Consider the following 57671-nt stretch of genomic DNA (forward strand, 5'->3'; position numbering starts at 1 on the left):
CGTCGTGTGCCATCCAGGGATAACCGAAGTTGCAAAGTCCATGGATACAATCGTATGTACAGAAAGTACCAGTGGCGTTGAAATACCCGCCAAGATCAATGACACGATTTCAAAACGTTGCCAAGTCTTCACAGAACCATTCCAGCCGAATGATAATACAGAATAAATCTTTTGTTTTAATCCAGTAGCACGGTCACGGATAGTCGCGATATCAGGCAACAAACCACAGTACCAGAATACCAAGGATACTGTAAAGTATGTTGAGATCGCGAATGCATCCCATACCAATGGAGAGTTGAAGTTTACCCAAAGTGATCCAAATTGATTTGGAAGCGGGAAAATCCAATAAGCCAACCAAGGACGACCCATGTGAGCGACAACGTAGGTAGCCGCACAGATTACCGCAAAGATCGTCATCGCCTCTGCGGAACGGTTGATTGAGTTACGCCAGTTCTGACGGAAAATTAATAATACAGCTGAAATCAACGTACCAGCGTGACCGATACCAACCCACCATACAAAGTCGGTGATATCCCAAGCCCAGCCTACAGTTTTATTCAGACCCCAAGCGCCGATACCTGTCCAAAAGGTATAACTAACGCTAACTACCCATAATAAAGCTCCTAATACAGCAACGGTAAAACCAATCCACCATGCTTTATTTGGTTTATTTTCAACCGGTAGTAAGATATCATCCGTAATTTTTGCATACGTGATGTCTTTACCGGTCATTAATGGTTCTCTTAATATTGATTCGTTATGCGATGACATAGTAATTTTATTTCAAATATTGTACAAGATTACGCCTCAAAAGTGTTTCTAACTTTTGTCATATAACCGATACCCGGTTGAACATTGATTTCCTCAAGTACGTAATAAACACGCTCATTGCGCAATGCTTTGGATACTTCTGATTCTGGATCGTTAGCGTCACCAAAGATGATTGCATTTGCCGAACATGCTTGTTGACAAGCCATTTGGATATCGCCATCTTTCACTTTACGATTTTCGATCTTAGCTTGCAATTTACCTGCTTGGATACGTTGGATACACATTGAACATTTTTCCATTACCCCACGTGAACGCGTTACCACATCTGGATTCAATACCAATTGTGTGAACTCATTGTTCAAGTAGTTGTCAAAACGTGAATCATTCCAGTAAGCAAACCAGTTGAAACGACGTACTTTGAAAGGACAGTTGTTCGCACAGTAACGTGTACCGAAACAACGGTTGTAAGCCATATGGTTTAGACCTTCTGAAGAGTGTACTGTTGCCAATACCGGACAAACCGTTTCACAAGGTGCGTGACCACAGTGCTGACACAACATCGGTTGATGAACAACAGTGATATCTTCGAAATCTAAGTCAGCCGAAGCTTTCGCAATTTCTTTCTCTTTTGTCAGATCTTGATCTTTGCCTTCGATTGTATAGTAACGGTCAATACGTAACCAGTGCATCTCACGACGACGACGAACCTCATCACGACCTACAACAGGAATATTATTTTCTACGTTACAAGCTACGATACAAGCACCACAACCTGTACATGCGTTCAAGTCGATCGCCATCACCCATTTGTGACCCGGTTGCTCGTATTTGTTCCACAAATCGTACGTTTTGTGATTATCTGTAAAGCGTCCTGCCTCAGAGTTAGGATCTTTCAAATATTTCGCGAATGTCGTCTCACGAATCACGTTACGACCTTCGATCGTATGGTGTGTTTGTGTTTGTGCCAATTGGTAAGTTCCAGAAGCTTTCGCTACAGTTGCTTTTGCAACACCCTGAACAGTACCATTGATGATCGAAGCAAACGGGAATGCGTTTTTACCAACTTCATTACCTGCTTTACCAACTTTCGTACGACCGTAACCTACAGCAATTGAAACCGTTCCTTGTGCTTGACCAGGTTGTTGTACAACCGGCAATTCCAATTCAACACCATTTGCTTTTACAGTTACTTTGCCATCTTCACCCAAGCCTAGTTTTTCAGCATCTTTAGGGTTTAGGGCAGCATAGTTGTCCCAAGTTACCTTAGATACTGGATCAGGCAATTCCTGTAAGTAAGCATTGTTTGCATAACGACCATCGCGAAGAGCAGAAGGCTCGTAAAGTTTCAATTCAAACTCACCAGTAATTGCTTTGCTAGAAGCTTCGATAGCGGCAGCGGCAGCAGCAGCATTTCCTGTAAAAGCAGGAGCAGTTGCAGCTTTAGCACCTTTATATTCAAAACCAGTTTGCAATACAGCATCCCAGTTTTTTGTAGAACCAGCTAAGATTTGTGTAGACCACAAGTTCTTAACGAAGTTGTACATATCCGTTGTGTTTCCTGCCCAAGTCAACAAGCTTTGTTCAACTTGACGTGTTTGGAAAACAGGATTGATTGTTGGTTGAACGATCGAATACAAACCTTCTTTCGGATTTGCGTCACCCCAAGACTCCAAGAAAGTACTTGCAGGCGCGATCGCTGTCAATTCCGAAGCTGTCTCATCAGCACGTTGTGCAAATGATAAGGTGAAAGGAATTTGTTTCAATGCCGATTTTACATCCTCTGCTTTGAAGTAATCGTAAACAGGGTTGCTGTTCAAGAAGAACGCAGCACCTACCTGTCCACCTTTAGCAGCAGCCAAGAATGCCTGGAAGGATGAATCAGAACCTTGGTATTGTTTCGAGTAGTTATCTAAATCAATGATTGTACCGTAAGCGCCCAATGCAACGTTGATTGCATTGACCAATACCTGAACATTCACATCGTTTGAACCGGCAACAACTACGGCAGCGCCTTTGCTGTTTACCAATTCTTTTGCCGCTAGCGCTACACCTTTTTGTGCTTTTTTGTTGGCAGTAGCACCAGCCAACGATTGACCAGTGATTGCATTATATAAAGCGATCAAAGTTGCACCTTCTTCCGAAGGTTTGATAGCGATACGCGCATCCGCATTTGTACCCGTCATCGAAAGACCGGATTCAAATTGCACGTGACGTGACATCTTGCCATTTTTCAATGATTTGTAGTCACGGTTTTTAGCGTATTGTTGTGTATGCTCCTCACCTGCCAACCAAGTTCCTAAGAAATCAGCGGCAACTGAAACGATTACATTTGCTTTATCAAAATTGTATGAAGGAACTACAGCTTTACCAAAAGAAGCTTTATTAGCTTCGATAATACCACTGTAAGAAACAGCATCGTATTGTACGTGGTTAACTGTAGGGAATTTCGTTGCGAAAGCAGCGATTGCTGCCAGGGTTGAAGGACTGTTTACTGTATTAGAAACGATCGTAATTTGTTTACCAGAAGATGCTGCCGCAGTCAATGCTTTAACAACTTCCCCATCCAATTTAGACCATTCTACATCTTGACCTTTCAATTGCGCTTGTTTCAGTTTAGACTCATCGTATAAATCCAGTACCGAAGCAGCCGTAGTTGAATCCAAACCTTGGTTCAAACCAATTGCATTCGGGTTGGGCTCTACATTGATTGGACGACCTTCGCGCGTTTTAACCAAGATACTTTGACCATTGAATGTCGAAGCATAGTAGTTAGGGATACCTGGAGTTACCTCTTCAGGCTTAATCAAATAAGGAACTGCCTTATGCACAGGAGTACGGTTACAAGCCGCTAAAGAAACAGCACCCAAACCAAAACCTAATGCTTTCAAGAAGTCACGGCGAGGAGTTTTTGTACTCAAGCCAGCTTCGTTTAATACATCTTCTACAGGAATAGATTCGGCAAATTCACCCTTGCTTCCCTCAACGAAAGCAGGAGTTTGATTTAACTCTTCCAAACCTTTCCAATATTTTTTATTGCTATCCATTTAAGCTGTATATAAGATTGCGTATTTCAAATAATTATTAATAGTGACATTTACCACACTCAAGACCACCGATCATGGCTGCAGTCATTTTCTCACCTTTCTTAATTCTTTCGTGTGCCTTGATCAGATCTTCATAATATTTATTATCTGATTTGATATCCGTCTTTTTGTGACAGTCCACACACCATTTCATCGTCAATGGAGAGTATTGATATACCTCTTCCATATTTTGGATCGGTCCGTGACAAGTCTGACACTCTACTCCTGCGACCACAACGTGTTGTGAGTGATTGAAGTAAGCAAAATCAGGCAAGTTGTGGATACGAACCCATTGAATTGGTTTTGGATTATTACCATAAGTACGTGTCTCAGGATTCCAGTCTAACGCACGATAGATCTTCGCGATTTCCGGAGAAATATCACCATTGTAATGCTCAGAAGCAGTGACTGTGTTGTGACAGTTCATACATACGTTAGCCGATGGTATAGATGCATTTTTAGATTTAAATGCACCACCGTGACAGTATTGACACTCAATTTTATTTACACCAGCGTGGATTTGGTGTGAGAACTTAATAGGTTGAACAGGCTTGTAACCTTCGTGAACACCAACGTTCCACATTGTTTTCCAACCACCTACTGCCAACAGAGCAACAAGCATCAACACGGTGAATCCAACCAATTTTTTGTTTTTGACGAATGCTTTCGCAAACTTCACAAAACGTTGATTGTCTTCAGGTTCTTGTTGCGCTGCAATCGCTTCCTGATTCTTAGCAATAACATTTTCTAAGGTACGGATCACACGGTTCAACACCACGATCACAACAACCGCCAAAACAACAACCGCGATCAAGCCCAAAATCATGAACATAGATGCATTGTCATCTTTTGCAGCTGCGCCACCTGTAGCAGCATCTTTTGGTTTTTCCTTCGACGCGTCAGTGATGTAAGCCAATACAGATTTAATCTGATCGTCAGATAAATCAGTAAAAGAAGTCATCACAGACTTGTTGTACTCTTCAAAGATTTTAACCGCTTCGGCATCACCAGAAGCAATTAAAGCTTGAGAGTTACGAATCCACTTGATTAACCAAGCTTCATCTTTAGTCTCCGGAATTCCTTTCAACGCAGGTCCAACAACTTTTCTGTCGATTGCGTGACAGGATGTACACTTAGATTTGAAGATTTTTTCACCTTCCTTGACATCTTGCGCATGCAACGTCGTAACGGCAAATAATAGCATCAAACTCGTTGACACCACCCTCGCAAGGCTTCCCAAAACGGATGAGATAGTTCTCATATTTAGCACTTTATACTATTTATTTGTGAATGTAAAAAATTAACTCCCATGGTTAAAGGAGCCACTACCCCCCTAACAATGCCACAAAAGTATGATTTATTAACAAATCGCTGACAATTTTGTGACCTTTAATATCAATTTATAATCATTCTAAACAATTGCCTTTAAACCACCATTAAATCACTATTATGCGAACGAAGTCGTTCGATTGCTACAACTTTTCACTACGGCAATCCTCCAAATATAAGACATTACCATGACAATTTAAAATAGCTGAATATCAAGCGTATTTCAAGCTGAAAAAATACTTTTTCATATTAATTCCGTAACTTTATAAGAATAAAATGCGCTAATGTGGCGACAGTATTTTCTTGCTCCTAGTTACTTATTGCGCCTAGGAGTGTGGAATGCATCAAACAGACAACGAAGATGGAAACGAATAAAAAACACAACCCGTTAAGCAAAGAAGAGGAATATGTGATTGTGCATAAAGGGACAGAGCGTCCTTTTACGGGAGCACTTTTGGACAATAAAGTGAAGGGAACCTATATTTGTCGACGTTGCGAAAGCCCGCTGTACCGTTCAGAGTCAAAATTTGAATCGGGTTGTGGATGGCCGAGCTTTGACGACGAAATACCCGGAGCGGTCACCCGGATTACGGATGCAGATGGACGTCGGACAGAAATCCTCTGCAGTGCATGTGGAGCACACCTGGGCCATGTCTTTCTTGGGGAAGGTTTTACGGCAAAAAACACGCGCCATTGTGTCAACTCAATTTCAATGAAATTCGTAGCGGATACTACAGTGTGACCTTTGCTTTTGTCGACTCACGAATTTTCAATTCACAAGGCAACACCATCTTACGTGTTGCTTTTATTTTACCCTGTAAGCGAAGCAAAAGTATATTGATTAGGTTTTCCGCGATTTCCTTGATCGGTTGGGAGACAACAGTGATCGAAGGCTCCAATAATTTAAATACAGTATGATCATCGAAAGCGATCATCGCCGGCATGACAAAATTATATTTCTTCGATGCCTTCAATCCTGAAATTGCCAAGTAATTCGTCGAAAACAAAACAGCATCCAGGCGATTCTCACAAATAAAATCATGGAGAGACTCCATTGCTTCATCATCCGAGGCATCCATTTGAACTTTCTGAATAAAACTTTGCTGTTTATTATTGTCCATCGCTTTCAGATAACCTTCCGAACGCTCCTTCATCTGGGTCTGATCCGAATATAAAGACACAAAACCGATGCGCTTATAACCCTGCAGGCACAAGTGACTCGTTGCGTCAAAAGCACCCTGAAAATTGTCGGCCCCGACATAGTCTGTTTCCAGCTCCGGAAAATAGCGGTCAAAAAGGACCACGGGAATATTACTTTGCTGCAATTGCTTCACCGTATCTTCCAAACCATCCGAAGGCGTAATAATGAACCCGTCAACCTGACGATCGTAAAACATCTGGATCAGCTCCTTCGCCTTCTCGACATCGTTATTGGTACTACAATAAATAATACGGTATCCCTGCTCGTAAACTTTGCTTTCGATCAGACGTGCGATATTTCCAAAAAATGGATTTGAGATATCTTCAATAATCAATCCCAAAATTTTGGTTTTCCCCGTACGTAAGCTTTTCGCCAATTCGTTCGGCTTATACCCCACCTTTTTGACATAATCCAATACGCGCTTAGTCAACGCTTCGCTGATTCGCTTCTCTTTTGCCTTGTCATTCAAAATAAAGGATACTGTAGTTACAGAAATTCCCAACGCCTTTGCGATATCACTGATCAGAATACGTTTCTTCATGTAGAGTAGGTTTGTTAAGTTTTATTTCGAAGATTACTAAAGTAAAAAATTTAACGACAATTTACTAAAATAATAATAAAATTGCGCTAAAAGGTTTTATTTACTAATTTTAAGCAGTTTCAAATACCCGAACACAAAACCTATGACAGGAAATAAACTCATCACAACAGTGTTGGGCACGCTAATTTTACCATTTTGCGTTCAAGCCCAGCAAAATTTAACACAATATGTCAATCCCTTCATTGGCTCAGCGGATCATGGGCACGTCTTTGTCGGAGCCAATGTACCTTTGGGTGCGGTGCAACTTGGGCCAACACAGATTCCACAGATCTGGGATAAATTCAACGGCTGGGATTGGTGTAGCGGTTATAATTACAAAAGCCAGGAAATATTGGGTTTCACGCACACCCATCTAAGCGGAACAGGCATCGGAGATCTAAATGATCTTATGATCGTTCCGGCAAATGGCAAACTGCAATTGACACCTGCAGAATTCAACAAAATGAATACAGGCTATGGCTCATCCTTCAAAAAAGAAACTGAAGTCGCTAAACCGGGTTTTTACAGTGCCTATCTGGATGACTATAAGGTCCAGGCAAATTTAACAGCAACGGAAAGGGTTGGTTACCATCAATACCGTTACGAAAAAACTGATAATGCTCACATTTTGATCGACTTGGGCTACCATATCAACTGGGATAAACCCACCGACACCTACATCAAGCAGGTCAATGATTCTACCTTCGTTGGTTACCGTTTTTCGACCGGCTGGGCAACTGATCAAAAGCTATACTTCGCCATAAAAACTTCGCAACCAATTCAAAAGGTTCGCTTCTTCGATGGCAAGGAAGAAAAACTTGGGCAGACCACATTCAAAGGACAAGCGATCAAAGCAGCTCTTTTCTTCGATGCGGCCAAAAACAAGACCATTGAACTGAAAGTCGGCATTTCGCCGGTCAGCTCGACCAATGCCTTAAATAACATCAATGCAGAGATTCCGGGCTGGAATTTTGAGAAAGTGAAACAAGAAGCCGATCAACGTTGGAATAAGACCCTGAACAAGATTCAGTTTGAAGCGGATAAGGACACCAAGACAATCTTCTATACCGCCTTATACCATACTTACTTTGCACCTACAATTTTCAACGATGCAAACGGCGACTATCTGGGAACGGACAAACAGGTGTACGAAAAGCAAGATTTTGTCAATCACACCGTATTTTCCTTATGGGACACTTACCGTGGGCTTCATCCGCTGATGACCATCCTTGAAGACCGCAAAATTAATCAGGATTTTATCAAAACAATGCTTGCCATTTATCAACAGCAGGGAAAACTACCGATGTGGCATTTACAGGGTAACGAAACCAATACGATGGTTGGGTTGCCGGCCATTCCCGTGATTGCCGATGCATTTCTAAAAGGCATCATTGACGAGAAGGATTATCCTTTGGTATGGGAGGCCGTCAAAACAACTGCTATGGGCAATGACCATGGGTTGAAATTCGCGCGCGACCTTACTTACATCCCTATTGATAGCATGGCTAATGAATCCGTGGCCTGGGCATTGGAATATGCTATCGCCGATTTTGGTGCTTATAAAATCGCGGAGAAATTAGGAAAGACTGAAGATGCTGCTTATTTCAAAAAACGCTATAAATTATACGAGCAGTACTTTGACAAAGAAGTTGGCCACTTTGTTGGCAGAAAAGCCAATGGCGACTTCCGCAGGCCTTTTGATCCATTGATGGCAAAGCATCGTGAAAATGATTACTGTGAAGGAAATGCATGGCAATATACCTGGCTTGTACCACAGGATGTTACCGGTTTGATCAATCTTTTTGGCGGCGATCAGCAATTTTTAAAGAAACTAGATTATTTCACAACCATGTCTTCGGATTTAGGCGGAGAAGCTTCTCCGGATATTTCAGGACTCATTGGCCAATACGCCCAAGGCAATGAGCCGAACCACCATATTCCTTACCTATACGCCTATGCAGGACAGCCATGGAAGGGTGCAGCACTGGCACGCAAGGCGATGACCGATTTCTATACAAATACACCAGCAGGACTCTGTGGTAACGATGATGTCGGTCAGATGAGCGCATGGTACGTATTCTCTGCGATGGGATTCTATCCATTGAATGCGATGAGCAGTGTTTATGTATTTGGCTCACCGATGATGGAACATGCCAACATCAATTTGCCAAATGGTAAAACCTTGGCAATAACCGTAAAAAACCAAGGCAAAGCAAACCAGTACATCAAATCTATCAAATTGGACGGAAAACCTTACAGCAAGACGTTTATCACACACGCGCAGTTGCTACAGGGCGGTCAGATGGAGATTGAGATGAGCGCTACTCCGAATAAGAACTTCGGAAAAAATAAAGCGGACAGACCATCAAGCGTTGACAATAATTAACTGAAAAATTGTCAGCAAAACATTAGTGGATTAATATTTGTTAATACCTTACTATATAAATTTAAGGAGAACAAAAAATGGCAGATTACAAAAACATCAATATACAAGATATCCCTGATGGAGGCGAGAATCCTAAAGACTTCTATGAAACTTTTAAAGAAAGATTAGAAGACCTGGAGACCTTTCCGAAAGACTATACGTACAAATTTATCTTACCAAAAGATCAGGATCATTTCAATCAGATCCAAAGTGTATTTGATGATACGGATGCACGTTTTGACTTCAAGGATTCCAAGACAGGCAAATACACCTCGATCACGGTCAGCCTGAATGTAAAAGATGCAGATCAGGTCATTTCCTTCTACAAAGAAGTTGCCAAGATAAAAGGCGTTATTATGCTATAAAAACAAAACAGGCTGTCGAAATGACAGCCTGTTTTGTTTATTGTTCAAGAGGTTGCTGCTTGACCAAATCCCTTTGAACAAGCAACTCTTCCATTTTGGCCTTATCAAACAACTCTTTCGGAACTTTGAGTTTCAAAAGATAACATATCGGGCGCCCCGATTGGCCCCCAGGACTCCATCTTTTTTGCATTCTTAGAAAATCAGATCTTTAGAACTGTTTCCCCTGTCCAATAGCACGCCGTCTTTTGTGACAAGTACCTCAAATATATGATCAGCATGGATCGCTTTGTCCAACCGGCCTTCCCGTTTAGCTTCTTTGAGATAATTTAGCCAATGGATCTTAAAGTTATTCATTCCCTCCTTCGGTACAAGAAAAATATCCACCGCCGTATAGATGGCTTGCCACAAAAAAAGCCCGCTGCATGGCGGGCCTTTGTATATTTAGTTAAAGAACAAGCTTATTCCTGTCCAGCGCCAGCTACAGGAGCTTCGCCATTTGGCTTATCTTGTTTTGGCTTATCTTCTCTTGGAGGACGAGGCAATAAAGCTTTACGTGAAAGCTTCATTTTACCTTGTTTATCAATATCCAATAATTTAACTGTCACTTTATCACCTTCTTTGAAGATTCCGTCCATTGTTTCAAGACGTTTCCAGTCAATTTCAGAGATGTGTAATAAACCATCTTTACCAGGCATAATCTCTACGAATGCACCGAATGGCATAATTGATTTTACTTTACCTTCGTAAGTTTCACCGATCTCTGGTTTAGAAGCAATCGCTTTGATACGACCTACTGCATCATCAATTGCAGCTTTGTTGTCCGCAAATACCTGAACGACACCTTTGTTATCAACCTCTTCGATAGAGATTGTTGCACCGGTCTCACGTTGCATTTCCTGAATGATCTTACCACCTGGGCCGATCACAGCACCGATAAATTCTTTATCGATCAACAATTGAACGATACGAGGTGCATGTGGTTTGTAGTCTTCACGTGGAGCAGAAATGGTTTTCTTCATTTCACCTAAGATGTGTAAACGAGCTTCTTTCGCTTGATCCAAAGCCTGTGTCAACACTTCCCATTTCAAACCATTGATTTTTAAGTCCATCTGACAAGCAACGATACCTTTTTCAGTACCAGTTACTTTAAAGTCCATATCACCTAAGTGATCTTCATCGCCTAAGATATCCGATAAAATTGCATATTTACCAGTTTTCTCATCGGAGATCAATCCCATTGCAATACCAGATACAGGAGCTTTCAACTTCACACCAGCATCCAAAAGAGCCAATGTACCGGCACATACTGTCGCCATGGAAGACGAACCATTGGATTCCAAAATATCGGAAACCACACGGATTGTATATGGATTTTCATTATCTGCAGGTAACACTTGTTTCAATGAACGCATCGCCAAGTTACCGTGACCAACTTCACGACGGCCAGGACCTCTGTTTGGTCTTACTTCGCCTGTAGAGAACGCAGGGAAGTTATAGTGAAGGATAAATTTGTTATAACCGTTGATAAAAGCACCATCGATCATTTGCTCGTCGTCTTTAGCACCTAAAGTAACCGAAGTCAATGATTGTGTTTCACCACGTGTGAATACAGCAGAACCGTGTGCAGCTGGCAAATAATCCACCTCAGACCAGATCGGGCGTACTGTACGTACGTCACGGCCATCTAAACGCATGCCTTCATCCAAAACTAGATTACGGACAGCATCATATTGAACATCATGGAAATATTTTTTGAATAAGAATGCGGTATCATCATCCAATTCTTCAGGCATTGTCGCTCTGTATTCTTCTGCAATTTTTGCAAAGTTCTCCGAACGGTCATGTTTCGCAGAAGCCGATTTTGCAATTGCGTATACTTTATCATAAGTAGCAGCAAAAATGGATGCTCTCAATTCAGGGTTTTCAGGTTCGTGACTATAGGCACGTTTCACTGTTTTACCGACCAAATTAGCCAATTCTACTTGTGCAGCAACTTGTTTTTTGATAGCTTCATGCGCAAAAGCGATCGCTTCAACCATTTCAGCTTCCGAAATTTCTTTTGCTTCACCTTCCACCATACCAATATCCTGAGCCGAACCAGCAACGATAAATTCCAAAGTTGCATTTTCAAGTTCAGATAATTTTGGATTGATGACCAATTGACCGTCAATTTTCGCTACGCGAACTTCGGAAATAGGACCATTAAAAGGAATATCAGAAACCGCAATTGCAGCAGATGCTGCTAGGCCTGCTAAAGCATCAGGCATAATATCTTTATCCGCAGAGATCAAGCTGATGGCAACTTGGGTGTCTGCGTGATAGTTTTCAGGAAATAATGGACGTAGTGCACGGTCTACCAAACGGGAAATTAATACTTCATAGTCTGACAATCTAGCCTCACGACGTAAGAAGCCCCCCGGAATACGACCAGTAGCCGCATATTTCTCTTGATAATCTACTGAAAGTGGTAAAAAATCAACACCAGATTTAGCTTCTTTGGCAGAAACAACAGTTGCAAGCAACATCGTATCACCTTGTTTTAATACTACAGCACCATCGGCTTGTTTCGCTAATTTTCCTGTAGACAATTCGATCTGGGTGCCATTACCCATATCGATGGTTGTTTTAATTTCGTTGTAATTCATTTAATCTTGTTTGTGACACGCTTTTCATCTTGTTGGCGGCGTGCCGATATTTTAAATACGTTAGATTTCAGCACAAAGGTAAATTAAAATATTAAGATTAATGCAATTAACGGTTAGCTAAATACGGAAAGTCAGTACTAAGTCCACAGGGAGGTTATGCAACTGTCGTCATTCTTTGAAAATTTGCTTAATAAAAGCACCTTCGGGTGCTTTTATATGTGCTATTTTTTTGAACATTTTCCGAATAACAACGGCCAATCCAAAAAAGTGGGGCCTTTAGGTACTTCTAATAATGATTAGATCAGCTGGAGGTTAACCCTATCAACAGATTAACTTATCAAGCTAGAAGTTGGGATTTTAAATTTGGGTATTTTCGTTACACAAGCGTAGCTCCTTCCCTTTTTTCCTCTTTTAATTTTTAGGGGACAGCATTAGGATCAAATAGTGATCAAATTTTAATTTTTAACAATACTTGTTCAGTGTTTGTTCAGTGCTTGCTCAGTAATGACTCAATATAAACTGAATAACCAATGACTGATTACTGTCTAAAAACTGATTCAAAATTGTTATTAGGTATAATTTGGTATTAGGATATTTCGGTTTTAATGTTTATCTTGATATCTATTTTCTAATCAGCTAGTTATGGCAATCATAAAAAATGGCGTTAATGGAACTGTTTCCGGGAAAGCAGGTTCCGTTGTGTTTGTGTTGACGAAAACAGGAAATTATGTACGCTCTCTTCCTCGCGTTAAAAAACGGGAGCCCACTCCTGAACAGCTGCTCAGTAGGACACGCTTCAAGATTGTGAGGTCGCATATTAGCATATTAAATCCGATCATCAAAATAGGTTATAAGGCGTATAGCTATCCAAAGCGCGCATACGATGTCGCCATGTCTTATAATCTGAACGAAGCACTTATCCAGGAAGGGGACGGTTTTGTGGTTAACTGGCAGAAATTTATGATTGCCAAAGGAAGCCCCAACCCCATCACTTCCTACACGATGGATTTGGAGCAAGAAAACGGAGTGCTTCAGGTTACTTGGGAATATGATACCTATCTGGAGAAAAAATTTGACACAAGGTCTTACGATTCCTTCTTAATCCTGTATAGCGCAGCGGATAATGGGGTTGAATATCCACTTTTGATGAACGAATCGAAAAATAGCTTAATATCTGGCAAACAAGACATTAATATTCCAAAACATCGAAAGGTAACGACTTATGAAGTGTATATATTTTTTATAGGGAGCTATGGTGGAGGTAATACAGACAGTCTGCACTTAGGCAAGATAAAGGTGTGACCACAGCTATTAATCACATTATCATAATGTATAATACCTAAGACGAGATATTTCATAAAAAAAGCCATCCAAAATCTGGATGGCTTTCCTAAAAACCTTTGTACAAAAGCTTATTTGATGATATCACGTAAACCTAGACCTTTGATGATCGCACGGTAACGGTTAATATCTGTTTTGTAAAGATAAGCCAATAATGAACGACGTTTACCTACCAACATTTGTAGGGCACGTTGTGTACCGAAATCTTTTCTGTTCTTTTTCAAATGCTCAGTTAAGTGAGCGATTCTTTTCGTGAATAAAGCAACTTGACCTTCTGTAGATCCAGTGTTAGTAGCTGATCCAGCAAATTCTGCGAAGATCTCAGCTTTGTACTCTTTACTTAAATACATCTCTTGAATAATATTAAAGCGTTAAAAAATTAATTAATTGCGTGCAAAGGTAGTGTTTTTTTTGAGACGAACAAATTATGCTCATAACTTATTCACTTCCATTACACTTTGACATATATTTTCTTCTTGTCCAACCAGTAACAGATTACCCACATCAGGGTCAAAAAACACAGTGAATATACAAAGGAACCAACCTCAGGGATACCTGGTACTTTGGCACAGACATACTTATAAAACCAGGCGAAAGCGTCGGTATATTTCTGTGTTCCGTCATCCTTTAATCCATCGGGGATCCGGAATAAACCAAGAAAACGGGGCAGGATTCCACTCAAGACAAATATAAATAGCGGATTTTTGCCGAATACATCAAAAAATTGAGTGAGTTTGTTTTTGACACCCTGCACCTCTATAAACCAGATCATACCACCAATTGTCATTGTAGCAAGTCCCGTGGTATAGAGTACATAGGAACTCGTCCAGATTTTTTTATTGATCGGAAAGCCGAGCGCCCAGATCCAGGCCAAAACAACAAGGATAAAACCAGTAACAAACATCCCGGCCAACAACTTGAAATGGGGTTCGTTTGAAGCAGGCACCTTAGACCATAACCAGTCCACCTGTCCTTGCTTCTTGATAAACACGCCGACCAGATAACCAAACACCACCTGTACGATCGCCGGTAAGGTACTCATCAATCCCTCTGGGTCGAATGGAACACCTTCGCCTTTATAAATATGCGGCAGACCCAATATCGCGATATCGTGCTTGGTACCAAACCACCCTTCTAAACTATAGGGATCAGCTCCCCCTGCCATTGCACAGACAGCCCAATACAGCAATAAAATACCAGCAGAAATCCAAATAATTGCTTTTTCTTTAAAGTAATACGCTAATATAGAGGCAAAACAATAAGCTATTGCGATACGCTGCAGCACCCCAAGGATACGAATACCTCGACTTGGATCATTGGGATCTACCCATTGTTTAAAAACCAGTTCTGCCCCCTCCCATTTAATAAAAGGCCACCAGTTAATAAAAAGCCCGATAGCAAAAATTAAAACCGTGCGTTTAAGTACCTTCTTCCAGAAAACCGCGGGGCCAGCTTCCTGCAATCGAGGAATCACAAAGGACATGGCATTTCCTACTGCAAATAGAAAAAATGGAAAAACCAAGTCCGTCGGAGAACAGCCATGCCAGGCTGCATGTTTCAGCGGCGCGAACATATGCGCCCAAGTCCCCGGATTATTTACCATAATCATCAGCGCCACAGTAGCCCCACGAAACACATCCAAGGAATAATAACGTTGTTTCATCATAAATTAAGTGATTAGCGAGTAAATATAGGGATTAACGAATTCATTTTTATGCATAATATTTATAATAATGGCACAAACAGGAAGAAAGCACTTAATGACAGGATTGTTACAAAAACAAACGATTGCAACTCGTTATTCCAAGGAAACAAGCACTTCTTAAATAATTTTAAAAAGTTTTTTGAACTTACATTTTTTTTAATATATCTTTAACAAAAGTTTAACCGACTTTTATGAAATGCTTCAATACCAATGGAAAAAGAAATATTAAAAAACCTCTATTTTGATACAGCTGTCTCTATAGCAGAACTAGTTAAAAAGCTAGCCAAGAGTACACCTTCTATTACGAAGGTTATCAATCGTCTGTTGGAGGAGAAGATTATCATTGAATGTGGATTTGCCGAATCTACCGGCGGAAGACGCCCTATACAATTTGCACTTAATCCTTCTTTAGATTTCTATATTTTAACTATTTCCGCTGACCAGTATTTTTCTACATTTTCATTAACGGATTTACGCCAAAATACAATCGCTGAGCATAGAGATGTTCCATTGGAATTACAATTAGCGAATTCATCCGATTTACTTCTATCGGAAATCGAAAGAATCTTAGCTTTATCTTCCATAGATATTAGTAGACTTATTGGCATAGGCATCAGCATGCCAGGATTCGTAAATTCTGAACTTGGAGTTAATGAATCCTACCCTATCACTCATCCGCTCTATAAAATCAAAAGCAAAATAGAGAAAAAGTACAAAATTGCTACAGTAATCGAAAATGATTCACGTTGTATAGCTCTCGCCGAAAAAGAATTTGGCTTGGCGAAGAATATCGAAAACTCATTGATCATTAATCTGAATTGGGGTGTTGGCTTAGGAATTATTATTAATGGAACTGTTTTTAAGGGAGAATCAGGATTTGCAGGTGAATTCAGTCATATTCCGCTTTCCGACAACAATACACTTTGCTCCTGTGGCAAACGGGGCTGTCTAGAAGTGGAGGCTTCGTTAAATGCAGCTATCCGAAATACAGAAAATGACATCGAAAAAAATGAGTATTCGATTTACAGCACATTTGTCAAGAGTAATCTCAACAAAATTGATGCGCTGATTGAAGCAAGTAATGTAGGAGACCAAATAGCGATTAATAATCTGGGGAAAATAGGTTACATGCTAGGCAAAGGAATTTCCACACTCATCCACATCTTAAACCCCAAACAAATTATCGTCAGTGGCCGTGGTGCAGAACTGGGTAGAATTTTAAACCCACAGATTCAGATTGCAATTAACGAATTTTGCATTCCTGAAATTGCCAAGACCACACAAGTTCAAATGTCGGAATTAAACAAACATGCCCAAATAAAAGGTACTGCTGCTATCGTCGTAGAAAACCATATTGGCAGCATCCTAACTAAATAATTATTAATAAATTAAACACTAAACAATGAGTCTATTCTACAAAAAAACAGCTGGATTAGCGTTGTGCACACTCTTCAGTGCTACATCACTTTTTGCCCAGCAAGGTATTTCTGGAAAAGTTTCAGATGCCAAGGGGCCATTATCGGGTGCAACTATCTCTGTAAAAGGGACAAATAGAGCTACCCAGTCAGGTACAAACGGAGAATTTAGTATTCAAGCTGCTCAAGGCGAGACAATTCGCATCTCCTTGGTAGGTTATAAACCTCAAGAAATTGTGGTTGGCGCAACTAAAACGATTAATGTTAATCTGTCAAATGACGAATCCACTTTAGGTGAAGTTGTTGTGACAGCGATGGGAATAAAAAGAGAAAAGAAAACTTTAGGGTATTCTTTTCAAGATGTCAAAGGGGATCAATTGGTTGATGCAAAAGAAAATAACGTCGCCAATGGATTAGCAGGAAAAGTATCTGGCCTACAAGTAATTAAAGGGTCCGCCGGTCCAGCTTCCTCAACAAAAATAACTTTAAGAGGAAATAATTCCTTAACTGGTGATAACCAACCTCTAATTATAGTCGATGGTGTGCCATTAAACAATTTTTTAGGTGCAACCAATGGTATTGGACAGACAAATAATGACATGTGGAATCCTGGAACTGATATGGGTGGCGGTTTAGGAGATATCAATCCAGAAGATATCGAAAGCATGTCTGTACTTAAGGGCGGGGCAGCATCAGCTCTCTATGGTTCAAGAGCTGGTAATGGCGCAATTATTATTACAACAAAATCTGGGAAAGCTCAAAAAGGTGCTGGCATAACTTACTCCTCGACATTAGGACTAGAGACTCTCTTTATGACGCCAAAGCTGCAAAGTACATATGGACAAGGGAAAGACGGAGTCAATAATCCTACAAGCACAGAAAATTGGGGAGAAAAACTAACTAGTCAGGCTTATGACAATATTGGTAACTTTTTCAAAACAGGGGTCAATCACACTCAAAATTTAACTTTTCAACAACAATTCAACAAGACCAATATCTATACTTCGGCAACATACTTAAATGATCAAAGTAAAATCCCCGGTTCTTCATTGGAGCGTCTGAATTTAATGACGAAAGTAAACACATCTTTTGGTCCTGATGATCGTTGGACGACGGACGTAAAGGTACAATATATGAATACCAATGCGAAAAATAGACCAGCATCAGGTGATAATACATCGAATATGTATAGTACATTGTTTACTATGCCACGTTCAATAAATATCTTAGATTTCAAAAACGCAGCAGATGCACAGGGGAATATGAATTGGTATGGTACAACAAATTCTATCAATCCTTATTGGCTGGCAAAGTATAAATTAAATCAAGATATTCGTGATCGCTTCTTAATGAATGGAAGCATTCAATACAAATTCAATGATTGGTTAAATGCCGAGGCAAGATTAGGAAGAGACCAATATACAACGAATTATGAAAATAAAACTTACGCTGGAAGTCCAATAAGCGCAACAGGACAGTATGGTTTAGGTAAAAACACTTTTTTTGAGAATAATTTTACTTTGGCTTTAAATGCTAAGAAGGACAATTTAGTTGGCAAATGGGGGGGAGCATTATCACTATTTGGACAGATAATGAAACAAAAATCAACCGGATTAGACGCAAATGCAGGGAATTTAGAAGTTCCCAATCTATTTTATATACAAAACAGTATTTCAAATCCGGTAGTAAATCAATCCCTAGCCACTAAACAGATCAATTCTCTTTATGCAAATGGAGAAATAAATTATGACAATTATTGGTTTATCAATTTTACCGGTAGAAATGATTGGTCATCCACACTAGGAAATAACAACAGATCATTTTTCTATCCATCCGTCAGTACTTCATTAGTAATTTCTGATATGATAACCAAAAATGGTGGTCAATTACCTTCATGGTTGAGCTTTGCTAAAGTCAGAGGCTCTTACGCACAAGTAGGTAATGACTTGAGTTCTTTTCAGTTATACAATGTATTTAATATAGGGAAAGATCCTAATGGTAATACCACTGCTGGAATGCCTAACACTAAATTCAACCCAGACATTTTAAGTGAATTGATCAAAACTATAGAATTTGGTTTTGATGCTCGATTTTTTCAAAGTAGAATGGGAATTGATTTCGCATGGTATAAAAATAATGCAACCAATCAAATTATTAATATACCAGCTGATCCTTTCAGTGGCTATGAATTTGAAAAAATCAATGCTGGAAATATCCAAAACTCTGGTATTGAAGTTGTTTTAGATGGTCGTATATTTGATAATAGAGAAGGATTCAGCTGGACCTCAAGCATTAATTTTTCAAACAATAGAAATAAAATAATTGATTTAAGTGCCGCAAGTGATATTTATCCATTAGGATCTTATGACAATGTTGCAGTCCGAGCTGTAAAGGGAAGTTTATACGGTGACATTTACGGTACAAAATTTCTTCGTGTTGAGGATGCCAACAGCGAATATAATGGTCAGTTAATTCTCAATGGCAACGGTTTACCACAGGCTAGCAGTGGAATGGTTAAATTAGGAAACCAAGCACCAAAAGCTCTTGTGGGTTGGACAAACAGCTTCGCCTTTAAAAACTTTGGTTTGAGTTTCTTAATTGATGGAAGATTCGGTGGGGAATTTTATTCGGGAACAAACTTAAACCTACAAGTAAATGGTAGCGCTGCCGTTACGGCCCCAAATGGTCAACGTGATAAGTTTTTGGTCGACGGCGTTGTTACTTCAGGAACTGGATATGCAAAAAATACAGTAGAAACAACTCAACAATTATACTGGAATCAAGTTGGTACGACATCTGGAAACTTTGGCATCGGTGAAGCCAACGTGTATGACGCGACTAATATTAGATTAAGAAACCTAAGTTTAAGTTATAATTTTCCTAGCACAATACTAAAAAACAGCATTATACAACGTGCAAAGATCAGTGTGACAGCAAATAACGTTTGGATGATAAAAAGTCATGCAAATGGAGTTGATCCAGAATCTGTCTTTGCGATTAATTCGAATGCGACAGGTTTTGAAAATTTCTCAACACCAACTTCAAGATCATTTTTCTTTAACGTAACATTAGGATTTTAAACAATAAAAAAATGAAAAATTTCAAATCAAAAATAGGATTAGCCATATTATTTGGATCTATCACATTTTCTTCTTGTTCAAAATTTGAAGAAATAAATATTGACCCCCTAAAGGCCAATGAAACACAAGTAAAAATTGAATACTTTTTCAATAACTCACTGACTGGAGCTCAGCAAGATCCAAATATTGCAGAACGGATATTTGTTTTAGACTGGAAAACAGCGGGAAGACAACACATGACAAATGGCCTTGCATTGGGTACAGTAAATGACGATTGGTCAAAAGAGTATTACAGATATTCAGCAGAATGGATTAAAAATGCAAGCAAAGGGATTCAAATTGCGAATAATGAAATCAAAGCTGGATCAGCAAAAGATTACACAAACAATGTTCTTCAAATATCAAGAATATGGAGAGCCTATCTCATCAGTGAACTGACAGATAATTTCGGCCCAGTTCCAATTGACTATGCGGAAGGTGTAAATCCGGAATACAAATCTGTAAAAGATGTGTATTATTATATTTTCGATGAATTAAAAGATGCTATCTCAAAAATTGATGCAAATGTTAAAATACCTGAAGAAGTATTAAAATTTGACAGAGCGTACGGGTTTAAATACGAAAGCTGGATCAAATACGCGAACTCTATGCGTATGCGACTAGCGATGCGTTTATCCGAAGTAGATGCTGCTAAAGCAAAAGCCGAATTTGAAGCTGCTGCTGCAACAAATAAATATATTACAACTGCTGCTGATAATTTTACAGTTGCAGAAAAAACAGGTTGGGATCCATTATCCGGTGTAATGAGCAGAGAGTGGAACGCACAGACACTATCCGCCACGTTAAACAATCTTTATATCGGTTTAGGAGGAATAAAATCAGATCAATTAGTTGGCGCAGATCTAAAGTCTTCCATTAAAGACGAAAACTATATTGGAAAACGTTATGCTAATCATTTCACCACTCAAACAAATGATCCTTCTGCTGGATATTGGTTAGATGGGCTTCCCAATAAGATTGATCCACGCGCATATAAAGCATTTTACATTCCGGGAGATCTAAGTAATTCTAATTATTCTTTATATCCGTCATGGACCGATGATGCGAAAACGCAGGAAGAAGTATTGGTTAGTGGATCTAATGAGATAAAAGTTAATACAAAATATACATGGAATGCATTTTCTTTAGGTGATTGGGGTGCAAAAGGAACAAATAATAGACTTCGTTCAACTTTAGTGGGAAAAGTTCCAGCACTAAGTCAACAATTCAGAGCGAGCACTAGCAGTAGAATCTTCTTCGCAAGCTGGGAATCCTACTTCCTCTTAGCTGAAGCCTCAGTAAGAGGATGGTCTACAGGCACAACTGCTCAACAAGCCTATGAAAATGGTGTAAAAGCTAGTTTTGACTATTGGGGAGTCGGCTCATTTGTTAGCAATTACTTAAATTCAGAAAACTATAATCGTGTGGGAACTTCGGTAAAATTCACCCATACAACCGAACCAGGCGACAACCACAATATGAATTACATAGATGGATATACAAATGCACCTGGAACAGTTAGCATCAAATATCCTGTCAACACATTATATAAAAATGGTACCGTGCGCAATGATCTACTAACGAAAATTATTACTCAAAAATTTATTGCCAATTTGCCGTGGTTACCATTAGAATCATGGAATGACCAAAGAAGATTGGGATTACCTTTCTTTGAAAATCCTGCAATTGAGAATGCATTGCCCAACTTGCCGGATCTAAATACAGGCAATATGATGACAAGCAGTATAAAATTTTTCCCTCAAAGGTTAAATTATCCTTCGTCCTTCAGAGAAGCTTCACCAGAAAAATATCAACAAGCTGTTTCTCTTTTAGGAAATGCTGATAAGGTATTAACTCCATTATGGTGGGCAAAACAGAAATAGACTTTCTACGGATAGTATATAAAAAAGGAGGTGCATTCTGCACCTCCTTTTTCTGTCAGTTTTCATTGTACTGAACTCTCCCGAATACAAAACCACCAGATTCTACATCTTGGTAATCGTTGTATAAGCCCAATTCGTCCAAACCCCATCTTTATTTTTTATCCGTGCCGAAACTATATATGTACCGCTATTAGAAAATTGTATGCGTACACCAGTATGGTTCTCCAAAAGACAATCCAATCCCGAATCGTAGGTAACTGTTGCTGAAGGCGATACTTGCCATTCAGCATCGATTGCATCCGTACATCTGATGGGATATAAAGCAACAAAGTTCATTGGTGACATTGAGCCTGAACCAATTGTAGTAGATTCACTCTATATTCCATTAAGCAACGTTGGCAGGGCTGCCATAGCAACCATTTTTGCTTTTGAAGAAGGAGCAGGTAAGTAGCGTTCAGGGATGGAATTTAGATCTGTCTTTGTGAACGCGAAAGAAAAGATAATGCCTACGCATAACAAACTTTTGAAGATTTGTCTTTTTTTCATAATTGATTATTTTATAATTGAGTAAATAGGGTGATTTTTTGGTTACACCCCAATATCTATAACTAATTTGATTTATTTTGTGTTTGATACAGCAAGTTATTATACCTGATAAAAATCAGCCAATCACTTTCTAACTTTTATTATCCATTATATCCGAGGCGCCCATTCGACAAATCATAAGCCAAACTTGTTACAAATCTAAATTCCGTATTTCACTATGAAACGGCCCATCTTATGTATTTAAAAACATAGACCGATCATTTCTTTTTAAAAAATTTAAAAAGAAATTTGAACTTAATAGAAATACTACATATCTTTATTTTAAATAACATAATTATACGGCCAAATCCTGGAAAGGAAAGCCAACTAAATAATTACACAAACTAACTTTGATATTAAAAATAATATCGTTTAAAATCTCAAAATCGAAGAATTACTTAACGAAGTTGAACTAAACCATGATTGTCGATATTTTAAGAAATTTGTACTATCGTCCAATGCAACCGATTGCAGAAATAGCAAACGCATTGTCCCGAAGTATACCCTCAGTGACCAAGCAATTAAATGGTTTGCTTATGAAAGATATCATTGTGGAGAAAGGGTATGCAGCCTCTACCGGGGGAAGGAAGGCTATCCAATATATGCTAAATGAAGACTTGAATCATATCGTTTTAAGCCTATCCATTGATCAGTTTTACACCTCAATTGCCTCATCTAATTTGAGAACTGAAGTACTTCATTCCGAAAATAATATTCCAATTGATCTGAAAGGTCCAGAGGCGTCCGCCATAATTATGGATTCTTTAGAAGATTTTCTTTCAAAACATCAAATAAGAAAACATTTAGTTATAGGTATTGGAATTAGCATGCCTGGCTTCGTTAATTCCGAAACAGGGTTAAATGAATCCTACAGCGAAGATTCGTCCCTATACAATATTCGTGAGCAAATCGAAAATAGATTTGAAATTCCTGCTGTTATAGACAATGATTCACGCTGTGTCGCATGGGCTGAAAAAAAATTCGGCGAAGCTCAAGACTCCAGCCATTCACTTGTCATCAATCTTAATTGGGGTGTTGGACTTGGTATACTGATCAATGACGATATATTCAAAGGAACTTCCGGATTTGCCGGAGAATTCAGTCATATCCCACTTTCTGATACCCTGACGTTATGTTCGTGTGGGAAGAGAGGATGTCTGGAAGTAGAGGCATCAATTAGCGCTGCTATCCGAAATATCCAAAAAGATATCAAAAAGGGAGCATATTCAATCTATGAGAAATTAGAGCTAGAACATAACAATAAAGTTGAGGCATTGATAAAATCAGTACAAATCGGGGATCAAGTAGCCATTAATAATATTGGGAAGATTGGATATTTATTAGGAAAAGGAATATCTACGCTTATCCATATTCTAAACCCCCATCGAATCATTATCAGTGGTAGGGGTGCAGAAATAGGTCAGATTTTAGCACCACATATCCAGGTTGCTGTCAATGAATATAGTATTCCAAAGATTGCAAAAAAAACGACCCTCAGTATCTCAACGTTACACAGGAGCGCTCAGCAACTGGGCACAACGGCTTTAGTTATCGAAAAATTTATCGCACGCATTATAAACTAATATTTTACACAAATACCTAAAACATGAGTCTATTTTACAAAAAAACTGCGGGATTGGCTTTATGTACACTATTCAGTGCTACATCACTCTATGCGCAGCAGAGCATTACTGGAATAGTTTCAGATGCCAAAGGACCGATCTCCGGTGCTACGGTTTCCGTAAAAGGGACAACCAGAGGGACACAGACAGCAGCAAACGGATCTTTTACGATCCAAGCCTCACAGGGCGAGACCTTACGTATATCCATAGTCGGATATAAATCCCAGGAAATTGTCGTAGGATCTACCAAAACACTTAACATTACACTAACCGAAGACGCCTCAGCGTTGGAAGAAGTTGTCGTTACAGCCATGGGTATTAAACGGGCTCCAAAAGAACTCGGCTATGCCATGAGTACCGTGGATTCGAAAGAATTAACAAAAACTGGATCACCCAACTTTGCTGGCGCTTTATATGGTAAAGCACCTGGTGTCCGCATCTCTGCTGCCCCGGGTGGTGCTACCTCAGGTATCAATATCAATATCCGCGGAACCAATTCAATCACTGGAAACTCCCAACCACTAGTGATTATTGATGGAGTACCCATGCGCCAGACCTCATTTAACAACTCCGATTATTGGGGCGATCAGCGCGCCAGGGGTAATGGTTTGGAAGACTTAAACCCGGAAGATATCGAAAACATCAGCATCCTTAAAGGTGCATCAGCGGCAGCACTATATGGATCAGAGGCAATGAATGGTGTAGTCTTGGTTACGACCAAATCTGGCAAAGCTGGCAAAGGCTTCTCCGTTGATTTTAATGCGACATATACTCACGATCAAATTGCATATCTGCCCCGATTCCAAGATGTCAGAGGGCCTGGCTACTCCAAAGCTTATAACGACGTAAAACAGGCAGATGATCTTTTTTTCTATTATGGTGACGAAGACAAAGTCAATGGTGTCACTCGTGGCCTAATGAACACCAGTTTGAACTTTGGCCCAAAATTCGATGGTAAAGACATTATTTCTTGGGATGGTCAGGTTAGACCGTATTCCGCACAAAACTCATATAATAAATTTTTTAACAACCCCAACAACAGTATATTCAATCTCGCGATTGGCAATACTTCTGAAAATTCCAATATACGTTTCTCCCTGACACGTCAGGATAATCAGATGACAGCATTGGATTCATACAACAAAAAGAATGTAGCCAATCTAAATGCAAGTTTTACCCTTTGGAATAAATTCAAAAACGATGTTGTTGTCAACTTTGTCAATCAGCACACCCATAATAGACCTTTTCTAACGGATAGGTTAATCAATAATACCGCTGGTATGATCTCGACTTTTGATAATCCAGAGTGGTATCTGAATAAATACAGAACAAGTCTGGGGTATAAGTATGTGATCAAAGATCCAAACACACAATCACTCACACCAGATGAGGATATCCATTACTTTGGTTATCGTGGTGATGTGTTAGGCTTCCTTTGGGATACCAAAGCGAAACAATATGATGAGTATTCCAATCGTCTGATCGGGTCATATACAGCAACCTGGAGTATCACCGATGATTTGTCACTTCGCGGACGCGTGTCAGCAGATGTAACTTCACAACGCACAGAAAGCAGACAGCCAAATGAAATTCCGTTGGAATTTGGAAATTCTGGTGGGTTTTCTTTGGGCAACCAAAACGCAAATATTTATTACACGGATCTCTTAGCAACTTATAATAAAAATATCAATGAAGATATTAAGATAGGGGTCATCGCTGGCTATACGGCAACACGTTCGCAAGACACCTATGTACAAAATGAGACCAGTGGTGGTTTAACTGTACGCGATTGGTTTGATGTCAATGCATCGTTAAATCAGCCTATAAGAAACGATCGTTATAATTACCGCAACTATATGCTTCGTGATGCTGTTTTTGGAACATTGAATTTTAACCTGAAACAATTTTGGAATGTAGAGGGTACATTACGTCGTGAACGGATTTCTACAATGAATCCAGATAACAATGTGCTTTATTATCCTTCAGTCAATTCAAGCTTTATCTTGTCAGATGCCATAAAGCTGCCAGAATTTTTTAATTACGCCAAACTTAGAGCATCTTGGGGGATTGTGGGTAGTTATCCTGACATTTATAAGAGTGCACTTGCTTATACCGTAAAAACATTAGGTCCTCAGGTTACAAATGGTGCATCTGTGATCTATTCGACACTACCAACAACTGGCTTTGGAAATATAGATATTAAGCCCGAGACCAAAAACGAAATAGAATTTGGTTTAGAAACCAAGATGCTCAACGGTCGTTTAGGTTTAGATGTTACTTATTATAATGGTTTAGTAAAAGATCAGATCATTAACTATACCTTGCCTATTTCAAGTGGTTCAAACTCGATACTGGCCAATGTTGGTTCTCTACGCAACACCGGTTGGGAATTTGCCATCAACGGTACACCCATACAAAAAGAGAATTTTAAATGGAGTTCAACGCTTAATTTCTCGATGAACAATAACAAGGTCGTTTCACTTCCAGGAAACGCTTCCACACTTCTGCTAAGAGACTATGATGGTAACGCTGCGCAACTCGTCGCCAACGTTGGCCAATCAATGGGCGATATTATGGTCAGACCGACCAAAATGGACGAAAATGGCAATCGGGTTGTTTCCTCAAATGGACTTTATGAAATAGATGGGGATAGATGGATAAAAGCCGGAAATGCTTTACCCAAAGCTGTTGGTGGTTTGATCAATAACTTTTCGTACAAAAACTTTTCTCTCGATGTCTTGATGGACTTCCGCCTTGGAGGTAGTGTTATGCCTACAGGTACCAACTGGATGATCAGTAGAGGCCTACTTGAAGAAAGTTTGAATAATATGGATGCAGAGCATGGTGGACTTAGTTACTATCAAGCAAAAAATGCCAATGGTAGTATTGTTGGTATCGCAACAAACGCAACAACTGGGCCAAATGGTGAAACAGTTTATCACGACGGTATGCTTTTAGACGGAGTTCTAGCAGATGGTTCTTCGAATACCAACATTATTTCGCAAGCAACTTACTATGCAAACACCTATAATTGGGGTGGACCACAATATTCACAATCGCGTTATGAACTGTATGTGAAAAAGAACAATTATGTAAAAATGCGGGAGATTTCAATCGGTTACCGCTTACCTGCATCGGTTGCGAACAAACTAAAAGCTAAAAACATCCAGCTATCTGCTTTTGGACGTAACTTATTCTTTGTCTATAGATCTATCAAAGACCTTGATCCAGAACAGATGACAGGCGGATCCAACTGGATTAACAGTGTATCGAATGCAGGTACTTCACCGGCAACAAGAACTTATGGTTTAATGCTACGTGCTAGCTTCTAATTTTATGAAAATGAAAAAATCAGTTTTATTTATGGGGCTAGCTATAGCCGCATTATCGACAATAACATCTTGTAAAAAAAGCTCATTTGGGGAGTATTATAATGACCCTTCAAAGGCCGCTCAGACATCAATTGAGAAACAGTTCACTGGCATGATCTATGATTTTAGAGCACTCATTATACCGACTTACGGGAATTATTTTATTACGTTAAGACCAACAATCAATCTCTACATCCAAAACCTAGGCTCAATCAACCAAGCCAATCAATTGGTTCCCGGATCCGCAGCTATCGAAGAACGCTGGAATAAATATTATGCGGGCTTAGCACAATACAAGGAGTTTTTAAGACTTTTTGATAAGCAAAATGAAAAAGAAAAAGCGGAGAAAAGAGTAATACTTCTTGCTGCAAAAATTATATTCTATGATCAGACCCAACAGATGGTAGATCTTGTAGGGGATATTCCTTGGACTCAGGCCGGGTTATTAAACACCAATAATGGGGATTACACGATCTCTTACCCTAAATATGACAAAGCAACAGATATCTATACAACAATGCTAGATGACCTGAAGTCTATTGGTGCAGAACTGAATGACCTCGAAGTCCCATCTACATTCGCGGGAGCTTTTAGAACGCAAGACCTTATTAACAATGGTAATATGGACTTATGGAAAAAGTATTGCAACTCGCTTCGCTTAAGAATGCTGACCCGCGTTTCCGAAAGCAGCCAATTTTCAGCCCGAGCACAAACTGAAATTGCTAGTATTATTGAAGCTCAAGATAAGAACCCGCTTATACTGACCAATGCGGATAATGCACAGCTTGATATTTTTAATATCAACTCCGATATTAAATCGGAAGATATAAGGGGGGCATTTGAAACAGATGGCTGGTATGCCAACTTTGGCAGTAAGCCAATGATTGATGCCATGGTTGCAACAGCAGATCCTCGTTTGCCCATCTTATTTGAAAAAGGCGAAAAATCGGCTGGAAAATATCTTGGTTTAGACCAGAGTTTAGGCGAAAATGAACAGTCAAACTTAGCCCGTGGAGGAACATTAAGTTTCTACAATAGGCATACATTGTCACGTAATAAATACCTCCCTGGCATCTTGATCAGCGCGTCACAAGTTAACTTTCTACTGGCAGAATATTACAACAAAAAAGGGAATAATACTGAAGCAAAAAAGGCATTTGAAAATGGTTTAAGAGAATCAGTAAACTTGTACTACGATATATCAACAAAAAGTGACGAGCAGTTTGTGGCGGCTCCAAGTAAACCGACCGCAACAAGCATCGAAAACTTTGTCAAAGCAGTTAACTGGGATGCTGCTAGTAATAAAATTCAATTAATCGCAACCCATAAGTGGCTACATTTCAATCTGTTCCAAGCGGTAGAGAACTGGTCGGAACAAAGACGTCTGGATTATCCGAAATTTACAATTCCAACGCTTAATTCTGACAGACAGAAAACAATACCATTTAAATTAACTCTACCTCAAACAGAGGCCACTTATAACACAACCAACTATAATGAGGTAAAAGATCAGGACAGCCCAAATATAAAACTATTCTGGGACGTCAATTAATCGACACTACATCTCCTACAGAAAGCCACCTTTAAGTGGCTTTCTTTTTATCATTTTCATTATATTTATACATGCAAAAACTGACAACCATTATATCAACCGCACTGTTGGCAACAACTTCTACATTGGCCTTTGGTCAAGCACACAATGTCTCGGGGGGCTATCAAAAACCTACCGATCCGCAGGTGATCGAAAACCTCGAACAATGGCAGGACATGAAATTCGGTCTCTTCATGCATTGGGGAACCTACAGTCAATGGGGAATTGTTGAAAGCTGGAGTATCTGCCCCGAAGATGAAGGCTGGACACAACGCAAACCCGAACACGGAAAAACATATTTCGAATACCTTAAAAACTACGAAAATCTACAGACAACATTCAATCCTACGGATTTCAACCCTCAAAAATGGGCCGATGCGGCCAAAGCTGCCGGGATGAAATATGTGGTCTTTACCACCAAACATCACGATGGTTTTGCGATGTTCGACACCAAAGAATCGGATTATAAGATCACTTCTACCAAAACGCCCTTCTCCTCCAACCCAAAAGCAAATGTGACCAAAGAAATCTTTAATACATTTCGCAACGACGGTTTCAAAATCGGAGCTTATTTCTCCAAACCGGATTGGCACTCTGAATACTATTGGTGGCCCTATTTTCCACCTAAGGACAGAAACGTAAATTACGACCCAAAAAAATATCCCGAACGTTGGCAGAAGTTCAAAGACTTCACCTACAATCAGATCAATGAGTTGACATCTGAGTATGGAAAGGTAGATATCCTTTGGTTGGATGGCGGACAAGTGCGTCCACTAGAAACAGTTGACAAATCTGTGGATTGGCAACAGACAATTAAAACAGATCAAAATATTGATATGGATCGCATTGGTGGCATGGCCCGAAAAAATCAACCCGGTATCATTGTTGTCGACCGCACCGTTCCCGGAAACTGGGAAAATTATGTGACACCGGAACAGGCCATACCCGAACATCCACTGGATATCCCCTGGGAAAGCTGTATCACCATGGGGGATTCTTTTAGCTATGTTCCCAATGACAATTACAAACCGACAAAGAAAATCGTTGAGACACTTGTCAAGATTATCTCACGTGGTGGTAACTATTTGCTGAATATTGCTCCCGGCCCTAAAGGAGACTACGATCAGGCTGCATATGATCGTTTAAACGAATTGGCCGCATGGATGAAGATCAACCAGAGTGCTGTATACGCCACACGTACCATTGCTCCTTATCATCAAGGTGATTATTATTATACCAGAAGTAAGGACAATAAAATCGTCAATGTATTCCACCTGTCGGAGGGAGATACCTACCAACAGCCGAATGAATATGTCTTTGAGGTACCTAACAATTTTAACGTGAAAAAAATCACAATTCTGGGCCATAAAGGTCGCCTGGACTGGTCGCAACATGACAATCAGATTACCCTGAGAAGCCCAGGTACAAGATTCAATTATGCTACCGCGATTCAATTGCAAAGCAAGTAACAAAAAAGCAGCTGGATTACATCTAGCTGCTTTTTTGTTATCCAATAACGATGATCAGCTTTAGCCATTTTGAGATACTTTCATTTGACTAGCGAAAATCAGCAAATACATTAACCTCGATCGCTAAGCCCAATCGTTATCCGAATAACTAAAAATACTATCGATAAAAAACATCACTTGTGCACTTGGCAGCACATCCTAAACGAATGAAACAAATAACCTTATTTTTAGCATTATTGCTCATCACATTTTATTCATGTAAAAGTTATAAACCGCAGATAATCTCGTCCCAGCAAGTCTTCAAGGAAGGACAGGTCAATTTCAACCAATGCCATGCTTCGACCATACAATCTATCGGCAAAGACAGCCTCTTGGTTTGCTGGTTTGGCGGCTCACATGAATCCAATCCCGATGTAGTGATATGGGGTTCGCATTATACAAACGGAAAATGGCAAACACCAGTACAAATCGCAGATGGGATTCTTGCAGACAAGCGTTATCCGACTTGGAACCCTGTACTTTATCAACACCCAAAGAACGACACCCTATATTTATTCTATAAAATTGGTCCTAATCCACGTGAATGGAAAGGCTATGTCAAATATTCCCTCGATAAAGGTCAGCATTGGTCTGTAGCACAGGCATTACCTCATGGCATTTTGGGCCCAATCAAAAATAAACCCTTTACATTGTCTAATGGTGGCATATTATCTCCTTCCAGTACCGAATCAAAAGACGAAATCTGGAAAGCACATATCGAAATCAGTCGCGACCGGGGGAAAACCTGGACTATTCATCCAATTCAGCCCGATACAACTATTCAAATCATTCAACCCAGTATTGTTCAACATGCGGATGGTCGATTACAGGTACTTTGCCGCAGTAAAGAAAATAAAGTAATGACAGCGTTTTCTTCCGATCAAGGAAACACCTGGGGACCTTGGCAGGCAACCAATCTTCTCAACCCCAATTCAGCTACCGACGCCATTCGATTAAAAAATGGATTATTTATGATCGTATACAATCCGGAAATCGCCGGAAATGACTGGTGGGAAGGGCGCACAAAACTCCGTGTCGCTATCTCCAAAGATGGCCTACAATGGAAAGATGCACTTATACTCGAAAACGGCATCAAGGGGGACGAGTATTCTTACCCCACAATTATACAAGATAACAGTGGTTTGATACATATCACGTATACTTGGAACAGAAAAAGTATCAAACATCTCGTCCTTAAATAAATAAAGGGATCTATGAATAATAGATCCCTTTATTTATTAATAAGCTGTATTTAATAATCCTTCTTTAGCTCCATCTCCCCTTTCAATCGAATGTCATCAGACGATGCGCCAACCAGCAATTTAAATTTCCCTTTTTCTGTTTTCCATGCATGAACTGCATTCCACAGTTTAAGATCTTCTTTGCCCAACCGGAAAGCGTACGTTTCTTTATTTCCTGCTTCAATCGTTTTACGCTCAAACTGCTTCAGTTGCATAATTGGCGTTACTACCGAACTGACTTCATCGACAACGTATAACTGTGCCACTTCATCGCCGGCCACTTTGCCCTTATTTTCGACATCAAAGGAAACTGTACACACAAAATCATCTTCGCTTTCGGTCAGTCCGATCTGTAGGTTGCTATAGTCAAATTTACTGTAACTTAATCCATAACCAAAAGCGTACAAAGGTTTAGCAGACATCTCCACATAATCGTGATGTTTTGGTTTTGTATGATTGTAATGTACAGGAAGCTGCCCCACGGAGCGCGGCACAGAAATTGGTAGCCGGCCGGCTGGATTATAATCACCAAACAGGACCTCGGCAACGGCCAGTCCACCCTCTTGTCCGGGATACCAGGCATTCACGATCGCAGGAATATGCTCCGCAGCCCAATTCAGATTAAGCGGCCTTCCCATAATGGTCACCAGGACCACCGGTTTTCCTGTTGCCTGGATCGCTTTCATCAGTTTTAATTGATCGCCCATCATGTCCAACGAAACGCGATCAAATCCTTCACCACTTTCCATATCGCTGACAGTATTGGGATCTACATTTGCAGCTCCGGTTGCTTGGTAGGAAGTTTTAAAATCCCGTGCACTCGAACCTCCGAGAATCAAAACCACCGCATCGGCCTGCTGTGCTGCTGCCACCGCAGCCGCAATATCAGATTTCGTCGTGTCACGGATAGCGCAACCTTTGACATAATCAACTTGTGTGCCTTTACCTACTGCTGCGCGAATACCTGTCAATACCGTCTGCACTTTACCATCGACCTGAGGGGCAGTGTAATCACCCAATTGATTATAGCCATTGTCTGCATTTGGTCCGACCACAGCAATCCGTTTCAGCGATTTACTTAATGGTAGGGTATTTTGTTGGTTCTTCAGTAAGATAATGGATTCCCGTGCAACTTGTCGTGCAACAGATCTATTTGCTGCTGTACCAACTTTTTGCGCGGCAAGCTTCTCATCCACATAAGGATGGTCAAATAGGCCAAGGTTAAACTTCGTGCGTAGCACACGCGCTACCGCCGTATCCAATACTGCAGGTTCGACCAAGCCTTGTCGCACCGCTTGCAACAGATTCGGGCCATATCCTGATCCGCTCAAGTCCACATCCAATCCGGCATGGATACTTTGTGAAGCGGCTTCTGCTGCTGTTGCAGCTGTGGCATGCCCACCGTTGAGACCAGAAATACTTAATAGATCTGACACCACAAATCCCGTAAAACCCCAGTCTTTACGTAGGATATCTTTCAACAGCCAAGGATTTGCGGAGCAAGGAATACCGTCAATACTATTATAAGCCGTCATGACAGAGCCCGCACCGGATTTAACGGCACGCTCGAATGGCGGTAGAAAATACTGTCTTAAGCTCCGTTCACCAACCGATACTGACTCACCATTATGCCCACCATCGGGTGCAGCATAAGCGACAAAGTGTTTCAATGTACCAATGATTTTATCCTGTTGTCCAATCTTCCCGCCCTGAAAACCACGGATCATAGCACTTCCCATCTGTCCAATGAGGTAAGGGTCTTCACCATAGGTTTCCTCGGTCCTGGACCAGCGGGGATCCCTCGCCAGATCAAGAACGGGACCATACCCGTTTTTTCCACCTACGGCATAGGTTTCCTGTGCAATTGTCGATGCCATACGCTGAATTAGAACCGGATTCCAGGTGCTCGCCTGCCCTATTGCCGTCGGGAATACCGTGGCACCAATGGCCATATGTCCATGCGGAGCCTCTTCAGACAGCAACAATGGAATACCCAAGCGGGTACTATCCAACATATACCGTTGGATGGCATTCGTCGCCCTTGCAGCTCCCGTAGGAGTAAGACCATTGAGTAAGGTTTTTTGTGTCCAGGGATCAGCACGTAATGTGGCCCATAACAAGCCGATATGCTGTTCCTTGACCGCCTTCCGCAGCTTATCGCTAACACCAACATGTTTCCCCTGCTTCTCATACATTTCCCAACCGAGCAGTTTACTCAGCTGCCCAACCTTCTCCTCGACAGTCATTCGTCCCAAAAGATCACTGACGCGCTGTTCGGTAGCGAGGTGGCTATTTTTATAGGGCAATTGTTGTGCATGCAGTTGTGAATAAAGCAATGTTGATAGCGTAGTCAGAAGTAGTATTCGGAGTTTCATGTAGTTTAATTTATCAGAGTTATGCAACCGGTTTCCAAAAGACTAAAATAACGATTTAAAGAGAATAATCAAGATAATTTTTCTGTTATAGAAATTTCAGTAATAGCGCCAATAAAACTAATCAGATGCCAGCATTTATGCATTAATTAATAATGATTTTCAATATGATATTCAATATTATGGTGAATATGGCCAATAAATTAGTAGCATACGTGTATAAATTACGAGGCCATTTCTGATATAGGAATTCTGTAATACATTAAAAAGGTTATTAACTGCCCTTATACCAATCCATTGCATGTAAAAAAGATCGTCTATATCCCTAAATAAAAAAAGACGGCAAGCCGTCTCTCCATTCATGTGTTATAGGAATGCTACTAATTTTTTTCTGTTTTACTTTTTCCTTTAAAATGGTATTCCATTGGTATATAATCAACCACGGGATTGTTATTTCTATAGGTTAAGACCAAATAATCCTCGTCCACAAGAATACCATAGCTTTCGTACTGATCGCTATCAGCAAACTTAATGCTCTTTTTCTCTTTGTCATAGGTAAAAGAACGTTCAGACTTTCCATCTAAAATAGACTGTTCAAAGGTATCTTGATCGAATCCACAAAGCTCTTTTCCGATTTGCAGCTTTAATTTTTGAAAATTACTGCCGAAAGAAAAAGAATAATTATTATCCTTTTCACAGTCCGCGGGTTTATAATGATACAGCTCATCTTTAGTATCACTGTTAGCGACTGTGGGAATCCAATCATAAGCTTCCAATTGTTTTTTCACATCGTCTGGCGCTATTTTTTCTGGATCAATACTATCCTTGCTGCAGCTACCAAACAAAATCAAAGCAAAAATTCCAAACAATAATTTATTCATGCCAGTTCGCATTTAGTTATAATTTCATAACGCCTCAACATGCTGGAATGCTACAGCGCATAAATATTTTTTAACCAAATAGATAAAAGAATCGAATTGTTCTCTGGTACCATCAGTAAACATCCTACAAAAATATCGTACAATAAGCCCCTATTTTTGTTAATAACCATGTTAAGTATCTAAGTATTAAAAGACATTTTGTTGAAAACCCGTCCAACATCGGGCGGGCGAAGCTCCATTTTTTCAAAATACCACACAATCGCTTCGCACAAAAAAAATGTTAACAACACTGTTAATTTACTGTATATCAGAGTAAATTTTGTTAATAACATTTTCACTGTATCCTGTTTTTCAAAAACAAAAAAGAATCTATTTAAAAAAATCATGCTGGTGGTTAAGGGTAAAACAAAAGTTAGCTGTCATAAAAATAAAGCTTAATCAATATGAAACTAACATCAATCTTAATAATTGCGATGGCGACCCAGGCTACGCATGCACTTGCCCAGGTACAAGATTCGACGAAGACAAACCAACGGATGGTGACCGAAACCGTCAAAGGCACCATCCTGGACAAAAATACAAGATTACCACTTGTTGGCGCCACCATTGTATTGTCAACCAATGGCAACACAAAATCTGTTAGTACAGATCAACAGGGGGTATTTAGGCTGCTACAAGTTCCTGTTGGACGTCAAGTATTACGGGTACGTATGGCAGGCTATAGACAGGAAGAACTGTCTGAACTGCTCATCACCTCTGGCCGTGAGAATATCCTTAACATTGAAATGGAACCACAGGCAAACACCTTAAACGAAGCTGTGGTATATGCCAACACCGGAAAGCAGCCTTTAAATCAAATGGCGATGACCAGTGGGCGCTCCTTTTCTCCAGAGGAAACCAATCGTTATGCTGGAGCTTTCTTTGACCCGGCCAGAATGGCCCAAAGTTTTCCCGGAGTTGTTGCCGGTGGTGACGACAACGAAATTATCGTGCGCGGAAATTCGCCTAAAAGTTTACAGTGGCGATTGGAAGGGATCGAGATTGTAAACCCCAACCACTTTGGGGCCGAAGGTGCCGCCGGAGGAGGGATAAGTATGCTTAATACAATGGTTTTGGGTAAATCTGATTTTTATACAGGTGGACTCGCCGCGGAATACAATAATGCGATCTCCGGTGTTTTCGATCTTAGGTTTAGAAAGGGAAATACGGATAAACGTGAATATACGTTCAATGTCGGGGTGTTGGGCGTAGGCGCCACGTTAGAAGGACCTTTCAAAAAAGGAAGTGATGCATCCTATTTAATCAGCTACCGTTACTCCTCGTTGAGTCTATTGGAAAAAGTAGGTGTAAAAGTCTCGGACACAGGTATTCCAAAATACCAGGACCTCTCCTTTAATTTTGTTTTTCCGACCAAGAAAGCCGGAACATTTTCTTTATTTGGGATCGGCGGACTGGGAACAATCAAAGAAACTGCCAAACGCGATTTCCAGAAATGGGAAGAACGGACAGATGCCCAGGACATGAACCTGGGATTCAATGCCGGAAGTATAGGGCTAAAACATCAGTATATCGCCAACGATAGATTGTATTTCACTAACATTATTTCAGCATCGGTCAGCCACAATTCCAATAAAACAGATACCCTGACACGGGAATACGTAGCGAGCTTATATCACAAAGATAAATTTACAAATACAGCAATCCGTTATGCCGGTAGCCTGAACTATAGAGCAAACAGTAAAAACACCATCCGCGCGGGAATCAATGCCAGTCTGCTTCGCTATGACCTCTACGCCTTAACCTACGATACCGAACTTGCCGCATTAAAAGAACGGATCAATGAAAACGGCAATACCAGTACCTATGACGCTTTTGCACAGCTCAAAACTGAACTGTCCGATCGCCTGACACTAAATACGGGAGTACATGCCAACTATTTTGCCTTAAGTAAAAGCTGGACTGCAGAACCCAGACTGGGCTTAAATTGGAAAGTTGCACCGGATCAGACCATATCCTTTGGTACAGGGCTCTACAACCGTCTGGAACCACTCAGCTACTATTTTGCCAAAAACGGAACCGATCAAAACACAACAGACAATACAGCACTATCTCCTACCAAATCCGCGCAGGCTGTTATAGGCTATGAAAAAAATCTAACTCGCACGCTTAGATTCAAAACCGAAGTCTATTACCAACATTTATACAATGTTCCTGTATCTTCAGATCCAGCCATGAACTTCTCCCTGCTCAACGTATCGGATATCTCGGCAATCGGGACATCGACCTATCGTCAGCTGGTCAATAAAGGTACCGGTAGAAACTATGGTATTGAATTAACAGTTGAAAAATCACTCAGCAAAGGCTATTATTTTATGGCCACCACTTCGGTATTTGATTCCAAATTCAAAGCACTCAATGGCAAAGAATACAATACAACATTCAACACACGCTATGTCGGTAATCTGTTATTGGGAAAAGAATGGACAGTAGGAAAGAATAAAAATAACCTATTTGGTATGAATGCCAAACTGATCTATGCTGGCGGGAGAAAATACTCGCCGGTACTGGAAGATGAATCTTTGCGTTTAGATGAGGAAATCATCGATCAAAGCCGGATTAACACCTTAACCGCCGATCCTTATATCCGACTTGACTTTTCATCCAGCTACCGCATCAACCGCAAGAAAGTAAGCCATCTCATCATCCTGGATATTCAAAATATCCTCAATAGAGAGAATACGGTCGGTATGCATTACAATTTCAGCAAACGTATTATCGAGCCGCAAAAATGGACCGGGATCATCCCAACCATCAACTATAGAATAGAATTCTAAACACATCCTCAATAGTCTAGCGACATAAATAGCATGTTTCCAAAAATAATTTTGGGAACATGCTATTTAAGTAGTGGAGTATAGCTATTTATTTATGATAGTTTTTTGATAGTCATCATAAAAGATATTAGGTTGAAATAATCTTCATGATTAAACATCTGTAAGCCGCGACAGGTTACCTTTAATTTAGGGGAGTTAATTCATATCCTCACCATAAACCAGACTTATTTTCAGTAAAAAAAACCATCATTTTTTACGAAAACGATTGCGAAGAAATACCACAATCCATGGTAATGAATGCTGTAAATTCACTGTACAGAAAATTCATGTTTTCATCCAATTAAATCTAACAAAGCCTATGATCAAGATCCAAAACGCATTACCTGCGAAAAATCGCTGGATGCACGCGGCAATCCCATTATCCTGCCTATTGGTTATATCCAATCTGGCAGCATCCCACGCGGCCCCCTTGACGCTTAAATTTTCCCATAGTAAGCTTTCCTTCGTCTTGCAACAGAATCCCATCCGTGGTAAAGTTGTGGATAGTGAGGGCAAAGGTATCGCAAATGTGACCGTTCAGGTCAAAGGAACCAATCAAGCCATATCAACGGGTGCAACCGGTTCATTTGAACTCAACGTCCAACAGCAGGACGTTACGTTGGTAATTACAAGTATTGGTTACAAAACCACCGAAAGCCTGGCACATGCCGGCACACCCTTGACCATCACCTTGGATAAAGAATCCAAGGGACTCGAAGAGGTTGTTGTCGTCGGTTTTGGCACGCAGAAAAAAGAGAATGTAACAGGTTCAGTCTCTTCAGTACAAATGTCCGAAGTCTTGGAAAGCAGACCCGTTACCTCCTTATCTGCTGGTTTAGCAGGCCAAGCACCCGGTTTGTATGTCAATCAAGGTTCAGGTCGACCGGGTAGTGATGGCGGAACCCTTCGCGTACGTGGCCAAGGCACATTAAACAATGCAAATCCACTTGTCGTGATTGACGGTGTGATTGGTGATATGAACCTGATCAATCCGCAGGATGTCGAAAGTATTTCGGTCTTGAAAGATGCCGCTTCAGCATCTATTTATGGTTCGCGTGCAGCCAATGGGGTCATCCTCATCACCACAAAAAAAGGTAAGTCAGAACAGTTTAAAGTTATCTACAATAATTATTTCTCCAGTCAGAAACCATCCAATACCATCAAGATGGTTTCCAATTACGCCAATTATATGGAGCTGATCAATGAAGGCTACAAAAATGGCGATCCAAATGCGAAACCTACATTTTCGCAGGAAAAAATAGATCTTTGGCGACAAAATTCTGGTCAGGATCCATTGAAGTACCCCAATTCGGACTGGGTATCCGATCTCTTCCAGAACAAGATCAGCCAGAATCATAATCTGTCCTTTACAGGTGGCAGTGAAAAAATCAAATTCTTTGGTTCTTATGGACTACTGAACAATCCCGGCGTTATTGAGCAGGCAACCTACAAACGTCATACCGGTCGCATCAACCTCGAAGCGGACGTAAAGCCTTGGCTTACACTCGGAGCGAACATCAATGGCATTGTGTCAAAGACCGATATTGGCACCAATATTATCGACGATGTATTCACCTATGCAGCGGCGAGTACTCCCGGTATGGTATTAAGAGCTCCAGATGGGCGATTTGGCTCACCCAGTAATACTGAAGAGAACCCACAGTCCAACAATGTGCTTCATCGTCTCTATGGGCAAAAAGGGAACATCAATAAAAACCGCTTTGTGTCCCGCTTTTACGGAAAACTAAAACCCATTGAAGGTCTTTCCATTGAAGGATCATATACCTATACCTATGATGATGATTTTATCTATTCACAACCCGTATTCAACGATCGCTGGGACTTTTTGACTAATTCTGTTGCCATTGCTGGAACAGGACGTAGCTCGGTGACCAACGAATCCATTAAATCATATCGTTATTACATGGACGGAGTTGCCAAATACAAAAACAAGCTATTTGAGAAACTAAACTATGAGGTGATGGTGGGAGCCAGTCAGGAATATTTTAAAGATGGCTGGTTTGCGGCCTCCAAACTGGATCTGGTGGACCCCTCACTTACCGTGTTAAACGCGGCGACAATGGATGCTTCGGCCACGGGTAACATCACAGATTGGGCCATGCGCTCCTTCTTTGGGCGGCTCAATCTCTCCTGGGATGATAAATACCTATTGGAAGCCAACCTCCGTACCGACGGATCCTCCCGCTTTATGAGTGGAAAAAGCAGATGGGGTACCTTTCCTTCGGCATCCTTCGGATGGAAAATCTCTTCCGAAGATTTCTATGATGTCAAATGGATGCCCAGTCTTAAATTCCGTGCCTCCTATGGTGCATTGGGCAACAATGGTACTTCAGATGTATCCTTCCGCAGAGATGATCAGCTCACCGGGGCAGATAAGATCAACAATTACGAATATCTGACACTTTATAATCCGTCCAATTACATTCTGAACAATCAGCTTTATGTTGGATTTGCCCAAACGGTGCTGAGCAACTCCCTATTGACCTGGGAAAATACGTATATCCTCAATGCGGGGCTGGATTTTGACCTCTTCAACTACAAGTTAAATGGTTCAATTGATGTTTTCAACAAAGTGACAGACAATATTCTGATCAACCTCCCAGCACCTTTGGTGGTCGGAAATGCCACCATACCACGTACCAATGCAGCTAAGGTTCGCAATAATGGTATCGAGCTTAACCTCAACTACCGCGACAAGATTGGCGATGATTTCAAATTTAATATTGGTGGTAACTTTACCTTCATCGACAATAAAGTGGTCAAATTTAAGGGCAATGACAAATCTATTTCAGGATCAAACCTTTTACAGGAGGGCTATGCCATCAACACACAGTATATTCTGTTGACCGATCGCATCTTACAGACCGATGCCGATATGCAGCTTGTCCAACAAATGATCGACAACGCCCCCATTGATCCAAATACCAACCAAAAAGTAAACCCTTTTGCGTCCTATGGCACGCCAAAGAAAGGCGATTTACTGTATAGGGATACCAATGGTGATGGAATCATTAACGACAATGACCGGGTACCTGTCGGACATGGTACAGCACCAAGAATCACTTATGGGTTTAATATGGGTTTTGATTATAAAGGTTTTGATTTTTCGGTGTTCCTGCAAGGCAATGCTGGTAATAAAGCCGTATGGATCGATGGTTATTATACACCAACTGTACGTTGGGGTTATCAAATCAATCAGGAGATCGCGGATGGCCGATGGACAGAGGGGGCAACCGACGCCAAATACCCTAGACTCTTGCCATATACAGATACAAGAAACATTAAAAACAGTGATTTTTGGTTACAGAATAAAGCTTTTATTCGCGTAAAAAATATTCAGCTCGGCTACACCATTCCGAATGAGATTACCAAACGGATACAGGTGCAGAATTTACGTGTTTTTGGATCGCTGGAAAATTTCTGGACGATTACCAACTATAAAGGATTCGACCCTGAGGTGAGTGGCACCAATTACCCCACAATGAAACAGGCTGTCTTCGGTCTTAGTTTAACATTTTAAGCTGTCAAATATCATGAAAAAGATTTCACTACTCATAGCTGGATGCATTGCATTATCATCTTGTTATAAGCTCGATACAACACCTTACAGTCAGGTCAGTGCCGATACATTCTGGCAAAATGAAGACCAGGCACTTGCTGGCATATTAGGCTGTTATAATGATCTCAAGAAGGAAGCGACCTTCGGTTTACAATTTTCTTACGACGGACTTAGCGATATTGGGCTGGGTTATGACCCTCCGGGCCTCGGCGAAGTTATCAGTGGTACCTTTACCGACCGTTCATCCATCGTTGTGGATAGATGGCAGGCCGGCTATGATCTGATCCAGCGCTGTAACCACGCCATCGCACATATCCAGCCGATGACCATCGATAAAGCCAAGCAGGAAGGGTTTATTGCGGAAGCAAAATTTCTACGGGCACTGATGTACTTTCAATTGACAAACCTTTATGGAGCTTTGCCGATATACGACGAGACAGTTGACCTCAACAAAGATTTTAGTTCCCTCAAAAACAGCCGTTCTTCCGTTGAAGATGTCAAAAAATTCATTCTTGCGGACCTCAACTACGCTGTCGATAAATTACCGGTAACATATGACGCAAAGCACTATGGCCGAATCACAAAGGGTGCAGCCTATGCCCTCAGAGGCAAAGTAGCCCTGTACAATAAAGACTGGACTTCGGCAATCCGGGATTTTGAAGAAATTGTCTATAACAAAACCAATAACTACGCTTATAGTCTAAGCGCCAATTATGCCTCATTATTTACGATGGAAGGTGATCAGGCTCCGGAGATGATCTTTGCCATACAGAACTTGGGTGGAACAGGATTTCCTTACGGTATGCCTATGGCCTTCTATATGGGAACAAGATCAACTTTTGGCAGTGACTGGAACAATTGTATGCCAAGCACTCGGCTTGCCGACCGGTATGAAAACCGCGATGGCAGTCCTTTCAACTGGAACGATAATTTCCCCAACTATAATACTGATAATGCCGTCAAAAAAAAGGCAATGGAATCCACCCAATCAGGTGGTGTACTGACAAAAGTACCCGACACAGCCAAGTTGCGCCAAATTTATGCCAACCGCGACCCACGGATGAATCAGACCCTTATTGTCCCTTACTCCCACTATCTGGGCTGGAACGCCAACAAAGAAAGGGATATGCAATTTATTATCGCGACTGGAGTAAATGAAAATTTTGGACAGATCCGTAACAATCGCGGCTGGTACACTTACCTGTGGCGCAAATTCGTACCTGAAGGTAATCTCAAGGGCGCTATTACAGACCGTGCCCATACGCCAATCAACTTCCCGATCCTTCGTTTGGCGGATGTGTTACTGATGCTCTCCGAAGCCTATAACGAAACCAATCAGCTCGACAAGGCAATTACGGAACTGAATAAAGTACGTACACGTTCAAAAATGCCGGCCCTAAATAGCGGCAGTTCCTTCTTGGTCGTCAACAATAAAGCGGAAATGAGCAAACGTATCCAACATGAACGTGCGGTAGAACTCGCGGGTGAGGGTTGGCGTTACTTTGACCTCAAACGTTGGAATCTCCTGGAAGAGGTCTCAAAAGATTATATTGAAAAAGGTATTACCGGCGATAATCTCGTTACCAGAGGATATCAAACCCGACATAAACTTTGGCCCGTACCGGGACAAGAAATAGAAATGAATGCCGCACTTTTGCCTCAAAATCAAGATTGGTAAACATGAGAATATATCTAATCTTATTCTTCTTTCTCAGTAGTCTCTCCTTTCAGGGGCTACTGGGGAAAGAACTAAAATTACTTGCAGGTACTTTTAAACAGGAAGATCTTAAGCGCTACCTGAGCCGCGACAAGTCCTGGGTTCCCTATCCAAGTTATTCCGATCGTAAGGCATGGGATCAGTTGATAGCCCCCTTCCGTGAGGAGGTTATTGCGAAAGGCGACAAAGCACTCGACTATCAATGGCAGGTGGTCAAGGCAACAGATTACTTGGAATATGAACGCTCAGGCAACCGCGGCATGATGGAAAAGCCGATGAACGAAAACTGTACCGCGCTCACAAACCTGCTCTTAGCTGAATTAGCAGAAGGGAAAGGACGTTATATCGATCAGATTCTAAACGGTACCTGGCACATGACCGAGATGGCTACCTGGTCCTTATCGGCCCACCTGCCGGCTTTCCAGTCAAGCAAGAGATCCTTACCACAGGAGCGGACGCATGTCATTGACCTGATGGCTGGGGATGTAGGATCCTTACTCTCGTGGATACACTATTTCTTTCGGGACACCTTCAATACCATCAATCCGGAAATTAGTCTACGCTTAAAACAACACATCCAGCAACGGATTATACAGCCTTATCTGGACCGCAATGATATGTGGTGGCAGGGCTTTGAACTCAAAGGAAACCAATTGGTCAACAACTGGAATCCCTGGTGCAATTTTAATGTGCTCACCTGCCTGCTATTGGTAGAAGATAATCCGGATATTCAACTGGCTGGCATCTATAAAACAATGACTTCGGTCGATCGCTTTATCGATTACATCAAAAAAGATGGTGCCTGTGAAGAAGGCCCATCTTATTGGGGCCATGCGGCCGGTAAACTATACGATTATCTCAAGATACTTGCCCTTGCAACGCAAAACAAAGTTAGCATCTTCGATAATCCACTTATCCGCAATATGGGTGAATACATCGCACAATCGTATATCGGCGGTGACAGATGGGTGGTCAATTTTGCGGATGCTTCAGCCAAAGGCGGTGGAGATCCACTACTCATCTATCGTTATGGGCAAGATGTACACAGTACCGAAATGATGCAATTTGCGCGATATATAATAGATCTTGGCGGTAAAGGTGCGGACTTCAAACCCTCACGTGACATCTTCCGTGCCTTTGAAGACCTACGCTGTTTTCCGCAGCTTCAACACACACAGGCAGCTCTCCCCCAAAATGCGTACAAGTGGTATCTGGAAACGCAGTTTCTCTATCTTAAAAAAGGAGTCTTTTTCTTTGCCGCCAAAGGTGGCTTCAACAACGAGAGCCACAACCATAATGATGTAGGTAGTTTTATTCTGTATCAAGATCAGCAGCCCCTTTTTATTGATGCGGGCGTGGGAACCTACACGAAAAAAACATTTAGCGACGACCGTTATAGTATCTGGACCATGCAGGGTGCCTACCACAACCTTCCGCTGATCAATGGTGCTGATCAAGCTTTCGGGAAAGAATACAAAGCCGAAAATGTGGTATTCTTACCTGAACAGAATAAGTTCCAACTCGATATCGGTAAGGCCTATCCAAAGACAGCCAATATTGAACATTGGAACAGAAGCTACAGCCTCGTTGCCGATGGGCTGACCATACAGGATGAGTTCAAGATCAAAAATCCGACCCAACCCAATATTGCTCATTTTTTAGTTTCAAAAGAACCTGAGATTAACGGAGGATTGATCACGATGGGTGACGGTCTCGCCGCGTTGCGTTTTAACCCCGCACAGTTTGTTGCGTCCTACGAGGCCATCCCACAGGATGACACGCGTCTGAGTCAGGTATGGGGAGAGCGGCTTTACCGCATCACCCTCAAGGCCAAAAGCATCAAATCGACCGGAAAATATAGTTTTATCATTAAAAAAGCCAAATGAAAAGAAGAAATTGGATTCAAGCCGTAACATTGACTACTGCAGGAGCGTTATTGAACAGCCCGCTGCTGGGTAACAGTAGATCCAGTGGCTCAGCGGAGCAAGCTCCTATGGATGACCGCGCGTATTGGGTATCCATCTTAACGAAAATGGCCATTCCCATCCTCTCCCGTATCAGTAAGGAGCGCTTTCGTGCAGAGATGCCTATTGTTAAGAGTGCGACTTATGACTATGTAGATCCCAGTGTAGGGTATTTGGAAGCATTTGGCCGATTATTGGCCGGTATGGCTCCATGGTTGGCCCTGCCAGACGATAAAACCGCAGAAGGAATTTTGCGCGCTCAATTTAAACAACAGGCCTTGCTGGGCATACAGCATGGTGTCAATCCTGCCTCGGCAGATTATTTCTCCTGGCGTAGCAAGTCCAAACAGCCTCTGGTCGATGCAGCACATTTAGCACAAGCATTTATGCGCGCTCCAAAAGCGTTATGGGATCCGCTGCCACAGGCGACAAAGCAACAGGTCATTACTGAATTTAAATATTTGCGTTGGGTTAAACCCAATGAGAGCAACTGGCTCCTGTTTGCCGCAATGACCGAAACTTTTCTCTACAGTATCGGCGAAGACTGTGCTCGCGAGAAAATAGACTATGCGGTAAACAAATTTGATCAGGAATGGTATGTCGGTGACGGATGGTATAGCGACGGTGCACGATTTAGTTTTGATCATTACAATGGTTATGTCATCCACTGCATGCAGGTAGAGACCTTAAAAAATAATCTCAGTGCTGACGCGAAGTATCAGCCGATGTATGACCGCGCCTACAAACGTATGCAGCGCTATGCACATCATCTGGAACGCATGATTTCACCCGAGGGCACTTATCCTGTGGTTGGGCGGAGTGCAACCTATAGAAATGCGGCCTTTCAACCGCTCGCGGCAGTCGCACTTGATGAAAAACTTCCTGCGGATCTTTCCAATGGGCAGGTACGCGCAGCATTGACAGCAGTCCTCAAGCACATTTACGCCGATCGCATTTTTCATGAGGATGGCTGGATGGCCTTGGGATTTCTCAATGCCAATCAGGGAAATATCGCGGATAGCTATACCAACTCCGGTTCGCTGTATACCGCAGCCCTTTCTTTTTTGACTTTAGGGCTGCCACCAACCCATGCTTTTTGGTCTGACGCGGCCGAACAATGGACTTCGCAAAAAGCTTTTGCAGGTTTACCCTTTCCAAAAGATTATTATGTAACTTACTAAGAATATACGCTGTTATGAAACTATCGAAAGTAGCATGAGCCGAGTGAACCGAAGGCAGCGTGGAACGAGTGAACCAAACGAAGAGAGCTCATGAATACCCTAATCATAAAATAATAGATGAACAAATAATTTATGCAGATGAAAAAAAGAAAAACCAGTTTAAAAACCATCTTACTTATCGCTTCGGGGCTTTTTGCGCTCAGTTTTATTGACCAAAAGCCAAATTTTATTGACGCTAGCTTCAAAGCTGCGGAGAAACAATATCAATTTTTGGCCAAAGAAGCAGACAAAGACCATACGTTCCCCCGTACGCTGACTCCTTCCGGACAATTGCGGGGAACCGACGAATGGGATTGGACAGGCGGTTTTTTCCCAGGTTCACTATGGTATATCTACAACCATACACACAATAAAGAAACGGAGAAAGAAGCGATAAAATGGACCGAAGCACTCGAAAAAGCGAAGGACCTGGATCAACATCACGATATTGGTTTTGTCATGTATTGTTCCTATGGCACGGCAATTAAATACCTCAAGGATCAGAAAAAAATTGCCGATTATAAAGCCATCCTTGTCCATTCGGCTAATACCGCATTAAAGCGCTTTAACCCACAGGTCGGTGTCATCAAATCATGGAATGAGAAAAAGTCATGGGATGGCAAAACACTTTGGAAATATCCGGTCATCATTGACAATATGATGAACCTGGAAATGCTGTGTTACGTTTCGGATCTGACAGGTGATCCTAAATATAAAGATGTGGCCATCAGTCATGCAACACAAACCATGAAAAACCATTTTCGCACAGACTATAGCACTTACCATGTTGTAGACTATGATGCTAGTGGAAAAGCAATCCATCAACAGACAAATCAGGGCTATGCCGATAATTCAACCTGGGCACGTGGACAGGCATGGGCTATCTACGGATTTACCATGATGTATCGGGAAACAAAAAAACCAGAGTTTCTCAAAACAGCACAGGCAGCAGCTAAATTTTACATGACCCACAAAAATCTTCCCAAAGATAAAATCCCTTACTGGGATTTCAATGCTGGACAACAGGGGTATAAATCAGATGCGGATTTTTCAACGTTAAAGCTTAATTACGTGCCTCGTGATGCCTCAGCAGCAGCCATTGTTGCTTCGGCACTCGTTGAACTATCGACCTTAACTTCTGGAGCAGAAAGTAAATCCTATTTAGTTTTTGCCAAGGAAAGTCTACAGACACTATCAGGAGCAGGTTATTTTGCCAAATACGCAAGCAACGGAGGTTTCTTGCTCAAACATAGTGTCGGCAGTCTGCCACATCACTCTGAAATTGATGTCCCTTTGACCTATGCAGATTATTATTATCTCGAAGGTCTAACTCGATTGGAACAACTCAAAAAACAATAAAAACAGGCTCTATCAAAAGCTGATTTTTGGCAAGCAACGCCAATTAATATTTTGAAACCTCAGTTTCACGAATGAATAAGGTCCAAGTTCTGTGGAGAACTTGGACCTTACTTTTTAATATTCACGGCAATTCGAAAGAATTAAATCTTTATTTATTACCCGTCTGGATTGTTTCTGATGAGGTACTACCCGCGTACTCAGCCTGCGGCAGCTTGATCTCAACAGTCTGATTTACTTTTGCACGTTTATTGACGAGATGAATACGTACGGCTTTTCCCTGTTGCAGTGGATCTGCCACATCCAGCTTGAAGACGCTATTTCCCTTTGTGATTTGCAGAATAACCGGCTTATCCACCTGAATAGACCAAGCTCCAATTTGATAGGTACCAGACTCATAAAACACGGCCTGAATAGCGGCCAGCCCCTGATGTTCTACGGCTTGAACAGCAGGTGTATTGTGCCAGATTTTCAGCTGCTGCATAGCGTGCTTATCCATTCTTTCTACCCCCGGCACAACAATATAGGCATAACTTCCATTGACCGGGCCTCTTGCGTGTTCAAACCATAGTTTGAATACCTTTCCATGGACAGCATCTTTTGATCGGGAACGATTGATGCGGTACCAAGAGCCCGATTGTTCTTTTGCCGTCAGAGCGATTTTCATCGCTTCTGGAAAGTAATAGCCGACCTGATTGTGCATGACATATTCACCTTGTTTGACATTTCGAACCAGTGAATCGGTTGACATCTTCTCTTTTCCATTCCAAACGACAGGGCCATTCAACCAAGTTTGATTCAGTGTTGTTACGACCGGTTCCGCAGCACTACAGTTAATTCCGCTGCCCAGACAAACAATCTCCTTATCAAAAAAGAACCATGCTTTTTGTGCAGCCAGTCCATCGTATTGAACAGACATGGCCGATGCGCCGATTGTACCATTGCTGACCCCACCAGAGAAACTATTGGCAGCCAATACACCCCACTGTTCTTTCAGTTCCTGATCACCCTGATAATCTCGGGTTGTTGTCCCCGGAATTTTGTCCCATTCCCATACTGGCATGATATTATAGTATTCTGGACCAAATACCTGAATATTGGTTACACCATCTGTCATATTTTTACCAAGCATATTTTCACCGTTTCCTGACTCCGATTTGTTGGTTCGCTTGCTTGCCACACGCAGGTTGAAATGAAACTGTTTTCTGAGGTGTGTTGTGTAGTCTCCTTTCCAATAATGTCGATGGAGGGATTGATCTTCTGCATTAAAAGCCTGTATACTATCTAATTTTGCCAATCCTTTCTTCCAGATCTCATTTTTAGCTGGATCAATCAATTGCATCTGCTGCAATATGGCGACTTCCTGATCTTTGCGCAATATATCTGGTCGTGATATCCCGCGCCCATGCACATTAAAATCAATATAACGTGAGCGTATGATCGGCAGGTAGGTTTCCAAAAGAAATTTTTCGAAGAGGGCCAATTTCTCCTTATTAACCGCATAAGGTGTCTCGCGGACATAGGCCATTACCTTAGAAATCCCCTTTAAAAACTCTTCACCATAGCCTGCAATATACAATTGTGGTCCATGTTGTAAGTAAGAGAAATCATATTGTAAGCCCTCTTTCCCATCCACCAACTGGATGGGAAAAAGCAGTTGTTCCATAGCAGCAGCCAGTAGACCGGTATCTTCGAGGATTAGTGCACGATAGAAATAATGCATGGCAATATCACTTTTGTTCGCGCCCGTTTTCTTATAGGGATCCCCTCTCTCCATCAACTTGACCAGTGCTGTTTCCACTGTAGCTGGGATTTTCTCCTGACCGAATTTCATCAGGATTAGACAGACACCTATTGCTTTAGGAGAAGCGATTTCATTGTGCCACCAGTTCGTTGATTCAAATCGGTTATTTGCCCAGTACTGTGCTGCCCGTACAATCTTGTCATAAAGCGACTTTTGCTGATAAGATTTACTCTTAGGAGATACATAAGCTACGATCAAAGCTCTCAAGCGATCCAAGTGTTCTCCTGGAGGCCAGAGTGAAATTGATTTACTCGTGTAATCTATATCAGACCAAGTACCAGCTTCAGTCAATTGATTGCTCCAGATTGTGGTTTTATCACCGTGAGCAGCCGAACTTTGCAATTCGTCCTCGTACACATGTTTTTTGATGCGATCAAATGTTTGCTTGTCCTGTGCCCTTGTCATGACCAGTCCAAATGATAATAAAAATATAAGTATAGCTTTCATTCTTTTTCCAATTATAATCCGATTAAGGGTATTTCTTTTCTGCTGCCCGTCCAATGACATCCATTCGATGTTTCATCATTTGGTTCTCATCGTTATCCAAAACTCCACTCAACCATTTGGGAGCAGCCATCTTTTTTTCCCACTCAGCCAATTTATCCAACATTTTATTCACGTTATCGGGATATTTTTCGGCAAGATTATGTTGTTCTTTCAGATCGTTTTTCAAGTTAAATAACAATATCGGATCATCCTTGACGACAATCAGTTTCCATTCGGCATGACGGACCGCTTTAGCGACTCCCCGTCGCCAAAACAAGTAGTCGTGTCCATTTTTCGCCGTCTTATAGGCCGACAGGAGGCTCAGTCCATCGATCTGTTGTCCGGGAATATTTTTCCCCTGTATGGCATCTATACTGGTTGGCAAAATGTCCATACCCGACACCATCGCATCGACTACTTTTCCCTGCGGTAGTCGTGCCGGCCATTGTATAATCATGGGCACGCGTATACCGCCTTCCCATTTCGACCCTTTTAAACCGCGTAGCTGTCCATTATCCGCGCCATTATTTGTGGCCGCACCATTATCATTCATAAAGATAATCAGGGTATTTTCATAAAGTCCATCGCTTTTCAGCTGGTCTATCAAACGGCCAATATTGCTGTCCATATTCTCCAGCATTGCCAAATAAGCGCGGCGCAAAGGATCTGCAACATGACTATATTTACTATTCTGCGTCAGTGGAGCTTCCACAGGAGTATGTATAGCATTAAAAGCCAAATACATAAAAAAAGATTGCTGGCGATAACGATGAACATAGGAGATTGCCTTGTCGGTCAATGTTTCTGTCAGATAGCGAATAGAATCTTCGGGGACAATACGACTATCATCGACCAGCATCTGCGTAGGTTTTACCTTTCCAGGGATTGGAAAATAAGAACGATCGCCGCCAATAAAACCATAGAAATGATCAAAGCCACGCTTAAGTGGATGAAATTGGGGACCGTCCCCCTGATGCCACTTGCCGATACCTACGGTTTTATACCCATTGTATTTCATAAAATCAGCTATCGTTGCCACCGATGTATCCATCCCAATATCTTCTGGTGTCGTTCCTGCCGTCGGCCGTTTGGAAATATTGTGTTCGAACCCAAAGCGTTGTTGGTACCGCCCCGTCAGCAGACCGGCACGTGAGGGTGCGCAAACCGATGCAGATGCATAAGCACACTGAAAAAGAATCCCATGTTTAGACAGCTCATCGATATGCGGTGTATGCACCTCCTTACCACCATAGCAACCAAAATCATCATAACCGCCATCGTCGCTCAGGATCACAATGACATTCGGTCGCTGTTGTGCAAAAACAGGAATCTCGATTAGAGAGAGTACACTCAACACCGCAAGTATACGATAGCACATTTTTCGGTAGTTCATCGCATTAGATTTATCCCTAAATGTAACTTTAAATGTATTGGATTTTTTGTAAAAAATCGAAAACGATTTCGTTAAGTCAATTTTTTTTAGTCCTTTAGATGAGTAAATCTAATGTGAAGCAGATGGAAACAAATGACAGAAATCAACTCGCAGTTATTGCTCAAGTGTTGGTTGGAGATCTTCAGGAGCAGGCTTTAGCCGAGTCCCTGACAAGCCTACGCGAAAGTAATCGGGAGCCCAACCTACCGGACCTTTTTCGGTTTGCGGACAAATGGTTAAAAGCACCTGTGCCAATTGTGGTAGCGGAGCTCTGGGCAGACTTCACGCAGCTCATTTCTCTTCACCCCGAATGGGGTTTTGTGCTTATTGAGGGGGCTTCTATTGTGGATATTCCAAGTTTTTACGCCGAACTCAATAAAGTCTATATGGCCGATGAGAATTGGAAAATTGGCAGTCTTGATGGTTTCGATGACCTGCTGTACGGTGGCTTTGGAAAAGTTCAGGAAGCAAAAAAGCATACGATCATTTGGAAGGACATCGATCACAGCCGCGCGGCACTAGGAGTGACAACCACCCTCGCCTACTATCAGGAAAAACTTGCTGCCAATTCGCCGTTCAATCAGACTTATTTCCAACAGAAACTAAGTGATTTACAAGCCGGAAAAGGACAGACCTATTTTGATATCGTAGCGGAAATAATACAATCACACCCAAAGATAGACTGGATTCATTAAACGATTTAAAGATTTTTAAATATTATCTTTATTATACCTAAACAGTATACGATGAAACATATAACAAAGCTATTTTTTCTCCTGGCCATGCTATTTCAGCATGTTGCTTATGGAAATACCCCGCTCAAGGTAGCCGTTGCCGGACTTAATCATGACCATGTCTATCTCCTTTTAAACTTATACAAAGAGAAGAAGGTGGAGATTATTGGAATAGCGGAATCCAACAGCGTCCTGGCCGACAAGATTCAAGCGCAATACAATCTTCCGAAGTCCGTTTTTTACCCCGACCTTGGTTCGTTGCTCAAAAAGGTGAAACCCCAGGTCGTCCTTGCCTACAATCCCACCAATGAACATATCCAGGTCGCAGAAATCTGCCTCCCCCTCAAAATACCGGTCATGGTAGAAAAACCCTTAGCAACCACATTGGCAGATGCCAATCGTATAGCTTCACTTTCCAAAGAATACAAAACCGCTTTTTTGGTCAATTATGAAACGACCTGGTACAGGAGCAACCAGCAGCTCAAGCAATTGGTGGATCAAAATGCTGTGGGCCGGGTAACAAGGATGATCGTAAAAGATGGGCACGAAGGGCCGAAAGAGATCGGATGCAGCAATTATTTTCTCGAATGGCTAACGGATCCACAAAAAAATGGCGGTGGTGCTTTAATGGATTTCGGCTGTTACGGTGCCAATCTGATGACCTGGATCAAGAATGGCGAACGTCCAATTGCTGTCAGCGCCATAACACATCAACTCAAGCCGGAGTTCTATCCAAAAGTCGAAGATGATGCAACGATCATTTTAAGCTACCGCGATGGTAGCACAGGCATTATCCAGGCATCTTGGGCTTGGCCTTACAGTGTAAAGGATCTTCAGGTATTTGGAACGAAGGCCCAGCTCTATGCACAAAATGACAAAAAGCTGCTGAAATATGCACAGCATAACGAGGAACCGACAGTTATTCCAACAGATCAGCCCTATTTTGAACATCATATCCAGTATTTGGAACATGTATTAAGCGGAAATCAGCTAGCTGAAAACGATCTCGGGTCACTCCGTAATAATGTGACTGTCGTTGAGATCCTGGAAGCGGCCAAGCGTTCCGCAAAGGAGGGAAAGACGATTGCATTCAATTGATCTTTCACAGAAAAAGGTATGTAGAAATAATTATCCACATACCTTTTTCAATAGGTTCCAAGATTGTTGACAACGACATGTTGGATTTGCCTCGGCTTGGTTAATCGAAGTAAAAAGGCATCCTTAGGGATCTAGTGGCTCATCCGGATCGATGGTAAACGCTTCTTCTTTCGCCTGGAATTCGATGATCACATCCGAAATTCTTTTTCCCAGACTGTAGGGGACATAACCCAATTCGCGGATACAACGGTCGGCCATTTTTTCCACGGCATCGATATGTGCCTTACTGCTGTTGACGATGGCAAATTTATCTTTAGGAAATCCATAGTTCAATAGTATACGGGCAGTATTACGCAGATTTGTAGTTGTATGGCGGGCATGCGGATCGATCAGGATCGCTTGTTCCGGAACTCCCATGACATTGATCAGGTATTTTTTCATCTCGATTGCCTCGATATAAGCCGTTTTATAGGGGTGTACCTTTCCGCCGGAAAGCACAACAAAAGGGGCCAATTTTTCAAAATAACTACGTGCAGCCATGCGTGCACGTAACATTCCGCCGGGACTGATCGGCTGTCCATAGCTTTCGGGGCCTGCCCCCAGCGTCAGTAACAGGCTGTAAGGGTAAGCGGAAAAATCCGTTTTTTTCACTTGTTCAAACGCCTTTTTATTTTCCAGAGCGATCAGTGGTTCTAATTGGGCGGCATCCCAACGTTCATTGATCTCAAGCAACCTTACCGCTGTCATCATGGTCATAAAAAGCGCTTCCTTACCGGTCGGAATATCTTTTAGCACATCCTGACGTACATCGTCCAAAAGCTGAAGATAAGCCGTACGATTCACATCAAAAGAAATTGAATCAATCTTGGGATAATTGGGCTTCTTGCCACCGCCATAGACATCAACAACATAGTTCATGGCACCAAAGTCCCGCAACAGCGCCTTCTTAAGATACACTTTTGCGTTTTCACCCCTCGGTATACCATATGTCTTTGATGGCATCAAAGCTGATTCAACCAGTTTCTCCAATTTCCTGTTTCCCTGGGTCTGGCCGGCTATTTGTTCAGCCAAGAGTTCGATCTCCGAATCTTTCCATTTAAAAGCTTCCAAAAAACAGCTGAGATCCGTGCAATGATCACTGCGCTTGAAACGGTCAAATCGCTGGTTCAACAATGCAGAAACAGCCTGGGACGCACAAAGCTGCTGTGTTAAGGCGGAATCCTTTAGCAACAGATAACTCGCGTAATAATTCTTGCGGATTACCCAGTCCTGCGGACCGGCAGGATTGGGTTTGGGTTGGAGCTGGCCTTTGGAAATATGCATTCCACATATTCCCAAAGTCAACAAAATGATCTTTTTAATGATACCTGTCATATCTTACTCTATTAATAACCAGGATTTTGATACATCCGCTGTGGATCCAATTTATATTCATCGAAAGGAATTGGATAGTACCGATCCTTTGTGGATATATTGGAGATTTTAGCATTCCCATAATCCACCTGGTTTTTAGTTTTAAAGTACGTCACCAATTCCTGTGGATTATAGTTCCGGATTAAGTCAAACCAACGTTGATTTTCGAAAGCCAGTTCCACACGGCGTTCGTGCAGGATCGCCGCCTTTACTGTCGGATACTTTGTACGATACTCATTATTTAGGATTGATGTAGCGTAAGAAGGCAGTCCAGCACGTTCGCGTACCTGATCCAATAGTGCTATAGCCTCAGCTTCTTTGCCCAGATGGTATTTTGTTTCAGCCAATAATAACATCACATCGGCATAACGGATCAAAATCCAGTCATTTCCGCCCCAGCCATTGGTTCCGGCAGCATCACTATTGTCTCTAAATTTGCTTACATACCAATCGTTTACCTGAGGATCCTTCGCAAATTTGACCGAAAAATCTTTTCTTAAATCCTGTGGCTCATAATCTTTGATCAAATCTAATTTGACCACCTCCCCCACACCAGTAGATGGATATTTTGAGTTTATGGTATCCCCCTTGGCTTGGTAATTACGTGCGATACTCGAACTGAAATTTTGATCGCCCTGTTTATATTGAATTTGAAAAACAAGCTCTTTGCAGGTGTTTTTTTTGGTTAGATCAAATACTTCGGTGTAAGGGATCTCACTCAACTTGCCGAATGTGCGCATTTGGTAGGCTGCACTGAGATACTGCTCTGCTTTTGCGAAGTTTTCAGCGCTTCCAGCCGTTTGTGTGGCGCCCAATGTTAAGTATACCTGTCCTAGAATTGCATTTATGGCCGCCTTTGATGTCCTGCCGACAACATATTCTTTTTGCGTGTTGGGCAGATTACTTGACAAAGCTTCGGTAAGATCTTTTATAATTTGTTCATAGACGACTGCTTCTTTTTGACGAAATGCGAGTTCATTCGCTTGCTCCTTAGTGGTCACCTGGACCGTTGACAGTGGAATATCACCAAATTTACGCACCATATGGAAATATAATAAGGCCCGAACAAATTTTGCTTCTGCCACGTAACGTCCCTTCAATTCCTCACTGGAGAAAGTGACATCATTAATATGTGAAAGCACGACATTACAACGACTGATACCTGCATACATGGCAGCCCAGTGTGTCTTTAGATAGGTATTACTTGGCAGCAGCGAAAAATCGTTAAACTGAAAGGGTTCGCCGGCGTTAGACTGATTATCATTGCGCCCAGTATTATCGGAGCGCTCTTCGTTGTATAGTGTACTGCCCTCACCGATCGTACTCCCCGAGCGCAGGGTTTGATATAAGCCATTGACAGCTAAAAGCACGTCATTCTCCGACTTAAAATAGTCTTCGATCTGGATGGCGTTTGGATCTTTTTGATTTAAGAAATCTTTGCTACATGAAGGCAGGGCAAAAAGCACTAGCGGTAATAAATATCTTTTTTTCATTTAAGTATTTTTTAGTAGTGTAGCCGTTCGATATTTTGCGATTGAAAAATCATAACAGCGTTATAAATATGAATATTAGAAAGTCACTTTTACACCAAGATTATAGGATCTCACCAGTGGGTATAGTCCATAATCGACGCCTGGAGTAAGGTTACCCCGTTGGTTGTAATCCGGTTCCGGATTATAACCTTTGTATTTGCTGATCGTAAATGGATTATCCACCGTTGCGTAGACCCGTATTCCAGATAAGCTCAATTTTTCGGCAATACTTTTTGGCATATTATAACCTAAGGCAATATTGGTCATGCGTAAAAACGAACCATCCTGTAGGTAGAAATCGGACAGACGCGTACTGTTACTTTGTGTACCACCACGGGAAGCACGGTATACCTTGCCGTTACCTGGGTTTTGTGCCGATCGGTAACGTTGTGCAACATCTGCATACTGGTTGCCAGACCCCTCCATGTTATAGAGGTAATAATCATAGCCATCCAATACTTTATTGCCTTGTGAACCATTGAAAGATGCGCGTAAATCAAATTCTTTGTAGCGCGTACTCAACGCAAAACCATAGGTAAAATTCGGATGCGGATTACCGATCACCCGTTTGTCGGCGTCGTTGACGATACCGTTTCCATCGACATCCTCAAAATAAAGGTCACCGGGCTGCAGCGGCGTAGATGAAGCTGCTGATGGCGCTACTGTTTTGTAATTATCCTCTGTTGCCACACCAAGAACTTTAAAGCCATAGAACATACCGATTGGACTTCCCTCTTGGGTAATATGGGTCAAGTAGGAGCGTTCAGCACCATTGGTCAAGATCGTCGACGATCCCCCCAAATCCAAAACTTTATTGCGGTTGACATTAATATTTCCACTGATGCCCAATTCAAATTCACTTTTACGGATCAATGTCGCGTCCACCTGTAAGTCAAAGCCTTTGTTTTGCACTTTGGAATTCGGCAAATTGGTCAATATTGTCGTTGATCCGGATACCGCAGAAATGGGTTGATCGAATAACAAATTAAACGAACGGCTCAAATAGAAATTAGCCATTACATTCAAACGCCCTTTCAGGAGTCCAAGATCCAACCCTGCATTATATTGAGAAGTTGTTTCCCAGCTCAAATTAGGATCATATAGATCACCGGCAGTATATGCCGTACTCACTTTATCACCTAAGATCACACCTGCTGGGGAATTAAACACAGATACAGAGCGATATTCTCGGATATTATTGTTGCCGCTACGCCCCCAGCTTGCCCTCAATTTCAGCGTAGACTGCTGTCCTAACCAATCTGTATAAAAGTCCTCTTTGGAAATTGTCCAGCCTCCAGAAATGGAAGGGAAAGTTCCCCATTTATTATTTGGGCCGAAGCGCGAAGAACCATCGGTACGGATGGAAGCAGAAAGAAAGTATTTCGAATCAAAACTATAGTTTACCCTGCTGAAATACGATTGAAGTGTT

General features: G+C 41.5%; 37 protein-coding genes (1 of these 37 running past the window's edge). 20 read left to right on the forward strand and 17 right to left on the reverse strand.

The window, feature by feature from the left end; translation table 11 throughout:
• The 3 genes from nrfD to HMAT_RS22095 all read right to left on the reverse strand — a co-directional run.
• On the reverse strand, positions 1-771 hold a 771-nt coding region (gene nrfD, locus HMAT_RS27500), incomplete at its 3' end, for an NrfD/PsrC family molybdoenzyme membrane anchor subunit (protein WP_233789514.1).
• 29 nt (positions 772-800) lie between these two features.
• Positions 801-3815 (reverse strand): TAT-variant-translocated molybdopterin oxidoreductase, encoded by a 3015-nt coding sequence (locus HMAT_RS22090; RefSeq protein ID WP_104385007.1) that lies wholly within the window; start codon positions 3813-3815, stop codon positions 801-803.
• 37 nt (positions 3816-3852) lie between these two features.
• Positions 3853-5115 carry a cytochrome c3 family protein gene (locus tag HMAT_RS22095; RefSeq protein WP_104385008.1) on the reverse strand — a complete coding sequence of 421 codons (1263 nt, stop codon included), beginning with the start codon at positions 5113-5115 and terminating at the stop codon, positions 3853-3855.
• A 402-nt stretch (positions 5116-5517) separates the two neighbouring features.
• Between HMAT_RS22095 and HMAT_RS22100 the strand changes: the two genes are divergently transcribed.
• Positions 5518-5925: a methionine-R-sulfoxide reductase gene (locus HMAT_RS22100; RefSeq protein ID WP_371412058.1), complete on the forward strand. Its 408-nt coding sequence runs from the start codon at positions 5518-5520 to the stop codon at positions 5923-5925.
• On the opposite strand, the gene HMAT_RS22105 is transcribed toward HMAT_RS22100, so the two are convergent.
• Entirely contained in the window at positions 5915-6925 is a 1011-nt protein-coding gene (locus tag HMAT_RS22105; RefSeq protein ID WP_104385009.1) for a LacI family DNA-binding transcriptional regulator, read from the reverse strand. The two genes, HMAT_RS22100 and HMAT_RS22105, sit on opposite strands and share 11 nt — an antisense overlap.
• Positions 6926-7067: 142 nt before the next feature.
• Between HMAT_RS22105 and HMAT_RS22110 the strand changes: the two genes are divergently transcribed.
• Positions 7068-9350 carry a GH92 family glycosyl hydrolase gene (locus tag HMAT_RS22110; RefSeq protein ID WP_104385010.1) on the forward strand — a complete coding sequence of 761 codons (2283 nt, stop codon included), beginning with the start codon at positions 7068-7070 and terminating at the stop codon, positions 9348-9350.
• Between the two features lie 77 nt (positions 9351-9427).
• Positions 9428-9754 carry a DUF493 domain-containing protein gene (locus HMAT_RS22115; protein ID WP_104385011.1) on the forward strand — a complete coding sequence of 109 codons (327 nt, stop codon included), beginning with the start codon at positions 9428-9430 and terminating at the stop codon, positions 9752-9754.
• A gap of 192 nt (positions 9755-9946) precedes the next feature.
• On the opposite strand, the gene HMAT_RS22120 is transcribed toward HMAT_RS22115, so the two are convergent.
• Positions 9947-10108 (reverse strand): hypothetical protein, encoded by a 162-nt coding sequence (locus HMAT_RS22120; RefSeq protein WP_158656051.1) that lies wholly within the window; start codon positions 10106-10108, stop codon positions 9947-9949.
• A 104-nt stretch (positions 10109-10212) separates the two neighbouring features.
• Positions 10213-12399, reverse strand: a complete 2187-nt coding sequence (gene pnp / locus HMAT_RS22125; RefSeq protein WP_104385013.1) for a polyribonucleotide nucleotidyltransferase — start codon at positions 12397-12399, stop codon at positions 10213-10215.
• Between the two features lie 642 nt (positions 12400-13041).
• On the opposite strand from pnp, the gene HMAT_RS22130 reads away from it, so the two are divergent.
• Positions 13042-13701, forward strand: coding sequence for a DUF6266 family protein (locus HMAT_RS22130; RefSeq protein ID WP_104385014.1), 660 nt, complete (start codon positions 13042-13044; stop codon positions 13699-13701).
• Between the two features lie 110 nt (positions 13702-13811).
• Here the strand turns inward: HMAT_RS22130 and rpsO are convergent, their stop codons facing one another.
• Complete coding sequence (rpsO, locus tag HMAT_RS22135) at positions 13812-14090, reverse strand: 30S ribosomal protein S15 (protein WP_104385015.1); 279 nt, start codon at positions 14088-14090, stop codon at positions 13812-13814.
• A gap of 101 nt (positions 14091-14191) precedes the next feature.
• Positions 14192-15406: an acyltransferase family protein gene (locus HMAT_RS22140; RefSeq protein ID WP_233789517.1), complete on the reverse strand. Its 1215-nt coding sequence runs from the start codon at positions 15404-15406 to the stop codon at positions 14192-14194.
• 249 nt (positions 15407-15655) lie between these two features.
• On the opposite strand from HMAT_RS22140, the gene HMAT_RS22145 reads away from it, so the two are divergent.
• The 3 genes from HMAT_RS22145 to HMAT_RS22155 are packed head-to-tail and all read left to right on the forward strand — an operon-like array spanning position 15656 to position 21862.
• Entirely contained in the window at positions 15656-16822 is a 1167-nt protein-coding gene (locus tag HMAT_RS22145) for an ROK family protein (protein ID WP_104385017.1), read from the forward strand.
• 25 nt (positions 16823-16847) lie between these two features.
• Positions 16848-19940: a SusC/RagA family TonB-linked outer membrane protein gene (locus HMAT_RS22150; RefSeq protein WP_104385018.1), complete on the forward strand. Its 3093-nt coding sequence runs from the start codon at positions 16848-16850 to the stop codon at positions 19938-19940.
• A gap of 11 nt (positions 19941-19951) precedes the next feature.
• Positions 19952-21862: a SusD/RagB family nutrient-binding outer membrane lipoprotein gene (locus HMAT_RS22155; RefSeq protein ID WP_104385019.1), complete on the forward strand. Its 1911-nt coding sequence runs from the start codon at positions 19952-19954 to the stop codon at positions 21860-21862.
• 102 nt (positions 21863-21964) lie between these two features.
• Here the strand turns inward: HMAT_RS22155 and HMAT_RS22160 are convergent, their stop codons facing one another.
• Both HMAT_RS22160 and HMAT_RS27125 read right to left on the reverse strand, forming a co-directional pair.
• A complete protein-coding gene (locus HMAT_RS22160; protein ID WP_158656052.1) occupies positions 21965-22207 on the reverse strand; it encodes a hypothetical protein in 243 nt (80 codons plus the stop codon).
• Positions 22208-22237: 30 nt separating this feature from the next.
• Complete coding sequence (locus tag HMAT_RS27125) at positions 22238-22408, reverse strand: hypothetical protein (protein WP_158656053.1); 171 nt, start codon at positions 22406-22408, stop codon at positions 22238-22240.
• Positions 22409-22983: 575 nt separating this feature from the next.
• Here HMAT_RS27125 and HMAT_RS22165 point away from each other — a divergent pair.
• The 5 genes from HMAT_RS22165 to HMAT_RS22185 all read left to right on the forward strand — a co-directional run bounded on the left by HMAT_RS22165 (position 22984) and on the right by HMAT_RS22185 (position 31741).
• Complete coding sequence (locus HMAT_RS22165) at positions 22984-24030, forward strand: ROK family protein (RefSeq protein ID WP_233789520.1); 1047 nt, start codon at positions 22984-22986, stop codon at positions 24028-24030.
• 23 nt (positions 24031-24053) lie between these two features.
• Positions 24054-27401: a SusC/RagA family TonB-linked outer membrane protein gene (locus HMAT_RS22170; RefSeq protein ID WP_104385022.1), complete on the forward strand. Its 3348-nt coding sequence runs from the start codon at positions 24054-24056 to the stop codon at positions 27399-27401.
• Positions 27402-27411: 10 nt separating this feature from the next.
• The gene (locus HMAT_RS22175) at positions 27412-28992 is read left to right on the forward strand and encodes a SusD/RagB family nutrient-binding outer membrane lipoprotein (protein WP_104385023.1); all 1581 of its coding nucleotides are present in this window, start codon (positions 27412-27414) and stop codon (positions 28990-28992) included.
• Positions 28993-29063: 71 nt separating this feature from the next.
• Positions 29064-30500, forward strand: coding sequence for an alpha-L-fucosidase (locus HMAT_RS22180; protein WP_104385024.1), 1437 nt, complete (start codon positions 29064-29066; stop codon positions 30498-30500).
• Positions 30501-30706: 206 nt separating this feature from the next.
• On the forward strand, positions 30707-31741 hold the full coding sequence (locus HMAT_RS22185; RefSeq protein WP_104385025.1) for an exo-alpha-sialidase: 1035 nt from the start codon (positions 30707-30709) through the stop codon (positions 31739-31741).
• A gap of 50 nt (positions 31742-31791) precedes the next feature.
• On the opposite strand, the gene HMAT_RS22190 is transcribed toward HMAT_RS22185, so the two are convergent.
• Both HMAT_RS22190 and HMAT_RS22195 read right to left on the reverse strand, forming a co-directional pair.
• The gene (locus HMAT_RS22190; RefSeq protein ID WP_104385026.1) at positions 31792-34155 is read right to left on the reverse strand and encodes a glycoside hydrolase family 3 N-terminal domain-containing protein; all 2364 of its coding nucleotides are present in this window, start codon (positions 34153-34155) and stop codon (positions 31792-31794) included.
• A gap of 377 nt (positions 34156-34532) precedes the next feature.
• Complete coding sequence (locus HMAT_RS22195; protein ID WP_104385027.1) at positions 34533-35033, reverse strand: hypothetical protein; 501 nt, start codon at positions 35031-35033, stop codon at positions 34533-34535.
• 443 nt (positions 35034-35476) lie between these two features.
• Between HMAT_RS22195 and HMAT_RS22205 the strand changes: the two genes are divergently transcribed.
• The 6 genes from HMAT_RS22205 (at position 35477) to HMAT_RS22230 (ending at position 47746) form a co-directional block, all read left to right on the forward strand.
• Positions 35477-37867, forward strand: a complete 2391-nt coding sequence (locus tag HMAT_RS22205; RefSeq protein ID WP_233789522.1) for a TonB-dependent receptor — start codon at positions 35477-35479, stop codon at positions 37865-37867.
• A 358-nt stretch (positions 37868-38225) separates the two neighbouring features.
• Entirely contained in the window at positions 38226-41447 is a 3222-nt protein-coding gene (locus HMAT_RS22210) for a TonB-dependent receptor (protein ID WP_104385030.1), read from the forward strand.
• Positions 41448-41460: 13 nt separating this feature from the next.
• Positions 41461-43164, forward strand: coding sequence for a RagB/SusD family nutrient uptake outer membrane protein (locus HMAT_RS22215; protein WP_104385031.1), 1704 nt, complete (start codon positions 41461-41463; stop codon positions 43162-43164).
• Positions 43165-43166: 2 nt separating this feature from the next.
• Positions 43167-45089 carry a heparinase II/III family protein gene (locus tag HMAT_RS22220; RefSeq protein ID WP_104385032.1) on the forward strand — a complete coding sequence of 641 codons (1923 nt, stop codon included), beginning with the start codon at positions 43167-43169 and terminating at the stop codon, positions 45087-45089.
• Entirely contained in the window at positions 45086-46348 is a 1263-nt protein-coding gene (locus tag HMAT_RS22225; protein ID WP_104385033.1) for a DUF2264 domain-containing protein, read from the forward strand. Before HMAT_RS22220 ends, HMAT_RS22225 begins: the two co-directional genes overlap by 4 nt.
• A 138-nt stretch (positions 46349-46486) precedes the next feature.
• A complete protein-coding gene (locus HMAT_RS22230) occupies positions 46487-47746 on the forward strand; it encodes a glycoside hydrolase family 88 protein (RefSeq protein WP_104385034.1) in 1260 nt (419 codons plus the stop codon).
• A 148-nt stretch (positions 47747-47894) separates the two neighbouring features.
• On the opposite strand, the gene HMAT_RS22235 is transcribed toward HMAT_RS22230, so the two are convergent.
• Together HMAT_RS22235 and HMAT_RS22240 are read right to left on the reverse strand one after the other, a co-directional pair.
• Positions 47895-49994 (reverse strand): polysaccharide lyase 8 family protein, encoded by a 2100-nt coding sequence (locus HMAT_RS22235; RefSeq protein WP_158656054.1) that lies wholly within the window; start codon positions 49992-49994, stop codon positions 47895-47897.
• A gap of 22 nt (positions 49995-50016) precedes the next feature.
• Entirely contained in the window at positions 50017-51426 is a 1410-nt protein-coding gene (locus HMAT_RS22240; protein ID WP_233789525.1) for a sulfatase-like hydrolase/transferase, read from the reverse strand.
• Positions 51427-51524: 98 nt separating this feature from the next.
• Between HMAT_RS22240 and HMAT_RS27505 the strand changes: the two genes are divergently transcribed.
• Together HMAT_RS27505 and HMAT_RS22250 are read left to right on the forward strand one after the other, a co-directional pair.
• A complete protein-coding gene (locus tag HMAT_RS27505) occupies positions 51525-52160 on the forward strand; it encodes a hypothetical protein (protein WP_233789527.1) in 636 nt (211 codons plus the stop codon).
• Between the two features lie 51 nt (positions 52161-52211).
• The gene (locus HMAT_RS22250; protein WP_104385036.1) at positions 52212-53297 is read left to right on the forward strand and encodes a Gfo/Idh/MocA family protein; all 1086 of its coding nucleotides are present in this window, start codon (positions 52212-52214) and stop codon (positions 53295-53297) included.
• Between the two features lie 123 nt (positions 53298-53420).
• On the opposite strand, the gene HMAT_RS22255 is transcribed toward HMAT_RS22250, so the two are convergent.
• From HMAT_RS22255 to HMAT_RS22265, 3 genes are all read right to left on the reverse strand, one after another.
• Positions 53421-54671 carry a YdcF family protein gene (locus tag HMAT_RS22255; RefSeq protein WP_104385037.1) on the reverse strand — a complete coding sequence of 417 codons (1251 nt, stop codon included), beginning with the start codon at positions 54669-54671 and terminating at the stop codon, positions 53421-53423.
• 11 nt (positions 54672-54682) lie between these two features.
• On the reverse strand, positions 54683-56203 hold the full coding sequence (locus HMAT_RS22260) for a RagB/SusD family nutrient uptake outer membrane protein (protein WP_104385038.1): 1521 nt from the start codon (positions 56201-56203) through the stop codon (positions 54683-54685).
• A 75-nt stretch (positions 56204-56278) separates the two neighbouring features.
• Positions 56279-57671 carry the 3' end of a TonB-dependent receptor gene (locus HMAT_RS22265; protein ID WP_104385039.1) on the reverse strand. The gene runs 1859 nt beyond the window's last position, so 1393 of the gene's 3252 nt are visible here — the last part of the coding sequence; its start codon lies off the right edge, out of view — the gene reads right to left on this strand; its stop codon occupies positions 56279-56281.

The sequence above is a fragment of the Sphingobacterium sp. HMA12 genome, from assembly GCF_002933815.1.
In the GTDB taxonomy this organism is placed as follows: Bacteria; Bacteroidota; Bacteroidia; order Sphingobacteriales; family Sphingobacteriaceae; genus Sphingobacterium.

Bases quoted from the DNA above. Each gene is read 5' to 3' on its own strand.
- HMAT_RS22090 (WP_104385007.1), bottom strand. From the start codon at position 3,815: ATGGATAGCAATAAAAAATATTGGAAAGGTTTGGAAGAGTTAAATCAA.
- HMAT_RS22095 (WP_104385008.1), bottom strand. From the start codon at position 5,115: ATGAGAACTATCTCATCCGTTTTGGGAAGCCTTGCGAGGGTGGTGTCA.
- HMAT_RS22105 (WP_104385009.1), bottom strand. From the start codon at position 6,925: ATGAAGAAACGTATTCTGATCAGTGATATCGCAAAGGCGTTGGGAATT.
- HMAT_RS22110 (WP_104385010.1), top strand. From the start codon at position 7,068: ATGACAGGAAATAAACTCATCACAACAGTGTTGGGCACGCTAATTTTA.
- HMAT_RS22115 (WP_104385011.1), top strand. From the start codon at position 9,428: ATGGCAGATTACAAAAACATCAATATACAAGATATCCCTGATGGAGGC.
- HMAT_RS22120 (WP_158656051.1), bottom strand. From the start codon at position 10,108: ATGAATAACTTTAAGATCCATTGGCTAAATTATCTCAAAGAAGCTAAA.
- pnp (WP_104385013.1), bottom strand. From the start codon at position 12,399: ATGAATTACAACGAAATTAAAACAACCATCGATATGGGTAATGGCACC.
- HMAT_RS22130 (WP_104385014.1), top strand. From the start codon at position 13,042: ATGGCAATCATAAAAAATGGCGTTAATGGAACTGTTTCCGGGAAAGCA.
- rpsO (WP_104385015.1), bottom strand. From the start codon at position 14,090: ATGTATTTAAGTAAAGAGTACAAAGCTGAGATCTTCGCAGAATTTGCT.
- HMAT_RS22140 (WP_233789517.1), bottom strand. From the start codon at position 15,406: ATGATGAAACAACGTTATTATTCCTTGGATGTGTTTCGTGGGGCTACT.
- HMAT_RS22145 (WP_104385017.1), top strand. From the start codon at position 15,656: ATGGAAAAAGAAATATTAAAAAACCTCTATTTTGATACAGCTGTCTCT.
- HMAT_RS22150 (WP_104385018.1), top strand. From the start codon at position 16,848: ATGAGTCTATTCTACAAAAAAACAGCTGGATTAGCGTTGTGCACACTC.
- HMAT_RS22155 (WP_104385019.1), top strand. From the start codon at position 19,952: ATGAAAAATTTCAAATCAAAAATAGGATTAGCCATATTATTTGGATCT.
- HMAT_RS22160 (WP_158656052.1), bottom strand. From the start codon at position 22,207: ATGTCACCAATGAACTTTGTTGCTTTATATCCCATCAGATGTACGGAT.
- HMAT_RS27125 (WP_158656053.1), bottom strand. From the start codon at position 22,408: ATGAAAAAAAGACAAATCTTCAAAAGTTTGTTATGCGTAGGCATTATC.
- HMAT_RS22165 (WP_233789520.1), top strand. From the start codon at position 22,984: ATGAAAGATATCATTGTGGAGAAAGGGTATGCAGCCTCTACCGGGGGA.
- HMAT_RS22170 (WP_104385022.1), top strand. From the start codon at position 24,054: ATGAGTCTATTTTACAAAAAAACTGCGGGATTGGCTTTATGTACACTA.
- HMAT_RS22175 (WP_104385023.1), top strand. From the start codon at position 27,412: ATGAAAAAATCAGTTTTATTTATGGGGCTAGCTATAGCCGCATTATCG.
- HMAT_RS22180 (WP_104385024.1), top strand. From the start codon at position 29,064: ATGCAAAAACTGACAACCATTATATCAACCGCACTGTTGGCAACAACT.
- HMAT_RS22185 (WP_104385025.1), top strand. From the start codon at position 30,707: ATGAAACAAATAACCTTATTTTTAGCATTATTGCTCATCACATTTTAT.
- HMAT_RS22190 (WP_104385026.1), bottom strand. From the start codon at position 34,155: ATGAAACTCCGAATACTACTTCTGACTACGCTATCAACATTGCTTTAT.
- HMAT_RS22195 (WP_104385027.1), bottom strand. From the start codon at position 35,033: ATGAATAAATTATTGTTTGGAATTTTTGCTTTGATTTTGTTTGGTAGC.
- HMAT_RS22205 (WP_233789522.1), top strand. From the start codon at position 35,477: ATGAAACTAACATCAATCTTAATAATTGCGATGGCGACCCAGGCTACG.
- HMAT_RS22210 (WP_104385030.1), top strand. From the start codon at position 38,226: ATGATCAAGATCCAAAACGCATTACCTGCGAAAAATCGCTGGATGCAC.
- HMAT_RS22215 (WP_104385031.1), top strand. From the start codon at position 41,461: ATGAAAAAGATTTCACTACTCATAGCTGGATGCATTGCATTATCATCT.
- HMAT_RS22220 (WP_104385032.1), top strand. From the start codon at position 43,167: ATGAGAATATATCTAATCTTATTCTTCTTTCTCAGTAGTCTCTCCTTT.
- HMAT_RS22225 (WP_104385033.1), top strand. From the start codon at position 45,086: ATGAAAAGAAGAAATTGGATTCAAGCCGTAACATTGACTACTGCAGGA.
- HMAT_RS22230 (WP_104385034.1), top strand. From the start codon at position 46,487: ATGAAAAAAAGAAAAACCAGTTTAAAAACCATCTTACTTATCGCTTCG.
- HMAT_RS22235 (WP_158656054.1), bottom strand. From the start codon at position 49,994: ATGAAAGCTATACTTATATTTTTATTATCATTTGGACTGGTCATGACA.
- HMAT_RS22240 (WP_233789525.1), bottom strand. From the start codon at position 51,426: ATGAACTACCGAAAAATGTGCTATCGTATACTTGCGGTGTTGAGTGTA.
- HMAT_RS27505 (WP_233789527.1), top strand. From the start codon at position 51,525: ATGAGTAAATCTAATGTGAAGCAGATGGAAACAAATGACAGAAATCAA.
- HMAT_RS22250 (WP_104385036.1), top strand. From the start codon at position 52,212: ATGAAACATATAACAAAGCTATTTTTTCTCCTGGCCATGCTATTTCAG.
- HMAT_RS22255 (WP_104385037.1), bottom strand. From the start codon at position 54,671: ATGACAGGTATCATTAAAAAGATCATTTTGTTGACTTTGGGAATATGT.
- HMAT_RS22260 (WP_104385038.1), bottom strand. From the start codon at position 56,203: ATGAAAAAAAGATATTTATTACCGCTAGTGCTTTTTGCCCTGCCTTCA.